The organism is Pseudoflavonifractor phocaeensis (genome assembly GCF_038439875.1).
In the GTDB taxonomy this organism is placed as follows: domain Bacteria; phylum Bacillota; class Clostridia; order Oscillospirales; family Oscillospiraceae; genus Vermiculatibacterium.
Genome location: NZ_JBCDMT010000004.1, coordinates 54,090 through 109,046, shown reverse-complemented (window position 1 = coordinate 109,046; position 54,957 = coordinate 54,090). Strand labels below are relative to the sequence as shown.

General features: G+C 61.5%; 57 protein-coding genes and 1 tRNA gene (2 of these 58 running past the window's edge). 22 read left to right on the top strand and 36 right to left on the bottom strand.

Annotated features, from left to right (window positions below; genetic code table 11):
• From AAEU42_RS07765 to AAEU42_RS07745, 5 genes are all read right to left on the bottom strand, one after another.
• Positions 1–858: the 5' portion of a polysaccharide deacetylase family protein gene (locus tag AAEU42_RS07765; protein ID WP_342232973.1), read on the bottom strand. It extends 36 nt beyond the left edge of the window; 858 of the gene's 894 nt are visible here — the first part of the coding sequence; the start codon lies at positions 856–858; its stop codon lies off the left edge, out of view.
• A gap of 183 nt (positions 859–1,041) precedes the next feature.
• A complete protein-coding gene (locus AAEU42_RS07760) occupies positions 1,042–3,081 on the bottom strand; it encodes an S-layer homology domain-containing protein (protein WP_342232972.1) in 2,040 nt (679 codons plus the stop codon).
• A gap of 146 nt (positions 3,082–3,227) precedes the next feature.
• A complete protein-coding gene (locus AAEU42_RS07755; protein WP_342232971.1) occupies positions 3,228–4,412 on the bottom strand; it encodes an ABC transporter permease in 1,185 nt (394 codons plus the stop codon).
• Entirely contained in the window at positions 4,409–5,146 is a 738-nt protein-coding gene (locus AAEU42_RS07750; RefSeq protein WP_342232970.1) for an ABC transporter ATP-binding protein, read from the bottom strand. The genes AAEU42_RS07755 and AAEU42_RS07750 overlap by 4 nt, the downstream gene beginning before the upstream one ends.
• 15 nt (positions 5,147–5,161) lie before the next feature.
• Positions 5,162–6,964, bottom strand: coding sequence for an efflux RND transporter periplasmic adaptor subunit (locus AAEU42_RS07745; RefSeq protein WP_342232969.1), 1,803 nt, complete (start codon positions 6,962–6,964; stop codon positions 5,162–5,164).
• Between the two features lie 165 nt (positions 6,965–7,129).
• On the opposite strand from AAEU42_RS07745, the gene AAEU42_RS07740 reads away from it, so the two are divergent.
• The 6 genes from AAEU42_RS07740 (at position 7,130) to AAEU42_RS07715 (ending at position 11,750) form a co-directional block, all read left to right on the top strand.
• Complete coding sequence (locus tag AAEU42_RS07740) at positions 7,130–7,837, top strand: DUF5131 family protein (protein ID WP_342232968.1); 708 nt, start codon at positions 7,130–7,132, stop codon at positions 7,835–7,837.
• An 83-nt stretch (positions 7,838–7,920) separates the two neighbouring features.
• Positions 7,921–8,598 (top strand): response regulator transcription factor, encoded by a 678-nt coding sequence (locus AAEU42_RS07735; protein ID WP_342232967.1) that lies wholly within the window; start codon positions 7,921–7,923, stop codon positions 8,596–8,598.
• Entirely contained in the window at positions 8,595–9,887 is a 1,293-nt protein-coding gene (locus tag AAEU42_RS07730) for a sensor histidine kinase (protein ID WP_342232966.1), read from the top strand. The genes AAEU42_RS07735 and AAEU42_RS07730 overlap by 4 nt, the downstream gene beginning before the upstream one ends.
• Positions 9,888–9,952: 65 nt before the next feature.
• Positions 9,953–10,038, top strand: a tRNA-Leu gene (locus AAEU42_RS07725).
• 76 nt (positions 10,039–10,114) lie between these two features.
• The gene (locus tag AAEU42_RS07720) at positions 10,115–10,369 is read left to right on the top strand and encodes a hypothetical protein (RefSeq protein WP_342232965.1); all 255 of its coding nucleotides are present in this window, start codon (positions 10,115–10,117) and stop codon (positions 10,367–10,369) included.
• Between the two features lie 307 nt (positions 10,370–10,676).
• A complete protein-coding gene (locus AAEU42_RS07715) occupies positions 10,677–11,750 on the top strand; it encodes a tetratricopeptide repeat-containing glycosyltransferase family 2 protein (protein ID WP_342232964.1) in 1,074 nt (357 codons plus the stop codon).
• A gap of 40 nt (positions 11,751–11,790) precedes the next feature.
• Here the strand turns inward: AAEU42_RS07715 and AAEU42_RS07710 are convergent, their stop codons facing one another.
• A complete protein-coding gene (locus AAEU42_RS07710) occupies positions 11,791–12,276 on the bottom strand; it encodes a GNAT family N-acetyltransferase (protein ID WP_342232963.1) in 486 nt (161 codons plus the stop codon).
• 133 nt (positions 12,277–12,409) lie between these two features.
• Here AAEU42_RS07710 and AAEU42_RS07705 point away from each other — a divergent pair, with 133 nt between their 5' ends.
• Both AAEU42_RS07705 and AAEU42_RS07700 read left to right on the top strand, forming a co-directional pair.
• Positions 12,410–12,940 (top strand): sigma-70 family RNA polymerase sigma factor, encoded by a 531-nt coding sequence (locus tag AAEU42_RS07705; protein WP_342232962.1) that lies wholly within the window; start codon positions 12,410–12,412, stop codon positions 12,938–12,940.
• On the top strand, positions 12,933–14,426 hold the full coding sequence (locus AAEU42_RS07700) for a hypothetical protein (protein WP_342232961.1): 1,494 nt from the start codon (positions 12,933–12,935) through the stop codon (positions 14,424–14,426). The genes AAEU42_RS07705 and AAEU42_RS07700 overlap by 8 nt, the downstream gene beginning before the upstream one ends.
• 106 nt (positions 14,427–14,532) lie before the next feature.
• Here AAEU42_RS07700 and AAEU42_RS07695 read toward each other — a convergent pair whose 3' ends face one another.
• From AAEU42_RS07695 to AAEU42_RS07675, 5 genes are all read right to left on the bottom strand, one after another.
• Entirely contained in the window at positions 14,533–15,432 is a 900-nt protein-coding gene (locus tag AAEU42_RS07695) for a hydroxymethylglutaryl-CoA lyase (RefSeq protein WP_342232960.1), read from the bottom strand.
• Positions 15,433–15,836: 404 nt separating this feature from the next.
• Complete coding sequence (locus tag AAEU42_RS07690; RefSeq protein ID WP_342232959.1) at positions 15,837–16,799, bottom strand: D-2-hydroxyacid dehydrogenase; 963 nt, start codon at positions 16,797–16,799, stop codon at positions 15,837–15,839.
• Between the two features lie 181 nt (positions 16,800–16,980).
• Positions 16,981–17,895 (bottom strand): translation elongation factor Ts, encoded by a 915-nt coding sequence (gene tsf, locus AAEU42_RS07685; RefSeq protein WP_342232958.1) that lies wholly within the window; start codon positions 17,893–17,895, stop codon positions 16,981–16,983.
• A gap of 86 nt (positions 17,896–17,981) precedes the next feature.
• Positions 17,982–18,707 carry a 30S ribosomal protein S2 gene (gene rpsB / locus AAEU42_RS07680; protein ID WP_342232957.1) on the bottom strand — a complete coding sequence of 242 codons (726 nt, stop codon included), beginning with the start codon at positions 18,705–18,707 and terminating at the stop codon, positions 17,982–17,984.
• Positions 18,708–18,969: 262 nt separating this feature from the next.
• On the bottom strand, positions 18,970–19,296 hold the full coding sequence (locus AAEU42_RS07675) for a hypothetical protein (protein WP_342232956.1): 327 nt from the start codon (positions 19,294–19,296) through the stop codon (positions 18,970–18,972).
• 119 nt (positions 19,297–19,415) lie between these two features.
• Here AAEU42_RS07675 and AAEU42_RS07670 point away from each other — a divergent pair, with 119 nt between their 5' ends.
• Together AAEU42_RS07670 and AAEU42_RS07665 are read left to right on the top strand one after the other, a co-directional pair.
• The gene (locus AAEU42_RS07670) at positions 19,416–19,913 is read left to right on the top strand and encodes an RNA polymerase sigma factor (RefSeq protein WP_342232955.1); all 498 of its coding nucleotides are present in this window, start codon (positions 19,416–19,418) and stop codon (positions 19,911–19,913) included.
• Positions 19,897–21,135, top strand: a complete 1,239-nt coding sequence (locus AAEU42_RS07665; protein ID WP_342232954.1) for a DUF4179 domain-containing protein — start codon at positions 19,897–19,899, stop codon at positions 21,133–21,135. Before AAEU42_RS07670 ends, AAEU42_RS07665 begins: the two co-directional genes overlap by 17 nt.
• A gap of 51 nt (positions 21,136–21,186) precedes the next feature.
• Here AAEU42_RS07665 and hprK read toward each other — a convergent pair whose 3' ends face one another.
• From hprK to AAEU42_RS07635, 6 genes are all read right to left on the bottom strand, one after another.
• Complete coding sequence (gene hprK / locus AAEU42_RS07660; protein WP_342232953.1) at positions 21,187–22,155, bottom strand: HPr(Ser) kinase/phosphatase; 969 nt, start codon at positions 22,153–22,155, stop codon at positions 21,187–21,189.
• A 103-nt stretch (positions 22,156–22,258) separates the two neighbouring features.
• Positions 22,259–22,699 (bottom strand): Fe-S cluster assembly scaffold protein NifU, encoded by a 441-nt coding sequence (gene nifU, locus AAEU42_RS07655; RefSeq protein ID WP_342232952.1) that lies wholly within the window; start codon positions 22,697–22,699, stop codon positions 22,259–22,261.
• Between the two features lie 21 nt (positions 22,700–22,720).
• Positions 22,721–23,908, bottom strand: a complete 1,188-nt coding sequence (nifS, locus tag AAEU42_RS07650) for a cysteine desulfurase NifS (RefSeq protein ID WP_342232951.1) — start codon at positions 23,906–23,908, stop codon at positions 22,721–22,723.
• 134 nt (positions 23,909–24,042) lie between these two features.
• Positions 24,043–24,294 (bottom strand): spore coat protein, encoded by a 252-nt coding sequence (locus AAEU42_RS07645; RefSeq protein ID WP_342232950.1) that lies wholly within the window; start codon positions 24,292–24,294, stop codon positions 24,043–24,045.
• A 15-nt stretch (positions 24,295–24,309) separates the two neighbouring features.
• Positions 24,310–24,495: a ferritin family protein gene (locus tag AAEU42_RS07640; RefSeq protein WP_342232949.1), complete on the bottom strand. Its 186-nt coding sequence runs from the start codon at positions 24,493–24,495 to the stop codon at positions 24,310–24,312.
• A 20-nt stretch (positions 24,496–24,515) separates the two neighbouring features.
• A complete protein-coding gene (locus AAEU42_RS07635) occupies positions 24,516–24,836 on the bottom strand; it encodes a hypothetical protein (protein ID WP_342232948.1) in 321 nt (106 codons plus the stop codon).
• A 563-nt stretch (positions 24,837–25,399) separates the two neighbouring features.
• On the opposite strand from AAEU42_RS07635, the gene AAEU42_RS07630 reads away from it, so the two are divergent.
• Positions 25,400–26,719, top strand: coding sequence for a sodium-dependent transporter (locus tag AAEU42_RS07630; RefSeq protein ID WP_342232947.1), 1,320 nt, complete (start codon positions 25,400–25,402; stop codon positions 26,717–26,719).
• Between the two features lie 53 nt (positions 26,720–26,772).
• Here AAEU42_RS07630 and AAEU42_RS07625 read toward each other — a convergent pair whose 3' ends face one another.
• From AAEU42_RS07625 to AAEU42_RS07610, 4 genes are read right to left on the bottom strand one after another with little or no spacing between them, the layout of a single operon-like run.
• Entirely contained in the window at positions 26,773–27,426 is a 654-nt protein-coding gene (locus tag AAEU42_RS07625) for a hypothetical protein (protein ID WP_342232946.1), read from the bottom strand.
• 18 nt (positions 27,427–27,444) lie between these two features.
• Positions 27,445–28,266, bottom strand: a complete 822-nt coding sequence (locus tag AAEU42_RS07620) for a DUF4097 family beta strand repeat-containing protein (protein ID WP_342232945.1) — start codon at positions 28,264–28,266, stop codon at positions 27,445–27,447.
• Positions 28,263–28,841 (bottom strand): DUF1700 domain-containing protein, encoded by a 579-nt coding sequence (locus tag AAEU42_RS07615; RefSeq protein WP_342232944.1) that lies wholly within the window; start codon positions 28,839–28,841, stop codon positions 28,263–28,265. Before AAEU42_RS07615 ends, AAEU42_RS07620 begins: the two co-directional genes overlap by 4 nt.
• Positions 28,834–29,154, bottom strand: coding sequence for a PadR family transcriptional regulator (locus AAEU42_RS07610; protein ID WP_342232943.1), 321 nt, complete (start codon positions 29,152–29,154; stop codon positions 28,834–28,836). Before AAEU42_RS07610 ends, AAEU42_RS07615 begins: the two co-directional genes overlap by 8 nt.
• 245 nt (positions 29,155–29,399) lie before the next feature.
• Here AAEU42_RS07610 and AAEU42_RS07605 point away from each other — a divergent pair, with 245 nt between their 5' ends.
• From AAEU42_RS07605 to AAEU42_RS07575, 7 genes are all read left to right on the top strand, one after another.
• Positions 29,400–32,366: an acyl-CoA dehydratase activase gene (locus tag AAEU42_RS07605; protein ID WP_342232942.1), complete on the top strand. Its 2,967-nt coding sequence runs from the start codon at positions 29,400–29,402 to the stop codon at positions 32,364–32,366.
• A 35-nt stretch (positions 32,367–32,401) separates the two neighbouring features.
• Positions 32,402–33,739: a 2-hydroxyglutaryl-CoA dehydratase gene (locus AAEU42_RS07600; protein ID WP_342232941.1), complete on the top strand. Its 1,338-nt coding sequence runs from the start codon at positions 32,402–32,404 to the stop codon at positions 33,737–33,739.
• Positions 33,740–33,785: 46 nt separating this feature from the next.
• Complete coding sequence (locus AAEU42_RS07595; RefSeq protein ID WP_342232940.1) at positions 33,786–34,298, top strand: GNAT family N-acetyltransferase; 513 nt, start codon at positions 33,786–33,788, stop codon at positions 34,296–34,298.
• Between the two features lie 3 nt (positions 34,299–34,301).
• Positions 34,302–35,138: a hypothetical protein gene (locus AAEU42_RS07590; protein WP_342232939.1), complete on the top strand. Its 837-nt coding sequence runs from the start codon at positions 34,302–34,304 to the stop codon at positions 35,136–35,138.
• A gap of 10 nt (positions 35,139–35,148) precedes the next feature.
• On the top strand, positions 35,149–36,531 hold the full coding sequence (locus tag AAEU42_RS07585; RefSeq protein WP_342232938.1) for an MATE family efflux transporter: 1,383 nt from the start codon (positions 35,149–35,151) through the stop codon (positions 36,529–36,531).
• 62 nt (positions 36,532–36,593) lie between these two features.
• Positions 36,594–36,791 (top strand): hypothetical protein, encoded by a 198-nt coding sequence (locus AAEU42_RS07580; protein ID WP_342232937.1) that lies wholly within the window; start codon positions 36,594–36,596, stop codon positions 36,789–36,791.
• A gap of 39 nt (positions 36,792–36,830) precedes the next feature.
• The gene (locus AAEU42_RS07575) at positions 36,831–37,046 is read left to right on the top strand and encodes a hypothetical protein (RefSeq protein WP_342232936.1); all 216 of its coding nucleotides are present in this window, start codon (positions 36,831–36,833) and stop codon (positions 37,044–37,046) included.
• A gap of 27 nt (positions 37,047–37,073) precedes the next feature.
• Here the strand turns inward: AAEU42_RS07575 and gltA are convergent, their stop codons facing one another.
• The 7 genes from gltA to AAEU42_RS07540 form a co-directional block, all read right to left on the bottom strand.
• Positions 37,074–38,465 (bottom strand): NADPH-dependent glutamate synthase, encoded by a 1,392-nt coding sequence (gene gltA, locus AAEU42_RS07570; protein ID WP_342232935.1) that lies wholly within the window; start codon positions 38,463–38,465, stop codon positions 37,074–37,076.
• Positions 38,466–38,478: 13 nt separating this feature from the next.
• Positions 38,479–39,336, bottom strand: a complete 858-nt coding sequence (locus AAEU42_RS07565; RefSeq protein WP_342232934.1) for a sulfide/dihydroorotate dehydrogenase-like FAD/NAD-binding protein — start codon at positions 39,334–39,336, stop codon at positions 38,479–38,481.
• 132 nt (positions 39,337–39,468) lie between these two features.
• A complete protein-coding gene (locus AAEU42_RS07560) occupies positions 39,469–40,359 on the bottom strand; it encodes a histidine kinase dimerization/phospho-acceptor domain-containing protein (protein ID WP_342232933.1) in 891 nt (296 codons plus the stop codon).
• Positions 40,360–40,376: 17 nt separating this feature from the next.
• Positions 40,377–41,138 (bottom strand): ABC transporter permease, encoded by a 762-nt coding sequence (locus AAEU42_RS07555; RefSeq protein WP_342232932.1) that lies wholly within the window; start codon positions 41,136–41,138, stop codon positions 40,377–40,379.
• A complete protein-coding gene (locus AAEU42_RS07550; RefSeq protein WP_342232931.1) occupies positions 41,138–41,893 on the bottom strand; it encodes an ABC transporter permease in 756 nt (251 codons plus the stop codon). Before AAEU42_RS07550 ends, AAEU42_RS07555 begins: the two co-directional genes overlap by 1 nt.
• Positions 41,886–42,809 (bottom strand): ABC transporter ATP-binding protein, encoded by a 924-nt coding sequence (locus AAEU42_RS07545; protein WP_342232930.1) that lies wholly within the window; start codon positions 42,807–42,809, stop codon positions 41,886–41,888. Before AAEU42_RS07545 ends, AAEU42_RS07550 begins: the two co-directional genes overlap by 8 nt.
• A 105-nt stretch (positions 42,810–42,914) precedes the next feature.
• Entirely contained in the window at positions 42,915–43,802 is an 888-nt protein-coding gene (locus AAEU42_RS07540; RefSeq protein WP_342232929.1) for a LysR family transcriptional regulator, read from the bottom strand.
• Between the two features lie 171 nt (positions 43,803–43,973).
• Between AAEU42_RS07540 and AAEU42_RS07535 the strand changes: the two genes are divergently transcribed.
• From AAEU42_RS07535 to sdaAA, 3 genes are read left to right on the top strand one after another with little or no spacing between them, the layout of a single operon-like run.
• Entirely contained in the window at positions 43,974–45,197 is a 1,224-nt protein-coding gene (locus AAEU42_RS07535) for a dicarboxylate/amino acid:cation symporter (RefSeq protein WP_342232928.1), read from the top strand.
• A gap of 9 nt (positions 45,198–45,206) precedes the next feature.
• Positions 45,207–45,875, top strand: a complete 669-nt coding sequence (gene sdaAB / locus AAEU42_RS07530; RefSeq protein ID WP_342232927.1) for an L-serine ammonia-lyase, iron-sulfur-dependent subunit beta — start codon at positions 45,207–45,209, stop codon at positions 45,873–45,875.
• Positions 45,876–45,888: 13 nt separating this feature from the next.
• A complete protein-coding gene (gene sdaAA, locus AAEU42_RS07525) occupies positions 45,889–46,758 on the top strand; it encodes an L-serine ammonia-lyase, iron-sulfur-dependent, subunit alpha (RefSeq protein WP_342232926.1) in 870 nt (289 codons plus the stop codon).
• Between the two features lie 74 nt (positions 46,759–46,832).
• Here the strand turns inward: sdaAA and AAEU42_RS07520 are convergent, their stop codons facing one another.
• The gene (locus AAEU42_RS07520; RefSeq protein WP_342232925.1) at positions 46,833–47,825 is read right to left on the bottom strand and encodes a helix-turn-helix transcriptional regulator; all 993 of its coding nucleotides are present in this window, start codon (positions 47,823–47,825) and stop codon (positions 46,833–46,835) included.
• A gap of 244 nt (positions 47,826–48,069) precedes the next feature.
• Here AAEU42_RS07520 and AAEU42_RS07515 point away from each other — a divergent pair, with 244 nt between their 5' ends.
• Entirely contained in the window at positions 48,070–48,234 is a 165-nt protein-coding gene (locus tag AAEU42_RS07515) for a hypothetical protein (RefSeq protein WP_342232924.1), read from the top strand.
• A 120-nt stretch (positions 48,235–48,354) separates the two neighbouring features.
• On the opposite strand, the gene AAEU42_RS07510 is transcribed toward AAEU42_RS07515, so the two are convergent.
• The 7 genes from AAEU42_RS07510 to AAEU42_RS07480 all read right to left on the bottom strand — a co-directional run.
• Positions 48,355–49,050, bottom strand: a complete 696-nt coding sequence (locus tag AAEU42_RS07510) for a response regulator transcription factor (protein WP_342232923.1) — start codon at positions 49,048–49,050, stop codon at positions 48,355–48,357.
• Between the two features lie 11 nt (positions 49,051–49,061).
• A complete protein-coding gene (locus AAEU42_RS07505) occupies positions 49,062–50,684 on the bottom strand; it encodes an Rqc2 family fibronectin-binding protein (RefSeq protein ID WP_342232922.1) in 1,623 nt (540 codons plus the stop codon).
• Positions 50,674–51,087 carry a Mini-ribonuclease 3 gene (locus AAEU42_RS07500; protein WP_342232921.1) on the bottom strand — a complete coding sequence of 138 codons (414 nt, stop codon included), beginning with the start codon at positions 51,085–51,087 and terminating at the stop codon, positions 50,674–50,676. Before AAEU42_RS07500 ends, AAEU42_RS07505 begins: the two co-directional genes overlap by 11 nt.
• A 146-nt stretch (positions 51,088–51,233) precedes the next feature.
• Complete coding sequence (locus AAEU42_RS07495; protein WP_342232920.1) at positions 51,234–51,824, bottom strand: cytidylate kinase-like family protein; 591 nt, start codon at positions 51,822–51,824, stop codon at positions 51,234–51,236.
• Between the two features lie 39 nt (positions 51,825–51,863).
• On the bottom strand, positions 51,864–53,246 hold the full coding sequence (locus tag AAEU42_RS07490; RefSeq protein ID WP_342232919.1) for an MATE family efflux transporter: 1,383 nt from the start codon (positions 53,244–53,246) through the stop codon (positions 51,864–51,866).
• Between the two features lie 105 nt (positions 53,247–53,351).
• Entirely contained in the window at positions 53,352–53,999 is a 648-nt protein-coding gene (locus AAEU42_RS07485; protein ID WP_342232918.1) for an NlpC/P60 family protein, read from the bottom strand.
• Positions 54,000–54,038: 39 nt separating this feature from the next.
• Positions 54,039–54,957, bottom strand: the 3' portion of a protein-coding gene (locus AAEU42_RS07480; RefSeq protein WP_342232917.1) for an O-antigen ligase family protein. The gene runs 614 nt beyond the window's last position; only the last 919 of its 1,533 coding nucleotides appear in the window; the start codon falls outside the window, past its right edge — the gene reads right to left on this strand; its stop codon occupies positions 54,039–54,041.

The window sequence follows — 54,957 nt, the reverse complement described above, 5'->3', positions numbered from 1 at the left end:
CACCGCCGCCGTCAACGGCTGGAAACCGTATCCCTTTTCCTGCAGTTCGCTCAAAATACGGGGCAGGGCGTCCACCACGGCCCCCTTGCCCGCCGAGTCATGGAGCATGACGATCCCCCGGCTCTTGCCGTCCATCTCCCGCAGGACCGCCTCTTCCACCTTCTGGGCCGTCACACCGCCCACCCGGGTATCCTCGCCGGTGACGTCCCAGTCAAAAAAGACGAAGTTCCGGCGGAGCATCTCCGCGATCAACTCCTGGTAGATACCGCTGTTGTAGGCGTTGACGCTGCCCGCGGGAAACCGGAAAATCTCCGCCTTCACTCCGGTGGTCTCATAGACCAGCCGGTAAATCCGGTCAAAGTCCTCCAGATAGGCCTCCACCGAACTGTAAATCGTCTGAAAGGACTCGCTGTAGCTTCTCAGTCCAATGGTGTGCCCCCGGGCCACGATCTCCCGCATCAGGTCCAGGGAGGCGTCGTCAGTGCGTCCCACCACAAAAAAAGTGGCCTTTACGCCATACTGATCCAAAATATCCAAAATGCGCTGGGTATTGGCCGTGGGGCTTCCGTCAAAAGTGAGGTAGACCGTGTCCTCCGCCCGCACCCGCCGGTCGGGAAGCTGGGCCGTGCCGTAGAGGTCCGGATATAGGGTCTGATAAAGGATCGGCTCGACGCTTGGCCCCGTTTCCTCCATACCGGTTCCCCGGGGAACGGGCTCCTCCCGAACCGCTTCCAGCTGCTTCTCCAGCCTGCCGCATTTCATGCCCAGGCGAACAGCCACAGCGGTGGGAGCCAGGATCAGAAGAGAGAGGAACACCAGAATCAGACGCCGGTAAAAGCGCACACTGAAGGTCTTCATCCCGCTCCACCTCCCGCCGTAAACCGGCCGGAGACGCTGGCCCAAGGCTTACGTATATTAACATAATGATTATAAAGCAGACAGCATGAAAAGGCAAGGAAAATTTGGCTTATTGACGTTTTCGGGCGAAAAAAGGACGCTGCACTCTTCGCAGCGTCCTCTTCCTGGTCCATTCCCTTTTTATCAGCCTACGACCACCAGCCGGACCTTTGCCGAAGCTCCCAATGCACCGCTGTAATAGACCGTCATGGTATCGCTGTACCCTTTGGCCTGGGCCAGGGTGATCCACTGGCCGCTGTCGGCGTTGTAGACCTGGACATTTCCGGCAACAGGGACCCGGATGCCGTCGATCACCGCGTAGTCCTCCCCGTCGAAGGCGGAGCGCGCCACCTTCTCCACTTTGGTCAGCTCGGCAAAGCCCGCGATCTTCTCCCCCGCTGTGACCGCCAGTCCCCCCGCCGCCCCGGAACGGACGCTCTGGGTACTGGCACAGTAAGCCGTCGTGCCCCCGGAGTTCTCCACGGCCAGGGTGCGGTACTCGTAATAGTCCTCCGAGCCCTCTTTGCCGTTTGCAACGGTGGACAGGCGGTAAAATCCGTAGGTATATGCATCCCCCGTGACGTTGTTCAGGAGGATGAGATCCACTTCCCCCTTGTCGTTGGTCCCCGCGTAGGTGATGCTGGAGGCCGCCACGCGATCGGCGAGGATATCCTCCAGCTCAATTTCCACGGCGGGGGCGGAGCCCACCTGGTCGTAGATTTTCACATGGTCCGAAAGGGGCAGGCTGCCCAGGGTCCCCGCAGCCACGTTCAGCTGGCCGGAGACTCCGCCGGAGAGGGCGGTGACGGAGCATTTGCCCATCCCCGATGCGTTCACCCGCACCAGACAGCCCTCCAGGTCGGCGGCGGCGGAGGCGTTGCTGATGGTGGTGGAAAGGGACAGACCGCTGACGTGGGTCAGGGTCCCTTTGGAGGCGCTCTCCAGCACCGCCGCCACCGTGGTCTTTTTCTCCCCGGCGGCCCAGGCCCGGATTACCTGACCGGAGCCGTTCAGGGAAATGGTGATCTTATCCCCCACGCTGAGGGAGGACAGGCCCACGGCATCCTCCGCCACATCAAAGGTGTGCCCCAGAAGGGTGACGGTGTCGGGGGCGGAGGCGTTGGGGCTGACGTCCTCGTAATAGCCGGTGAGGAGGGTGCCGTCATAAATTTGGGCGTCGGAGGCCGTGACCAGGGTAATGCCGCCGCCCTCCGCGTAATAGAGGGTGAGCTCCCGGCCCTCCAGGTCGTACCAGACCGCGCCGTAGGTGGTCTTTTCGTCATCCGCCACCACCACCGTGGAAGAAGAGATAGAGTAGGAGGCGCCGCCGGGATCCGTGACCCCCGAGGCGGTGACGTCCTCCGCCGTCACCGTCTTATAAACGCTGTCATCAGGGAGAAAGCCCTTTACCTTGCCCGTCTTGTCCAGCAAAAGGGTCCCCCGGCGGTGGACCAGGCTGTCCGGGAGCGGATCGGCCTGACCGTACCAGCTCAGGTTCCCTCCGGCGTAGACATAGGCGGTGTGGAGGGTGCCGTCGGCGGCCTCGTCGTCGTTATCCAGCAGGATGGCGTTTTCCACATAGGAGCTGCCCAGACCCAGGCCGAAGGTCCTGCCCTGGGCGTCGGGCTGCTGGAGCAGGTTGTAGAGGAGCAGGGCGGCCTGTCCCCGGGTCAGGGCGTCCCCGCCCCCGGCCGAGACCCCTTCCAGCAGCCCCAGCTTGGCGGCCTTGGAGAGGTAATCCTCCGGCCAGAAGGGGCCGATGTCGCTGTCGGAATAGCCCAGCAGCCGCAGACAGACGGTGACGGCCTGGGAGAGGGTCACCGCCTCATCGGGGCCGAACGTGCCGTCCCCCTTCCCCGCCACCAGACCCTCTTCATAGGCCAGATTGATATAGGGCGCGGCCCAGGAGGAAGCGGCCACATCAGAGAAAAGGGAGCGGTAGGCGCTGCCGGCGGCCTGATCGCCGTGGTCCTCGGCCAGAACGGCCAGCTTGCAGAACTGGGCCCGGGTGAGGCCGTCCTCCGGGTGGTAGAGCCCATCGGAGTAGCCGGAGACCACCCCCAGCCCCGAGAGGACGGCCACTGCCTCGTCCACGTCCCCGGTGGTGGCCGCCGAGGCGGGGGCGGTCAGCAGCGACAGGGACAGCGTCGCCGAGAGGGCCAGAGAAACAACTCGTCTATTCATGGGTAACAATCCTTTCCGTTGGAACTTGGGGGGTAGGGCCCCCTCTCAGTCAGACCTCGCCTGACAGCTCCCCCCGTGGGGGAGCCTTTTTGACGATGGGCATATACATACACGGTTTCGTTCCGAACCCGTGCCCCCGGCCCAGGTCAGTCGGCCCGGAGGGCGTCTACAGGCTGGAGGTTGGATGCCTTCACGGCGGGATAGATGCCGAATACCACGCCGATGACCAGAGAGAAGGCGAAGGAGCCCAGGGTGATGCCCATGCCGGGGAGGACCACCAGGCCGTACATGGCCTTTCCCAGGATCAGCGACAGGAGGAAGCCCAGCCCGATGCCGATCAGGCCCCCCAGAGAGCTGAGGATGCCCGCCTCCAGGAGGAACTGGCCGATGATCTCCCGCCGGGGGGCACCGATAGATTTCTTGATGCCGATCTCCCGGGTGCGCTCGGTGACGGTGACCAGCATGATGTTCATGATGCCGATGCCGCCCACCAGCAGGGCGATGGAGGCGATGCCCCCCAGCACCACAGACAGGGAGGTCATCTCGTCGTTGGATTCGGTCATGGCGGAGTTTCCGTTTTCCAGGGTGTATTTGCCCACCGAGGAATCCAGGTTTTCCTCCAAAAAAGAGGTGAGGGAATTCATGACCGGGGTCATCTCGTTGGAGGAGGACACCTTGACCACGATGTTATTGGTGTAGGCGCTGTTCAAAATGGTTCGGTTCAGAGAGTACGGGATAACCACCGCGTCGTCCATGGACCCCTCCGTCCCCCCGTCCTTTTGATAGTAGGTCCCCACCACCAGGAAGGGGTATCCGCCGATGGTGATGGTCTTACCCACCGGGTCGGCGTACTGGAACAGGCTGTCGGCCACGTAGGAGCCCAGGACGCAGACCAGGTTCCGGTTCTCCACGTCCTGGGGCAGGATATCCCGGCCGCTGTCCAAAGTGTAATTGCTGCATACGGAAAACTGGTCGGAGCCCAGGTAAGTGACCGTCTCATCGTCCAGGGTGGTGCCGCCGTATTGAAGGGGCAGGACAGTGGACAGGTCGGGGGTCACGCCAAGAACCCGGTCGGACAAATCGTTGTTGCCGTAGTCATAGAGCAGCCCCATCATGTCGGGGGCCCGGGTGGCGTCATACCAGGTGAATTTGACGGTGACCTTATTGACCCCCATTTTTTCATAATAGGCGGTCATGTCGCTGTTGTAGCCGGTGACCATGGCCACCAGCACCAGCACGGCGGTGACGCCGATGATGATGCCCAGCATGGTGAGGAAGGAGCGGCCCTTTTTCTCCCGAATGGAATCCAGGGCCATTCGAAGGGAATTCATAATGCCCGCTCCCCCGCCGCCGCCCCCTCCAGCCCCGGCACCAGGACGCCGTCCCACAGGCTGTCGTGGACGATCTTCCCGTCCATGACCCGGATGGTCCGGTCGGCCTTGGCGGCGATGCCGTTGTCATGGGTGATGAGGATGACTGTGGTGCCCTGGGCGTTGATCTGGCGCATGAGGCCAAGCACCTGGGCGCCGGTCTTGGAGTCCAGGGCACCGGTGGGCTCGTCGGCCATGAGGATGGGGGACCGGGTGGCCATGGCCCGGGCAATGGCCACCCGCTGCTGCTGGCCGCCGGAGAGCTGGGAGGGCCTCGACTCCGCCTTGGAGGCGATCTCTACCTCCTCCAGAGCCTCCAGGGCCCGCCTGCGGCGCTCGTCCAGAGGGATCTTCTGGTAGGTCATGGGCAGGGCCACGTTTTCCCAGACCTTCAGGGAGGGGATCAGATTATAGCCCTGGAAGATAAAGCTGATGCGCCTCGAGCGCAGGTCGGAGAGCTCCCGCTCCGTCTTTTCCCGCACCGGCTGGCCGTCCAGAAGATACTCTCCCCGGGTGGGCACGTCCAGACAGCCCAGAATGTTCATCATGGTGGATTTACCGGAGCCGGAGGTGCCGATGATGGCCACGAATTCCCCCCGTGCGATCTCCAGGGAGACTCCGTCCAGAGCGTTGACCTGGTTTTCCAGGCCCTCATTGTATATTTTGTAAACGTCCTTAATTTCGATGAGGCTCATACTGTTTCCCTCCTTTTAACCCATGGGACCGCCGCCGGGGAAGCCGCCGCCCCCGCCGGGCATTCCGCCGCCGCCAAAGTTTCCGCCGGGCATCTGGAAGTCCTGGCTCTGGCTGTCCTCACCGTTGGTGCTGGTCGAATCCCCGTTGCTGGGGGCCGACTGACGGTAGCGGGTAAAGACCTCCACCCCCTCTTCCACGCCGGAGAGGATGCGGGCGTATTGGCTGTTGGTGGAGCCCACCTCCACCGGCACGGCGTAGAACCCGCTCGGCACCACGCCCTCATCCAGGTCCACGGCGTTCTCCGGCCTAGTTTCCGACTTCACAAAGAGGCAGGTGCCCTCCGTGGTGGTCTTGAGGGCCTCCAGTGGGGCCAGGACCCCCTCCTCGGCGTCTCCGATGTCGATGTAGTAAGACACGTTGACCCCGGCAGAGAGGGCCCCCTCCGAGGGGATGGTGACCACGATGGGGAAATAGGCCACGCCGCTGGAGTTGGTGGCCTCATAGCTGATCTCCGTCACCGTGCCGATGTAGGTCTCGCCGGAGCCGCTGGAGCCGCTTTTCACAATGCGCACCTCCATGCCCATCTCGATGTTGTCGATGTCCAGCTCGTCGATGTTGGCCGAGATCTCCATGTTGTCCAGGTTGTAGACCGCCACCGCCGTCATGCCGGAGCGGGGCGTCTCCCCCACCCGGACGTTGACCATGATGACCTTGCCCTCCACCTCGGAGGTGACGTGATAGTCGGAGCGCTTCTCCTCCGTGTCGGCAATGCGCTCCTGGTAAGACCCGATCCGCTCCTGGGCCTGGGTGATCTTTTTCTCGGTGGAGGTCACCTGCTCCTGGTAGTCGCTGTCGTCGATGACGGCCAGGACCTCCCCCGCGGACACCTTCTGGTAGTCCACCACCCGCACATCGGTCAGCTCCCCCGACGCCTGGGCGGAGATGGTCTTGCTGCTTTGATACTCCAGCTCTCCCTCCACGGCGGGATAGAGCTTCTCGCCGGAGCCGGCGGTGACCCAGGCCGCGCCGGTCATTCCCTCAGTGAGGGCCCCGGGATTGTCCAGGGTAATGGTCACGGCAAAGCACCGGGTCCCCTCGGCGGTGAGCCGCTCTACCTTCTCGATCTTGGTAACGGTGCCCTCGAAGGTACTCATGAGGCTGGAGATGGACACTCCGGCGGGCATACCCACGTAGATTTGGTCCTCATAGGCGTAGCTGAAATACTCCGTCAGGGTCATCCTGCTGTCATCCACCAGAAGGGCTAGCTTGGTCCCCTTCTGCACCTCGTCCCCCGCCTCGGCGTCCAGCTGGGTGACCCGTCCGGCAAAGGGGGCGGTGATGGTGAGCTTAGACATGGTCTCCCGCAGGTCGGAGAGCTGCTGGTTGTAGGTATCGATCTGATCGTTCAAATCGTCGATCTGGGACTGGTATTCGTCGATGGTGTCGTCCAGCTCGCTGTCATCCTGGGTATAGAGGAGGTCCCCCACCGCCACCGTGTCGCCGGCGGAGACGTAGACCGCGGTGATCTTGGCCTCAGAGGAGGCGGCGGTCACCGTGTAACTGTCCGCCGGGACGGTGGTGCCGGTGCCCTCGATGGTAGTGGACAGAGAGCCGTAAGTGGTGGTCCCGGTCAGGGCCACCCGCTCCTCCTCACTGAAAAACAGCGCCTTTACCCCGAAGCCCGCACCGCACAGGAGCCCCGCCACGACGGCCAGGGCCGCGATCCGCTTAGGCCCCGGCTTCCGCCTCTTCTTTGGAGCCGCCGCGGTGTCCGCCCCCTCCGCGGTCACTGTCTTTTTTGGAAACAAGCTCATCATTTCTTGCCCTCCCACGTTTGGTTTTCGGCCCAAGTATAGCGGGGGAACCTGAAATTACTCTGAAAGGTTTTGGAAAAAGGTGTGAACGGTCTGTAAATCCCGTGCCGCTTCTGCTATACTGAAATCGAACGTGACAGCAGAAAACGTATGGAGGGGGCGGCCGGAATGGCGATGTGGGATCCTTGGCGGGGCTGCCACAGGTACAGCGAGGGGTGCCGGTTCTGCTACATCCACAAGGGGGACGCCAAACGCGGCATCGACACGGAGCAGATCGTCAAAACCAAGCGGTTCGCCGCCCCGGTGGAGACCGGCAAGGACGGGAACTGGCGGATGAAGCCCGGCCAGCTGGTCTACCTCTGCTTCTCCTCGGATTTCCTGCTGGAGGAGGCGGACCCGTGGCGGGCCGAGTGCTGGGATATGATCCGCCGCCGTCCCGACCTCCGCTTTCTCTTTCTCACAAAGCGTATCACCCGGTTTCCCCAGTGTGTACCCGAGGACTGGGGGCAGGGATACGACAACGTCATCGTAGGCTGCACCGTGGAAAACCAGCCCCGCGCCGAGGAGCGCCTCCCCCTCTTCTCCCGGCTTCCCATCCAGCACAGGAATATCATCTGCCAGCCCCTTCTCGGCCCCCTTGACATCGAGGCCTACCTGGATGGCGTGGAATTGGTGGTGGTGGGCGGCGAGTCGGACCGGTCCGCCCGCCCCCTGGATTACGCCTGGGTGCTCTCCCTCCGGGACCAGTGTATCCGGCGGGGCGTGCATTTTCAGTTCCGCCAGTGCGGGACCCATTTTATCAAGGACGGCAGACAATATACCCTCTCCATCAAAGACCTGTGCAGCCAGGCCAGGAAGGCCAATATCGACTGGTGAAGAAAAAAGGGAAACCTTTCAGACAAATTTCAGCTTCCTTCTGTATAATGGCCGGGAAATGAACGGAAAGGCGGGAGAGCGCAATGCGGATCCTGATCGTGGAAGATGAAACGCACCTGGCCGAAGCCCTGGGGCAGATCATGACGGAGCAGCACTACCAGACGGACATGGTGTACGACGGGGCGGACGGCCTGGATTACGGTTTGAGCGCCCAATATGACGCCATCATCCTGGACGTGATGCTCCCCAAGCTGGATGGCTTCGAGGTGGCCCGGCGGCTCCGGGCAGCCCACGTGTCCACTCCCATTCTCATGCTCACCGCCCGGGACGAGGTGCCCGACAAGATCAGCGGCCTGGACTGCGGCGCCGACGACTATATGACCAAGCCCTTCGACTCCGGGGAGCTGCTGGCCCGGGTGCGGGCCCTGACCCGGCGGCAGGGAGAGGTCATCGGAAACACCCTGACGGTGGGGGACCTCACCCTCCGGCTGGACGTGCGGTGCCTCATCTGCGCAGACAGCTCTGTGCGCCTTGGCTTCAAGGAATTTGAGGTTTTGAAGCTCCTCATGTCCAACTTCCACGCCGTGGTGCCCAAGGAGGACATTATCTCCAAGGTCTGGGGCCTGGAGTCCGAGGCGGAGGACAACAACGTGGAGGTATACATCTCCTTCCTGCGCAAAAAGCTGAATTTCCTCGGCTCCAGCGTCACCATCGGCACCGTGCGCAAGGTGGGTTACTTTTTGGAGGCACCTTTGTCATGATCCAAAAGCTGCGCAGGAAATTTATCGCCACCAATATGCTGCTGGTGAGCCTGGTCCTCCTCATCGTGTTCGCCGTATTGGTGGGCACCAACTGCCGCCAGCTCGCCGCCCAGAGCGAGGGGGCCATGCGCATGGCCCTCAAGTGGAGCGAGCTGGACGCCCCGCCCCGGCTGGAGATCGGCCCCAGGGATCCCGGACAGGAAGAGCCCGCGGCCCCATTCTTCCCTGGCCGCAGGGATGACGGGGGCCGGCGGGAATTCACCATGATCCCCGTATTCTCAGTGGAATTGAACGGTGACGGCTCTATCCGCACGGTCAACCAGGGCAACAACGTCTCGGTGGAGGAATCGGTGCTGGATAGCGCCGTGGCTGAGGTCCTGTCCCGGGGACAGGCCACGGGGACCTTGTCCAGCCTGGACCTGCGGTATCTGATGGAGACCGACGCCGCCGGGACCACCCGGATTGCCTTTGCCGACCGGAGCTGGGAGAGCGGCTCCATCCGCCAGCTTCTCCTCACTTGTCTGATCGTGGGCCTGCTGGGAATGGCGGGGTTCTTCCTCATCTCCCTCTTTCTTGCCAACCTCTCCCTGGGCCCTGTGGAAAAGGCCTGGCAGCAGCAGCGGCAGTTTGTGGCCGACGCCTCTCATGAGCTGAAGACCCCCATCACCGTCATCCTGGCCAACACAGGCATCGTCCTGTCCCACCGGTCGGACCCGGTGGAGAGCCAGGCCAAATGGATCACCTATATCCAGGATGAGGCCGGACGGATGAAATCTCTGGTGGACGACCTTCTCTTTTTGGCCAAAAGCGACGCCGCCAAGCTTCCCCGCCATCCCACCCAGGTCCGGCTGTCCGAGCTGGTCACCGGCTCCCTCCTCCCCTTTGAGTCGGTGGCCTTTGAGCGGGGCGTATCCCTCGCCGACCAGGTGACCCCCGGACTCTGCCTCCTGGGAGACGAGAACCAGCTACGGCGGTTGGTGGTCATCCTGCTGGACAATGCAGTGAAGTACTCCGGGGAAGGGGGTTCGGTCACCGTCAGGCTGGACAAGGTCCAGGACCGTCTCCGCCTTACCGTCCACAACACCGGCCCCGCCATCGCCCCAGAGCATCTGGACCATCTTTTCGAGCGTTTTTATCGCTCCGACGCCGCCCGTGACCGGGCCCAAGGGGGGTACGGCCTTGGCCTCGCCATCGCCAAGAGCATCGTGGAAGCCCACAACGGTAAAATCTCCGTCTCCAGCACCTCGGAAGCCGGGACATCTTTTACTGTGCTTCTTCCGAAGAAATGAGACTTGACAAACCTTTTCCAGCCCGCTATAATATCAAAGTGCCCTCGAGCAGGGCAAGTGAATATGCGGATGTGCTGGAATTGGTAGACTGGCTAGCTTGAGGTGCTAGTGTCCCATGGACGTGCGGGTTCGAGTCCCGCCATCCGCACCAAGAGTGAGCCCTTATAGGGTTCACTCTTTTTATTTTAAGGTATATCGTTAAAAAGACAAAAAGGCAGGCGGTTTATATGAGGAGCGCTAAGGCAACGGATAATTTCCCATATAAAATAAGCACACTATGCTATTTCGAAGTAGATAAAGCCGGCAAGGTTACACAAATACCGCATAAGAACAAATCCGATCTTCCAGGAGTTGCTGCGGCTTATGCCCGGGCCGTGAGTCAAGCAACCTCGCTGTATGCCGTTTGGCCGGGGAAGTGGTCCAGCGATCTATTTTTGATTGACGGTCTCGAACAATTTGCGAAAGCGTTTGACCTAAAGTAAGTCCTTGACATTAAGAAGGGGCGATACCGATAGACCATGCGAAGCCTAACCCTGCGGAACACCTCCGGCTGGCCTTTTTCATTTAGAAATAAGGCCGATCATGTTTACACCTTCCAACGGGGGAGGACGAAAGGCATATCCTTTCGTCCTCCCCCGTTTTGTCTTTATTTATTGGAAACAAAACATCTGCTCTGTCCTGTACACCAAGCGCCCGGCTCTTCAATATACTGTTATCAGACTGTGTCTTGGAAAGGAACACCCCCCTCTCCTCCCCCGCTCGTAATCTGTCTGATAAAGGAGCCGCGCCATGAGTACCATCAGCCTGTGTATGATCGTAAAAGATGAAGAGGATGTGATCGGCCGCTGCCTGGAGAGTGTGGCCGGGCTTATGGACGAGATCGTCATCGTGGACACCGGTTCTTCCGACCGCACCAAGGAGATTGTGGCAAAGTACACTGACCGGATCTATGACTTCGCCTGGATCGACGACTTTGCCGCCGCCCGCAACTTTTCCTTCGACCAGGCCAGCTGCGACTACTGCATGTGGCTGGACGCCGACGATGTTTTGAAGGCCCCCGACCAGGAGGCCTTTGCCCAGCTGAAAGCCTCCCTCTCCCCCGCCGTCGACGTGGTGATGATGCGCTACAACACCGGCTTTGACAGCAAGGGCAACGTCACATTTTCCTATTACCGGGAGCGCATCATCAAGAATCACGCCGGGATGCGGTGGAAGGGCGCCGTACACGAGGTCATCGAGGCACAGGGGCAGATCGCGTATTCCGAGTGCGCCGTGACCCACTGGAAGCTCCACCCCTCCGACCCCGACCGAAACCTGCGTATTTTTCAAAAGCTTCTGGACAACGGAACCGCCCTGGACCCGCGCCAGCAGTTTTATTACGGGCGGGAGCTCTATTATCACAAGCGATATGAGGACGCCATCACCGTGTTTCAACGCTTTTTGGACGGGGGGCAGGGCTGGCTGGAAAATCAAATCGACGCCTGCCGCCACTGCGCCTATTGCTGGTATGGTCTAGGCCAGGATGAGAACGCCCTTCAATCGCTGCTGCGCAGCTTCCTTTACGACCTCCCGCGGGCGGAGGTCTGCTGCGAGATCGGCCAGCACTTTCTGGACCGGAAGCGCTGGCCCCAGGCCGCCTACTGGTATGAGCGGGCCCTGGCCTGTGACCGGGCCGACCTCCGTGGGGGCTTTGTGTCCCCGGACGCTTACGGCTACATCCCCTGCCTCCAGCTGTGCGTCTGTTACAGCCGGCTGGGCCAGCGGGACAAGGCCGAGGCCTACAACGAGCGGGCCGCCCAATACAAGCCAGACGACGCCGCGGTCCTCTTCAACCGCGCCTATTTTGCCGCCCTGGACAAATAGAAATACGAAAAAAAAGCGGCCGTGAAAACACGGCCGCTTTTCAGCGCTCCTCCAAAGGTGATCCTTCCATGGTCCCGCCACAGGTAAGGACCATGACGTCTTCCCCGTTGATATCCTTTTCTCCGTTCCTCTGGAACCCGGCCCGCTGATAGAGGCGGATGGCCGACTGATTCTCCGGGTAGCAGCTCAGGTAGATCTCGTCACAGCCATATGTCTCTCTGAGCCGCCCGCACAGGGCCGACAGGGCCTTTCTGCCGTAGCCCCGGCCCTGGTACCGCTCATCGATCAAGAAACGGTCCAGCCACACCCGGCCCCGCTCCCCCTCATGGGGGAATTTTCCGTACATGGCGAAGCCAACGACCACGTCCGCATCTAAAATAGCCACCGGGCGCCACAGCCACAGCCGCCGGGCCTCCCTCAGGCATTCCCTGGGAGATTCCACAAAGCCCTTCTGGCTTTCCGCCAAAGACAATTCAAGGACCTGCTTCCGGTTCCGGGCCGACACCGGTTTAATGGACAATTCCATGTTATCCTATCCTTTCTGTTTCGAAGGATACCGAAACCGCCGGCTGTAATCAAGGGGAAATTTGTAAACATTCCGTGGGTTTTTCCTTTTTTCACTGTATAATCAGGTAGAGAAGCCCAAGGGAGGTGAGTCAGTGGAGGATCTCGTCATCCAACTCCTGCGCGAGCGCAACGAAGAGGGCCTCCGGCTCCTTCAGGAGCAATACGGCAATCTGGTACGGTATGTGGTCCGGGGCATCCTGCGGGATGAGCGGGACACGGAGGAGTGCGCCAGCGATATCTATCTTCAGGTCTGGGCGCATTTTGACCAGTATAACTTTGAGAAAGGCAAGCTCTCCACCTGGCTCACCGCTGTTTCCCGAAACACAGCCCTCAACCGGCTGAAACGGAAGCGGGCCGACACTGAGACGCTGGACGAACGCGACGGCTCCGCCCCCTCTTCGGAGGAGGTCCTGCTCCGCCGGGAGCGGACCCGGCGGCTGCGGGAGGTGGTCGCCCGGCTGGAGCGCGGCGACCGGCTGCTCTTTTACCGAAAGTACTACTATCTCCAATCCACCGCCCAGATCGCCGCCGAGCTGGGCATGACCGAACGCGCCGTGGAAGGCAGGCTCTACCGCCTGCGCCGGAAGCTCCGGGACCAGTTAGGAGGTGAAGGGTATGAATGAGCGGGACGATCTGAGATTTGACGCGCTGCTGACCGAGGACTTATCCGCCCTCCCCCCCGGCGACAACGACCTGGCCAACCCCTGGGAGGGCCCCATCCAGCGGATTGCCCTGGGTCTGGCCCTCACCACGCTGCATCTGAACTTCCTATGGCTGGAATATATCCTCCCCACCGTGGGCACGCTCCTGCTGTTCCTGGGCTTTCGCTCCCTGCGGCGGGAAAACAGATGGTTCACCGCCGCCTGGTTCCTCTCCGGGCTGAAAATGGCGGGACAGGCCCTCTCCCTCCTGGAGGCCGCCACCCCCTGGCAGGCCCCGGCGGTAGAGACCGGAGCTCCCTGGGTCATCGTGCTCACCGTCTGTCTGCAAAGCGGCTTCTTCCTCCTGTTCCGGCAGGCGTTGAGGAAAGTCTTTCAAAAGGCGGGCGTGGCCCAGGAAAAGGACCCCTTGCTGGGCATGGCGGTCTGGACGGTAGTGGTCGCCTTCCTGGCGGTCTCTCCCCTGTCCCAGAGCTGGCTGGCCTTCCTTCCCACCGTCGCGTTCTATATCTATCTCTGCCGCTCCCTCTATGATCTCCCCGACAGTTTGGGGGACGCCGGATACGCCCTTGTCGACGCGCCGGTCCGGGTGAGTGACAGAACGGTCCGCCTGTGGTATCTCCTGGGCTGTCTCCTGCTGACGCTGGCGTGCAATCTCGCCTCCGCCCACCTGCCTCTGGACAGCAGACCCTATGTTCCCCCCGCTGTCTCGGAGACCCGGCAACGCCTGGAGTCTCTTGGCTTTCCCGCCGGGCTGCTGGCCGATCTGCCCGACAGCGAGGTGGAGCAGATGGCCGGGGCGGTTTTTGTAGACACGAGCCAGGAGCTTTTGATGTTCGATCCCCACAGTGAGCCCCGATACAACACCTATGACCTGATCTACGAGTATCGCGACGAACCGGGAAACAGCAACCTGAACGTGACCTCCGCGGTGGTGCAGCTGCCGGATAACCGTTTCCACGCCTGTGTCTTTTTCGAGTGGGAAAACCACGCCTACGGCGACGACCACAGCCCCTTCTGGACCGACGGCTTTTCCCTGTCCATCGACGACGCCCAGACCTCCGGCTATGCCGGGGCTCTCCTCTATGAAAAGGACGGCCTGACCTGGGCGGCGCCCATCCCGGAACTGGAACAGAGCACCCGCACCGGCCAGGGCTTCTTTGGCTCATATACCCTGGAACATTTCTCGGGCAAAGTGAACTATCCCGCCGGGGCCGACCGGCGGCGGGGCTGGCTCACGGTAAGCTTTTCCCTTCCCGAGGATCAATGGCTGTCCTGTCTGAGCCTGAACTATCAACGGGTCACCGGCCCTCTGCGCTTTCCATACCAGGACCCGGTCGACCAGATTTTTGCCGGATTTTTGGGGAATGACAATAAGAAGCAGTATTACACCACCTTTGAGACCCTTTCCCGCCACGAGACCTACGCCAATGACGGAGACGGAACATAAACAGCCGCTCCCATAAAAGCAGATAAAAACTCCCTTGCCGCGGCTTCGCTTCCGCGGCAAGGGAGTTTTATCATCTGGGAGTTGAGCTTATTCCCTTTATTGCTTCTCAGCAGCAGGGCCTTTTCCCGACATGGAGATTATGGCCGCTGAAGCTGCCCTCGATCATGGCAAATTCGGCCTTTGCCGCCGCCAGGATCTTGTCGAAGTCGATGCCGGTGTCATAGCCCATCTCATTGAACATCAGGACGAGATCCTCCGTAGCGGTGTTGCCCGAGGCGCCCGGAGCAAAGGGACAGCCCCCCAGCCCGCCCAGAGTGGACTGCACTCCGTCGGCCCCGGCCTCCACCGCCGCCAGCGTGTTCACAAGGCCCATGCCCCGGGTGTCGTGGATATGTACCTCAAACCGGGCAGCAGGATATTCGGATCGACAGGCCAGGAGAAACCGGCGCACCTGTCCCGGGTCGGCCAGGCCCACCGTGTCGCACAGGTTGAAGGTCCGCACGCCGCAGTCCCACCCCCGTTTCAAGAAAGCCAGCAGAGGCTCCACACCGCGGTATTTCCCCTCAAAGGGACAGCCAAAGGCAGTAGCCACGTCCAGGCAGACCTCCAGCTCCGGAAACTGATCCTTGATCTTCTGAAGCTCGGCAAAAGACTCGTCGTGGGTACGGTTGATGTTGGCCTTGTTATGGCTGACGCTTAGGGAGATAACGTTGGTCACCTTGTGAAGCCCGACCTCCACCGCCGACTGGGCCCCCCGAAAGTTTGGCACCAGGGCAAAGAGGTCCAGGCCGGGGTACCTCTCCAGACAGGCCCCGGCCACCTGGGCGGCGTCCCGCATCTGAGGGATAGCTTTGGGACTGACGAAGGAAGTGACCTGCATATGCCGCACGCCGGAAGCCGCCAGAGCGTCGATAACAGCCAGCTTTTGTTCCGCCGGCATATACTCCTTCAGATTTTGAAATCCGTCTCTGGGGCCCACTTCCACAATATCAAATTTCTGTTCCATGTTCGATTTCTCTCCTTTTCGGCACGGTTCACGAAGGCGCGGCATACCGTTACCGGCCCCACCATGATAGCTCTATCTTTTCTTTTAGCATTCCACGTGCCAAACCAGAGACAAATGAGACTGCTTTCTTTTTCCTCGCCGCATCGCCCCTCATTTCAACCGTCTGTTCCAACAATTTTTCTCAAAACCCTTTCCTTGCTCCTCTCTCAGAGAAAACGAACCTCTATGACATCCCTTATTGTTGTTTCACTTTTTTCTATTTTTGCTGTTTTGAAACAAAAACGGCTCAAAGTGGAGCAGGCTGAATTGAGGGAATTGACTTCAGGCGCTTTCTTATGCCCCCCTGAAAAGGACAAAAGGACCGGGCGCTCAAAAGAGCGCCCGGTCCTTTTGTCCCTAAATTATTAGTTTACCACGTTGACCGCGTCCCCGCGCAGAAATCGGGCCAGGTTGTCCACCGCCGTGTCCATCAACCGCTGGCGGCTCTCCCTGGACGCCCAGCTGATGTGGGGCGTAATAAGGCAGTTCGGGGCCGTGAGCAGCGGGTTGTCGGGGCGGATGGGCTCTGTAGACACCACGTCCAGCCCTGCCGCGGAGAGCTTTCCCTCCGCCAGCGCCCGGGCCAGATCCGCCTCCACCACCAGGCCGCCCCGGCTGTTATTGATCAAAATAGCCCCTTCCTTCATCTTCGCGATATTCTCCGCCCGGATCAGTCCGGCCGTCTCCGCGGAGAGCGGGCAGTGGAGGACCACCACATCAGACCGGGCCAGCAGGTCGTCTAGGTTCACATATTGGGCCAGCGCCCGCCCCGTCCCGCTGGGACGGGTGTCACAGGCCAGCACCTCCATGCCGAAAGCCCGGGCCAGCTGTCCCGTGGCCTGGCCGATCCGGCCGAAGCCCACGATCCCCATGGTTTTCCCCGCCAGCTCCATCAGAGGATAGTCCCAAAAACACCAGTCCGCTCCCCCGCTCCAGCGGCCGGCGTGGACGGCGGCGTCGTGATGGCCCACATGATGGCAGATCTCCAGCAGCAGTGCCATGGCGAACTGGCTCACCGCACGGGTGCCGTAGGAGGGCACGTTGCACACCGGGATGCCCCGCTCCCGGGCCGCGGCGCAGTCCACCACGTCGTATCCAGTGGAGAGCATCCCGATAAAACGCAGCCGAGGACAGCCCTCGATCACCGTCCGGCACAGCGGGGTCTTATTGGTATATACCGCGTCCGCGTCCCCGATCCGGCGCAGGATCTCTTCCGCATCCCCCGCCGGGGTCCGGTCGTACACCGCCACCGCTCCAAGCCGTTCCAGTCCCTCCCAGCTCAAGTCGCCGGGATTTTCCGTGTATCCGTCCAGCACTACGATTTTCACGGCGTTCTCCTCCTCCGTTTTTGTTTCGGTAAATCACAAAAGGCAAGATTTAAAACAACGCTCCCCCTTTGGACCGACAGCAAAGGGTTTCTCCTCCTAACTATGCATTTACCATGCCAATTTTATAAAAAAAGACCCGAAGTACAGAAATTGTACTTCGGATCTTTCCAATCGGTTAAATTTACTTCTGGAGCTTGGCGATCTCCTCGGCAAAGTTCTCCTGCTTCTTCTCGATGCCCTCGCCCTTCTCGAAGCGGACGGCGTCGACGAACTTCACGCTGCCGCCAGCTTCCTTGGCGGCGGCGGCGATATAGGCCTCCACGTTCATGGAGCCGTCCTTGACGAAGTCCTGCTGCAGCAGGCAGTTCTCCTCGTAGAACTTGCGCATCTTGCCCACCACGATGCCCTCACGGACCTTCTCGGGCTTGGCGGCCATCTTGGGATCGTTCTCCATCTGGACCAGCATGATCTTCTTCTCCTCGTCCAGAGTGGCCTGATCCACCTGAGACTTATCCCAGAAGCGGGGGTTCAGAGCGGCGATCTGCATGGCCACGTCCTTGCCGATGGCCTCCACCTTCTCGGCAGGCAGGTCGGTCTCCAGGTTCACCAGCACGCCGATCTTGCCGCCGGCGTGGACATAGGCCACGCTGACGTTCTTGTCAAAGCGGGCAAAGCGGCGGACCTTGATATTTTCGCCGATAACGAGGACCATCTCCTGCTGCTCCTCCTGCACGGTGCGGCCGTTGCCGTAGGGGGCGGCCAGCAGGGCGTCCAGGTCGGCGGGATTCTCCTTGGCCACCACGGCGGCCACGCCGTGGACAAAACCCACGAATTTCTCGTTCTTGCCCACGAAGTCGGTCTCGGCGTTCACCTCGACCACCACGCCCACGCCGTCGATGACAGCGGCGTACGCGGCGCCCTCGGCGGCGATGCGGTCGCCCTTCTTGATAGAAGCGGCAAGGCCCTTCTCACGCAGGTACTCGACGGCCTTGTCCATGTCGCCGTCGCTGGCCACCAGGGCCTTCTTGCACTCCATCATGCCCACGCCGGTCTTCTCGCGCAGGGTCTGTACGTCTTTCGCGGTAATTGCAGCCATTGTATATACCTCCAAAAAATATTAAATAAAAGGAGCACCCGCCCGCGCACGGGCGGGCGCTCCGCGTTTTCTCTGTTGTTGCGGGATCAGGCCTCGGCGGGAGCCTCAGCGGCGGGGACGGGGGCGTCCTGGCCCTGGCGGCCCTCCTGAATGGCGTTGGCCATCACGCCGGAGATGAGCTTGATGGCGCGGATGGCGTCATCGTTGCCGGGGATCACGTAGTCGATCTCGTCGGGGTCGCAGTTGGTGTCCACGATGGCCACGATGGGGATGTGGAGCTTGCGGGCCTCGTTGATGGCGTTGCGCTCCTTGCGGGGATCCACCACGAACATGGCGGAGGGGAGCTTGCGCATCTCGGTCACGCCGCCCAGATACTTCTCCAGCTTGGCGATCTCGCCCATGTGGTGCATGACTTCCTTCTTGGGGAGCATGTCGAAGGTGCCGTCCTCCTGCATCTTCTTAAGCTGGTTGAGACGGTCCACACGGCCCCGCATGGTCTTGAAGTTGGTGAGCATGCCGCCCAGCCAGCGGGCGTTGACGAAGTACATGCCGCAGCGGTTGGCCTCTTCCTTGATGGCCTCCTGGGCCTGCTTCTTGGTGCCCACGAACAGAAGCGTGCCGCCCTCGGCGGACACGTCACGGACAAAGTTGTAGGCCTCCTCCAGCTTCTTCACCGTCTTCTGCAGGTCGATGATATAGATGCCGTTGCGCTCGGTGTAAATGTAGGTGGCCATCTTGGGGTTCCACCGGCGGGTCTGGTGACCGAAGTGGACGCCCGCCTCGAGAAGCTGCTTCATAGATACGACTGCCATAGTTTGTTTTCCTCCTTTAATTGTTGTGCCTCCACCCTGGTCATCTGGCCGGGTCTATCCCTTGCGGGACACAAGACCGCCATCCCTGGGGTGTGTGTTCTGGTCACATGCCTTGGTAGTTTACCACAGCTTGCCCCGAAACGCAAGTATTTTTTCCCTTTCGAGAACCTTTTTTGAAAAAATCAAGACAAGCGTCACGTTTTGTCCTTTTGCGGTGTATGATAGGTGAACGCGTTCTGTAAGCAAAAGAACATATTGCCTTTTACCCTCGGTTTTTATACCGCTCAATGGGATTCCCTGGACTACCGGGCAGGCCATGCTCGATCCAATAATCCAATTCTTCCAGGGCATCTTCTTTGGACTTGAAACCAGTGCATTCCGCCCAAGTAAGGGCTCGACTCTTGGCCTGATCGGAGGCCTCCTGTGTGGTGTAGATATGCCGCTCCCATGCGGCCAGAGCCTCGGCTTTTGCCGTTTCCGGGTCGTAGATCTCCGCATAGGGTTTACCGTGCAGAGCACGCTGAAAGAGGGACTGAAAAATGACAATCACAAAAGCTAAAGCAAAAAGCCCGCCAAGAAACGCAAGCACGACAGTCCCCCCTCTTTTCCTTATTCAAAATAGTAACAAAAAGCAGAGCGTTATACAAGAAAATAGTGCAGGTAATTATTTTGACAGGAAAAACCTTTTTGAGGAAAGGAGGGAGCAACATGTTGAAAGAAAGCAAGGACGCTCTGGCCCGGCGCTTGGTGGAGACCTACTCAGACCAGCTTCTGCGGCTGGGGTATTCCCTGCTGAACTCAGTTCCGGACGCCCAGGACGTCTGCCAGGAGGTGCTCCTCAAGCGTCTGGACTATGCCGGAACGTTTGAGAGCCAGGCCCATGAGCGGGCCTGGCTGGTGCGGGTAACCATCAACGCCTGCAAAAACCTGCGCCGAAGCCTCTGGCGCAGGCGGACGGCGGCGCTGGACGACGTGCCGGAACAGCCCGCTTTTCAGCCGGAGGAGGGCGGGGTCCTGGAGGAGGTCCAGCGCCTCCCCCTTCCGGACAGGCAAGTGTTGGTACTCTACTACTATATGGGTTACGACACCAACGAGATCGGCCAACTGCTGGGGCTTCGCCCCGACGCGGTAAGGGCCCGGATGAAGCGGGCCCGGCAGAAATTAAAGGCAGGATTGGAGGAATTGGGCTATGGCACGTTATCCTGATGAATTGGAACGGCTGCGCTTCTCCGAGGCGCAGAAAGAAACCCTGGTCCGCCGGCTGACCGCGGAACAGGAGCCTTCGGCCCGGAGCGGGCCCCGCCTCTCCCCCCGCGCCCTGGTGGCGCTGGTGGCGGCGGTCTCCCTGCTCATCGGCGCGGCGGGGGCGGTGTCCCTGGCCGGGCTGTCTCCGGAATTCCGCAAGCTCTTCGGCATCACCGACGAGGCCCAGGCACAAAATCTGGGGGCTTTGTCCGTGGAAAAGACCTTTCCCGATAAAAACGGTACCGGCGCCGCGATCACCGTGCGGGAAGTGGTGGCCGACCAGGATCGGCTCTATATCCTCATGGACTTCGCCGCCCCGGCGGGAACCGTCCTGCCCGAGCCGGAGCGCGGGGACGGCTTGAGCGCCTATGGCTATTGGCTGGGCGGCGAACGGGATGAGGACATCGGCGTCGACCTCGCCCTGGACATCTCCCTCTACGCCGACGAGGGCTGCACCCGGCACGCCGTCCCCGACAGCGGATGGGGGTACCACGTGGAGGCCCTCACGGACCCGGACCCGACGGACAACGTGATCCCCCTGCTGGCTGTGATGACCACGGACCGGGGCCTGCCGGAACAGGCCCGCTACTGCCGGCTCGACCGCATTTCCAACCTCTACGCCACCCAGGGGGGGACGCTGAAGACGGTGCTGGAGGGCATGGACATCCAGGTGGTCACCCCCATCCCAACGGACACCCAGACCTACTCCTTCGGCGGACGGGCCCCGGTCAAGCTGGGCGGCGCAACCATGGCGGTGGTGGAGGATTTGACCATCTCCCCCATCTCCCTCTCTATGGACCTCGTCATCCCGGACTGGGACGCCTACGACGCGGCCTTCGAGGCCCAGGGGCCCTGGTCGGTGTACGTGCTTCTGCGGGACGGCACCAGGGTCAGTGCCCGGTATGAGGAACGCTATGGCAAGCTGGACTGGTTCTACACCGAGCCGGGAGAGGTGGATGAGGCAGGCGGGCGGTTCTTCCGCGCCGACCATGTGGGTTTCCAGCTGGAGCGGCCCATCGACGTGGCGGAGATCGAGGACATCGTCTTTGTGGGGGATAACGACCCCGTGGAGGACCGGCCAAACGAGGTGGGCAGAATCGTCCACTTTATGTTCTATCCCGGATACTTCTACAACAAAACCTACTGGAACGAGGTCAACGAGAACTGGAAACAGACCATGTAAGTCAAAAACAGGCCGCCGGCATCCGCCGGCGGCCTGTCCATTTGAACCGTTTCAGCTCTCCTCGTCGTCCTGCTGGGCCTGGGCGGCCATGGCCTCGTCGAAGTGCTTGTTGATCTGCTCGGTAAACGCCTGGGCGGCGTTGTAGCCCATCTTCTTGTGGCGGTTGTTCATGGCCGCCACCTCCACGATGACCGCCAGGTTCCGCCCCGGCTTCACCGGGATGGTGATGGCCGGGATCTGCACGTCCAGGATGGTGGTGTTCAGCTCCTCCAGGCCCAGACGGTCGTACATGGCCCCGTCCCGCCACTGCTCCAGGTTCACCACCAGGTCGATATTGGCCTCGTCTTTGACTGCGGACACACCAAAAAGCCGCCGCACGTCCACAACGCCGATGCCCCGCAGCTCCATGTAGTGGCGGATCAGCTCGGGGGCGCTGCCCACCAGCTGGTGGGAGGCCACCCGTTTGATCTCCACGGCGTCGTCGGCGATGAGCCGGTGGCCCCGCTTGATCAGCTCGATGGCGGTCTCGCTCTTGCCCACCCCGGACTCGCCCAGGATGAGGACGCCCTCACCGTAGATCTCCACCAACACCCCGTGGCGGGTGATGCGGGGGGAAAGGTAGGTCCGCAGGCCGGAGATGAGGGCCCCCATGAAGGCGGAGGTGGTATCCTGGCTGCACAGAAGCGTGCGGTCATACTTCTCCGCCATCTCCATGCACTCGGGGAAGGGCTCCATGCCCCGGGTGAGGATGAGGGCGGGGATGTCCTGGGCCAGGAGCTGTTCAAAGCTCTTACGCCGCTCCTCCGCCGTCATGCCCTCCAGGAACGTGGATTCCACCTTGCCGAGCACCTGGAGCCGCATGGGGTCAAAGTAATCGAAAAAGCCGATGAGCTGAAGCCCGGGCCGGTTCACGTCCTCGGTGCGGATGAGGCATTTCTCGTACCCCTTCCCCTTGCGCAGGACGTCCAGGCTGTACTCCTCCACCAGCTTGGACAATTTCACGCTGTATAGGCTCTCCATGGCGTTCCCTCCTGTGTGGTCTCTTGTGTTTAGTATACCACCGGATCAAAACGAAGTAAAGAACGGCTTCCCCAAGGGGAAGCCGTTCTTCTTCACCGGCCTGTCACCCGCAGCAGCAGGAGCCGTGACCGTGTTCGTCCTCACAGGGCAGCTTGCACGCCTCGGGCACGGGAAGCCCCTGGCGCTGGTAATAGTCGGCCAGGGCGGCCTTGATGGCCTCCTCCGCCAGCACCGAACAGTGCATCTTATAGCCGGGCAGCCCGTCCAGAGCCTCGGCCACGGCGGCGTTGGTGAGCTGGAGGGCCTCCTCCACCCGCTTGCCCATGATGAGCTCGGTGGCCATGGAGGAGGTGGCGATGGCGGAGCCGCAGCCGAAGGTCTTGAACTTCACATCAGTGATAACGCCGTCATCGATCTTCAGATACATCTTCATAATGTCCCCGCACTTGGGGTTGCCCACCTGGCCCACCCCGTCGGCGTTCTCGATCTCGCCCACGTTCCTGGGATGTTCAAAGTGGTCCATCACTTTTTCTGAATACAGCATATCTTCATGCGCTCCTTTCTCTTACGCGTACCACACGGGCCGCTGAAGCTTGGCGTCCCACACCGGGGACATGTCCCGCAGGTAGGCGACCACCTGGGGCACTTCCTTCAAAACATCATCCACATCCTCCTCCGTGGTCTCCCGCCCCAGCGAGAGCCGCAGAGAGCCGTGGGCCACCTCGTGGGGCAGGCCGATGGCCAGCAGCACGTGGGAAGGGTCCAGGGAGGCCGAGGAGCAGGCCGAGCCGGAAGAGGCCCGGATGCCCCGGCTGTCCAGGTGGAGAAGCAGGGCCTCTCCCTCCGCCCCCTCAAAGACCAGAGAGGCGGTGCCGGGCAGACGGTTTTCCCGATCCCCGGTGACCTTGGCATAAGGAAGCTGGGACAACCCGTCCAGCAGACGGTCCCGGAGGGCGGACAGGCGGCGGGATTCCGCCTCCATCTCCGCCACCGATTCCGTGAGAGCGGCGGCCATACCCACGGCAGACGCCACGTTCTCTGTGCTGGAGCGCAGGCCCCGCTCCTGTCCGCCGCCATGGATGAGGGGCGGCAGCCGCAGGCCCTTGCGCATGTAGAGCCCGCCGATCCCCCTGGGGCCGTGGAATTTATGGCCGGAGAAGGAGAGCAGGTCACAGTTCCACGCCTGCACATCCACCGGAATATGCCCCACCGCCTGGACGGCGTCGGTGTGGAACAGGATACCCTTTTCCCGGGCAATGGCGCCGATGGCCGGAATGGGTTCCACGGTGCCGATCTCATTGTTGGCGGCCATCACCGAGATCAGGATCGTATCGGGGCGGATCGCGGCGCGCACCGCTTCGGGGTCCACCCGTCCCAGTTCGTCCACCGGCAGATAGGTGACCTCATAGCCCTGCTTTTCAAGGTACTGGGCGGTGTAAAGAACGGCATGGTGCTCGATGGCCGTGGTGATGATGTGCTTTCCCTTCTTGCTCCGCAGCTCCGCCGCCCCCTTCAGGGCCCAGTTGTCGGCCTCGGAGCCGCCGGAAGTAAAATAGATCTCCTCCGGCCTGGCGTTCAGGCAGCGGGCGATATCGGCCCGGGCCGCCTCCAGATCGGTCTTGGCCTCCTGTCCGAAGGCGTAGAGGCTGGACGGATTCCCGAACCGCTCTCCAAAATACGGTTCCATCGCCTGTCGGGCCGCCTTGGACAGGGGCGTGGTGGCGGCGTAGTCGGCGTAAATGGTTTTCGGCATATATCATAACTCCTTTCGGTCTTTTTTATTATCCTTAATTCCTATATGTTTACTATGATTATAGCCACGGGAAACCGATTTGTCAAGAAAAAAAACGGGCAGAAGATGGAAACCCATCTCCTGCCCGTTTGGATTCAAGGCTTTTCGGCGTTAAACTTGTTATAGGCCTCACTGATCTTGCTGGCGGGCGCGGGCTCCACCTTGTACCAGCCCTTGGACTGGGCCGCCTGGAACAGGTCGGTCTGGGTCTGATGGCTCTGGTTCAGGATCTTGAGGAACTCGTCCCGCAGCTGAACGTTGACACATTCGGAAGCAAAGGTGTCGTAGTTGGTGCTCATTTTCTTCTCCGTGAGGATAAGGTCTGTGATCCGTTCCTGATCGTTCATGGATATTTCCCCCTTTTACTGCAGATAGTTCAGCAGGCAGTTGAAATTCTGACGGTGCTGGTCGGCGTACTGCTGGAAGCTGGTTTTGAGCTGGGCGTCCTCCGCCTCCTGGACGGCGGCCTGGTACTTGCAGCAGAGCACCTTTTCGAAATTCAACTGGTCGCTGAGCGCAGACAGTTCTTTCGCGCTGAGATTGGCCATGTGGTTTCCCTCCTTTTGTTTCAGGCTTCGCCCATAGCTTCTCCCACGGCGCCGGAAATATGCGGAAATTCCGGCCAGCCTTTTCGGGAAAAACGAAAGAGGATATACCACGCACCGTTCAAGCGCTCCGGCCAGCTCAGGCAGAAAAGAGGGCACAGGGGAAAGGGCGCTTTTGTATCAAATGGAATGGCAAGGAAAAACCCTTGCTCGTCTTTGCGTGTCAAGGCTCGTTTCAGATGGCTGGCGGATTGAGCCAGAAGACTGTCCCCCAAAAGCCGGGCCGGACAGTCCACCCACTGCCAACCCTCCGGAGGACGGTTGTCCGGAAAGGGATAGGCCATGACAATTTCAGCCCCCACGGGAGGCCAGGCGCCCTGTCGCTCGATCTGGGCCACCGGCACGGACCGGCGGAGGCGCAACGCGCCCCCTTCCGGGATGAGGGTCCCCAGCAGGAAACGGCCTTTTTTCCCTTGGAGCCATGCCTTATAAAGGCCCCTTCCGTCTGGGCCCCGGATGGCCTGACAGATGGCCCGCTCTCCCTCCTGCCGCACCGTTACCGCACCGTTTGGGCCGTCGAAGCTCCACTCCATGGCATATCACCCCTCGAAAAGTATATTCGGCCCCGGGGATAGGCATGTCTTTTCAAGAGGTCGAAAGTGCCCGGCTTTTTTAGGAGCAGGTCCCTCCCAGCAGCTTTCGCAGAGAGCTGGAGCGTTTTTCCGCCAGATACGCTTCTTCCGGGAAGCCATCCTGTGCTCCTGGATCCTGTTTGGCCGCAAGGGCGGGAGGGCCTGATCCACGCAACGCGGCCAACCCGACTTGCCAAAATGCTTCTCTTCCGCTATAATATCGTTTGTGTCTTTTGGACTTTAAAGTGATGTGTTGTAAAAGGAGGAAGCATTTCATGGCTTCAGATACCCACCGCAACGGGAGTTTCAGTTCCTCCCTCGGTTTCGTACTGGCCTGCGTGGGCTCCGCCGTGGGGCTGGGCAACATCTGGCTGTTCCCATACCGCCTGGGCCAGTATGGCGGCGCGGCATTCCTGATCCCCTATCTCTTCTTTGTCTTCCTGTTCGGCTGGGTGGGGCTGTCCGCCGAGTTCGGCATCGGGCGGCTGGCCCGGACAGGCACTCTGGGCGCTTACGCCTACTGCTTCAAGGCCCGGGGCCGGGAAAAGACCGGCGGGGCCCTTGGGTGGATCCCTCTGATGGGCTCTCTGGGCATCGCCATCGGCTACGCCATCATTGTGGGCTGGGTGGTCCGCTCCGCCGCTGGGGCGGTCACCGGGGCCCTTCTCTCGGAGCCGGACTTCTTCTCACAGGCCACCGGCAGCTTCGGAAGCCTGCCCTGGCATATCATCGTGGTGGCCGTGGTATGCCTTCTGCTCCTTTTGGGGGCGGCGGGCAGTATTGAGAAGGCCAGCAAGATCATGATGCCTCTCTTCTTTGTCCTTTTCCTGGTGGTGGCCGTTCGGGTGGGCTTCCTGCCCGGCGCCGCCGAGGGGTACCGCTTCCTCTTCGTCCCCGACTGGTCCGCGCTGGCCGATCCCTATACCTGGGTCATGGCCATGGGCCAGGCCTTCTTCTCCCTGTCCATCACCGGTTCCGGTATGATCGTCTACGGCGCCTATCTGAACAAGGACGCCGACATCCCCGGCGCCGCCCTTCGGACCGCCCTCTTCGACACCTGCGCCGCCCTGCTTTCCGCCCTGGCCATCATGCCCGCCGTCTTCTCCTTCGGCATCGACCCCTCCGCCGGGCCCTCCCTCCTCTTTATCACCCTCCCCGGGATCTTTGCCCAGATGCCGCTGGGCCGGGTCTTTGCCGTGGTGTTCTTCGTCTCGGTCATCTTCGCCGGGCTCACCTCCCTCATCAATATGTTCGAGGCCGTGTGCGAGAGCTGGCAGCATAAGTTCAAACTCTCCCGCACCGCCGCCGTCCTGCTGTGCGGCGGCATCGTCCTGGCGGTGGGCGTCTTCCTGGAGGCCGAACCCCTGGTGGGCTCTTGGATGGACTTCATCACCATCGTGGTGGTACCCATCGGCGCCATGCTGGGCGCTATCGCAGTCTACTACGTGCTGGGCTGGCCCACTATCCGCCGGGAGCTGGAGCTGGGACGGACCAAGCCCCTCTCCCCCCTCTTCGGGCCCTGCGCCAAGTACCTGTACGTCCCCCTCACCATCCTCATCCTGGTGCTGGGCTTCGTGTTCCACGGCATCGGGTGAATCAAACAACAAAAAGCAGGACGCCGGAATATTCCGGCGCCCTGCTTTTTTCTTTAAAAGTGGTACAGGTATTCTCTTCCCGCGCTGTCCTGAAACAAAATACCCTCGGCGGACACGCCCTGGTCGTCCTTGAATTGCACCCGTGACGCGGCGGCAGAGGATAGATCAAGCTCCGTTTTGCCCAGCTCCTCCCGAATCGCATCCGTGTTTCTCAGGAAATCATACAGATATGGTGTTTCCACCGTATCAATCCGCCTCAAAGCGTCTCCAGTAATTGCATCTGCGTTTCCCAGGAAATCATACAGATATGGCATTTTCACCGTATCAATCCGTTTCAAGGCGTCTCCAGTATAGGCCACCACGAGATAGCCGCATCTGCCGTCATCGGCGGAAAAGGTACAGCAGTACAGCGGTTCCTCCGTCAACTCCGGGTCCCGGTCCAGGACCGTATATTCCGTAAAGGTGTCATAGTTCCATCTCGCGTTTTGGATGTCCTCGAGATTTTTCAGCCAGCCGTTATTTAGCAGCTGCCTGAACATCGACTTGTTCAGCATCCGATAGGCCCGGGAATCCTGCCCCGCGTAATAGGAGACGGCGGCCGCCTCAAATTCCGCCTCGGAACCGCTCGATTTTTGATAGGCCTTCACACACCCTAAGGCAGCCAGAAGCAGGACACCGGCCAAAAAGACAGAGGTTAATTTCTTCATGCCGCACCTCACATTTCATCAGTCCAAGTCCAAGTCCACGTCCACGTCGCCCATTTCGGTGTGGGCCTGCACATAGTAGCGCTGATTTGAGGCCGTATGGGAGACATAGGCGTGCTGGCGCACCCCATTCAGCGTGACCTCCCCCAAATCGGTGTAGAGCTCATAGCTCACGCCGTTTCTCTCCGGGAATCCCACGTCCACGTTGCCCATCTCTGTCTTTGCCTCCAATTCCGCCGCGAGGAGGTTGTCGCAGTTTACGTCACCCATCTCCGTGGAGAGCTCCGCCTTTTCTGCGGTGGCGGCGGCGAACCAGGTCACGTCGCCCATATCGCTGTCCAGATCCACCTTTGTCAACGTGGTATTTCTGGGAATGGTGACCACTACTCCGGCGGAGGCGTTGCTGCCAAAGCGGTTACGCATGTTCTGCACCGTTTCGCTCCACACCTTCAGGGTGCCGTCCTTGTTCTCATAGTGTAGGGAATAATTGCTGATATTTCTGCTGTACAGGGACACGCCGAAGCTGGTACCCTCCACCACGTCCACGTCGCCGAAGTCGATGGAGACATCCAGCTGTGTAAACGCCTCCAGGTCCTTTACCGTCACGTCCTGGGGACTGCCGATAACGGGGGTATCCCAGTCGTCCCAATCGACCCAATCCACCCAGTCGCCCCAGTGGTTCCAGCCCGTCCAATGTCCGCGCCAGGTATAGGCCCAGTCCCGCAGGCCTCTATCGGTCTCCGGCCGGCCGCCCATGGCGCCGCCCACCAGGTGGAGGACCAGACCCAGCGCGAATACGGCGCCGGCGGCGATAAGGACGATCTTGCTCACTTTCTTCATCATGCCTGCTCGCCCCTCTCCACTAACTCATTCCACAGATAGCGCACGCCCTTGACGATGAGCCACACCAGGACCACCACCGCCAGAAGCAGTAGCGCCCCGATGGCGAAGGCCATCAGCCCGCCCCCCGCCTGATAGAGCCCGGCGGCCAGCGTGAGCTTGGTGAAGCTGCCGATCACGACCCCGAACCCCACGCCCACACAGATGAGGCCAGCCAGCCCCAGTCCGCCCAGCAGCCCGCCCCACAGGGGCGTGGCGATGGCGAACACCAGAATAGCCAGGAGCACGAAGGCCCAGCCGGGCAGCTTTCCCCCCAGCTTGGGGGTGTAGTCAGGGGTGCGGCGGCCCTGATACGCCGCGTCCGCCGCGGCGGTGAGGCCCTCGGTGGCCCGCTCCCCCAAGATCTGCCGGGCCAGCCGCTCCGGGGAGCCCAGCTCGTTGATGACGGAGGATTCCCGGTCCTGGCCCGCGTCTTCGAAATATTCCTCATAAAAGCGCAAAATGTCTTCCATGTCGCTGACCGGCATCCGGCCGGCGAGCTGGGCTCTCAGAATTCTCATATAGGTCTCCCTATTCATCCCGCGCACCTCCTGACAAGATTTGATTCACTCGGCCGTTGAACTCCGCCCAGTCTCTCCGGCAGTCCGCCAGCAGCTCCCGGCCCGACTGGGTGATGGTGTAGTAGCGCCGGTTCCGTCCCTGGAACTGCCGGTCGTATACCGCCAGGCACCCCTCCCGCTGCAATCGGCGCAGGACCGGGTAAAGCGTGGACTCGGAGATGTCGATCTCCTGCTTGAGCTGCTGGGTCAGGCTGTATCCATAGGCGTCTCCCTGGTCCAGGATCGCCAGCACGCAGCCGTCCAGCAGTGGCGAGGTCAGCTGGAATATCATTGTCTCCCCACCTTCCTTTTTTGATTTCGTCAATATTATATCTCGTATAATATTCAGTGTCAAGCTATATTGATTAAGAAACTATTAAGCAACCTGTAAGAAATACCATCACCCGTTATCGCCAGGGCGGAAACGGACGGTCTTTTCCTTCTATTTCCGTATGAAATAACAGTTGTCATTTGCGGTCTTTTGCGATAGAATATAGGCTAAGTAATTATGGTTAGCAACCTATTCGAGGTGTATTTATGAACCTTCGCGTCGGCATCGATATCGGCTCCACCACCGTTAAGGTGGTTGTGCTGGGTGAGCAGAACGAACTGCTCTTCCGCTCTTACGAGCGGCATTTTTCCAAGACCCGGGAGCGGGCCGCCGAGACCCTGCGGTCCATCGGCGATATGCTCTCCGGCAAAAACGTACATATGGTCATCACCGGCTCCGCCGGTCTGGGGGTGTCCAAGGCCAGCGGCATCGACTTCGTCCAGGAGGTCTACGCCACCGCCGCCGCCGTCAACACCTATGTTCCCGGTACCGACGCCGTCATTGAATTGGGCGGCGAGGACGCAAAGATCATCTTCTTCGGCGGCGCGCTGGAGGAGCGGATGAACGGCTCCTGCGCCGGCGGCACCGGGGCCTTTATCGACCAAATGGCCTCCCTGCTGAACGTCTCCATCGACGAGCTGGACACCCTGTCCCTCAAGCATGAGAAGATCTACCCCATCGCCTCCCGCTGCGGCGTGTTCGCCAAGAGCGACATCCAGCCCATCCTCAACCAGGGCGGGCAGAAGGAGGACATCGCCGCCTCCATCTTCCAGGCGGTGGTGGACCAGACTGTGGCCGGCCTCACCCAGGGCCGGGAGCTGAAGGGCAAGATCGTCTTTTTGGGCGGCCCCCTCCACTTCCTCAAGGGCCTGCGGGAGCGGTTCGTGGACACTCTGGACCTGGATGCGGAGCACGCCGTGTTCCCGGAGGACGGAGACTGTTTTGCCGCCATGGGCGCCGCCCTCTGCTCCACCGACTACGCCGCCCGGCCCTTCGACGAGTGCCTGAAGCTGCTGGAGGAGAGCGTGGACGCCACCGAGGCCCTGGACACCATGCCCCCCCTCTTCGCCGACAAGGCGGAATACGACGCCTTCCTGGCCCGGCACAACGCCAATCACCCTCCCGAGGCCGATCTGGCCACTTATTCCGGTCCCGCCTGGCTGGGCATCGACGCCGGCTCCACCACCACAAAGATGGTCCTCATCGACCCCCAGGGCGGCATCCTCTACCACTATTATCACTCCAACCTTGGCAACCCTGTGTCCATCGTGCTGGAACAGCTCCGGGAAATCTACAAGCGCGCCGGGGGCCGGGTGAGCATCCAGGGCGCCGCCGTCACCGGCTACGGCGAGGATCTCATCAAGAACGCCTTCCAGTGCGACCTGGGCTTGGTGGAGACCATGGCCCACTACAACGCCGCCAAGCACTTTAATCCCAACGTGGACTTCATCATCGACATCGGCGGACAGGACATGAAGTGCTTCAAGATCCGCAACGGCGCCGTGGATTCCATTATGCTCAACGAGGCCTGCTCCTCCGGCTGCGGCTCCTTTATCGAGACCTTCGCCAAGGCCCTGGGCTATGACATCGCCGAATTCTCCAAGATCGGCCTCTTCTCCCCCCGGCCGGTGAACCTGGGCTCCCGCTGCACCGTGTTCATGAACTCCTCAGTGAAGCAGGCCCAGAAAGACGGGGCCGGCGTGGAGGATATCTCCGCGGGTCTGTCCATCTCTATCGTGAAGAACGCCGTTTACAAGGTCATCCGGGCGGCCAACGCCGACGACCTGGGCAAGCACATCGTGGTCCAGGGAGGCACCTTTTTGAATGACGCCGTCCTCCGTGCCTTTGAGCAGGAGCTGGGGCGGGACGTCATCCGGCCCACCATCGCCGGGCTCATGGGGGCCTTCGGCGCCGCCCTGGCCGCCCGGGATCTGGGTCTGGAGCGGTCCGAGCTGTTAAGTGAAAAGGCTTTGCAGTCCTTCACCCACACCGCTAAGCCCACCACCTGCGGGCTGTGCACCAACCACTGCTCCCTCACCGTCAACCAGTTCGACAACGGCCGGCGCTTCATCTCGGGCAACCGCTGCTCCCGCCCTCTGGGCAAGGAAAAAGCGGAGCTGCCCGACCTGGGGGCCTACAAATATCAAAAACTCCGGGCCATGGAGGGCAAGGGGGCCGGCAGCGGGGTCCGCGGCACCATGGGCATCCCCTTCGGCCTGAATATGTACGAGAACCTCCCCTTCTGGTACGAGTTCTTCACCCGCCTCAACTTTGAGGTGGTCCTCTCCCCCGAGTCCTCCCGGAAGCTGTATCTCAAGGGCCAGCACACCATCCCCTCGGACACGGTGTGCTACCCCGCCAAGCTCCTCCACGGCCACGTGGAAGCCCTGGTGGAGATGGGGGTGGACGCCATCTGGTACCCCTGCATGTCCTACAACTACGACGAGGGCATCGGCGACAACCACTACAACTGCCCCGTGGTGGCCTATTACCCCGAGCTGCTGGCGGCCAACGTGCCGGTTTTGAAGCAGACCCGCTTCCTCTTCCCCTATGTGGGCCTGTGGCGGCACAAGGATTTTGAGAAGCGCATCTCCAAGCTGATGGAGGAAGAGTTCTCCATCCCCAAAAAGGAGACCGTGGCCGCTGCCAGGGCCGCCTTCGACGCTTACGACGCCTACAAGCATGACCTTTGGGCCACCGGCCAGAGCTACGTAGCCCAGGCCAGGGCCCAAGGCCTGCCCATCCTGGTCCAGGCCGGACGACCCTACCACATCGACCCGGAGATCAACCACGGCATCAACGACCTCATCACCGGCCAGGGCTTCGTCCTCATCACCGAGGACGCCATCTCCCATCTGGAGGGCTACGAGTCCCGGAAGGTGCTCAATCAGTGGACCTTCCAGTCCCGGATGTACAACGCGGCCCGGTATGTGTGCACCCAGCCGGACATGCAGCTTGTCCAGCTCGTGAGTTTCGGTTGCGGCACCGACGCCATCACCGCCGACGAGGTCCGCTCCATCCTGGAAGAGGGCGGCAAGCTCTATACCCAGCTGAAAATCGACGACATCAACAACCTGGGCGCCGTGAAGATCCGCATCCGCTCCCTCATGGCAGCCATGGACGCACGGGCGGTCACTTCGGCAAAAGAAAGCGCCCAGAGAGACCCCGCATAATAAGGCAAACCCGCTCCGGAAAGGAAACTGACAGTATGGCACAACTTGTTTATGACAAAACCGGCCGCCTCCTCTTCACCAAAGAGATGAAGAAGGAGTACACCCTCCTGGTCCCCCAGATGCTCCCCGACCATTTCGCCATGCTGGTGAGCATCATCCGGGGCGAGGGCTACAACGTGGAGATGCTGGAGAACACCGGCCGCCCGGTCATCGACGCCGGACAGAAATACGTCCACAACGACGCCTGCTACCCCGCCATCCTGGTCATCGGCCAGCTCATTGACGCGGTGCAGTCGGGCCGATACGACCCCCACAAGGTGGCCCTGGTCATCACCCAGACCGGCGGCGGATGCCGGGCCTCCAACTACATCCATCTTCTGCGCAAGGCTCTGGAGAAGGCGGGGCTCTCCTTCGTCCCCGTCATCTCGGTGAACCTCTCCGGGCTGGAGTCCAACCCCGGCTTCAAGCTGAGTCTGAACCTCCTGCGGAAGGTGGTCTACGCCATCATTTACGGCGACCTCATCATGAACGTGGCCAACCAGGTGCGGCCCTATGAGGTCAACAAAAACGAGACCGACGCCACGGTGCAAAAGTGCATGGACTTCCTCCTGGCAGACATGGACGCCGGAAAGGGCATGACCTTCAAAAGCATGGTGGCCAACTTCGACCGCATCATCGACGCCTTCAAAGCTGTCCCCGTCTCTGGGGAGGAGAAGGTCCGGGTGGGCATCGTGGGCGAGATCTACGTCAAATACGCCCCCCTGGGCAACAATAACCTGGCCGACTTCCTCCTGGCCGAGGGGGCCGAGCCGGTGATCCCCGGGCTGGTGGACTTCATCATCTTCAAGATCAACAACCGGGAGGTGGACGTGGGCCTCTACGGCGGCAAGTGGGTCAAGGAGGCCTTCTGCCGCTGGCTCCAGAAGTACGTCATGAAGTACCAGCACGCCATGATCGACGCCCTCAAGAACTCCGGCCGCTTCCGGGCCCCCGGCGACTTCGAGGACCTGCACGGCTATATCAAGGGCTACCTGGGCGACGGCAACAAGATGGGCGAGGGCTGGCTCCTCACCGCCGAGATGCTGGAGCTGATCAATACCGGCGTGCCCAACATTGTCTGCACCCAGCCCTTCGGCTGCCTGCCCAACCACATCGTCGGCAAGGGCATGATCCGCAAGATCAAGGACGACTACCCCTGGTCCAACGTGGTGGCCATCGACTACGACCCCGGCGCCACCAAGATCAATCAGGAAAACCGCATCAAGCTGATGCTGGCCAATGCCCGGGCCCTGGCCAAGACGCAGCAGGGCCAGGAACAGGCTGCGGAGGAGAAGGAGGAGACGCAGGATGGTCAACCCGTCCCCGCTTCCTGAGGGTCTTCGTTTTGTAGACGCCGTAAAGGAAGAACACTTTGCGGCTATGTCCCTTATCCACGCTCTGGGCTGGAGGGATACCTACAAGGGCTACGTCCCTGATGAGTATATGTCCCGGGAAATCACCGACGACCGCTGGGTCCGCTTTTTTCAGGAGGACTACGCCACAGGCCGCTGTCACGGTCTTCTCCTTTACAGAGAGGAGACCCCCGTGGCCTGCATCAACTACGGTCCCGCCCGCACCGAGAACTACAACGCCGGGACCAAGGAGGGCTCCGACTTTCCCAACGACGCCTACCAGGGCTGGGGGGAGATCATCTCCTTCTACACCCACCCGGCGGAGCGGGGCAAGGGTTACGGCGGAATCCTCTTTGAAGAGGCCCTCCGGCAGCTGAAGGCGGCGGGGCATCAAAAGGCCTTCGTCTTTGTCCTCCGGGAAAATGCGGGTGGGCGGCGGTTTTACGCCGCCCACGGCTTTGCATGGGACGGCACCCACGCCGACATCCCCTTCCCTCCGGATGCCGTCTGCGTTGACTTGAGATATACAAAGGAACTGTGAGCCATGAAAAAGCTGATCCCCCTGCTGGTGGTCTTCGCCTTCCTGACCGGCTGCGCCGGCCCAAAGGAGCCAGCCCAGTCCCCGGAGCCGACGCCGGAGCTTTCCGCTCCCCTTCCCTTAGGGCCCCAGGCCGCTCCGGCGGCGGACTGGAAAACGGAGGCCCCCTGGTGGACGGGCGTGGACGCGGACAAGCTGCCGGCCCGATGCGGTGAACCGGAATATGTGGACGGTGAAACCCACTACGTCCCCTTTCAGGAATTTGATGAATTGGGGCTTATTCTTTACGCCGTGACCCGGGACGGCCGGGACGGCGTCCAGTTCCTTCTCCGCAAAGACGACACCCTGGGAGAGGCCTTCCGCCGGGAGGGCTCTTTTTCCAACGGCCTGTGCGCCTTTTCCTCCGGGGATTATGACGGGGACGGGGATGAGGAATATATCATTTCCCTGTCCCGTGCCGGCGGCAGCAGCGACCTCATCCTTTGTGAATGGGACGAGGCCGGAGGCTGGACCTTCCACCCCTATGACCGAGATGTGTATAATCCTCAACTGTCAGAACTCTTGTCCTTCCGCTCCACCGGCGGAACCGTGACCCTGATCTGCGGCGCCGACTCCGCCTCTTATTCTCTGCGGGAGCATGAGGCGGAAGCGGCGCCCATGGAGGATTTCTCCGGGGTAGCCATGCTCACCCCCAGCGGCGACGCCATTGCCGCCGCCTTCGGCGTGGGGGCGGTCATCGACGGCACGCCCAAAATTTTTGCCGTCCTCCGGGCTGAGCTGGCCTACGACGGCGAAACCTTCACCCTGCAAGTCCCCCACCTGGAGGAGATGATCGGCGTCTGACCCCAAGCCCGTGAAAGGATTGACTTTTTTGGAAGAAAACAAGCTGGGCACTACCCCCATCCGGCGGCTCATCGTGGATATGTCCTGGCCTATGATGCTCTCGATGCTCGTCCAGGCCCTCTATAACATGGTAGACAGCTACTATGTCTCTCTGGCCGATCCCAAAGGGTTCCTGGCCCTCTCCTTCGTGTTCCCCGCCCAATCCCTGATGATCGCCATCTGCGTGGGCACCGGGGTGGGCGTCAACGCCATGCTCTCCCGCCGCCTGGGGGAAAAACGGCCGGAGGAAGCCAGCGCCGTGGCGGAAAACGGCTATTTCGTCTACTTTCTCACCTGGCTTGTCTACCTGCTGCTGGGTGTGACTCTGGGCCCCCGGTTCGTGGGCTTTTTCAGCTCCGACCCCCAGGTGGTGGCCTACGGCGGGCAGTATCTTACCATCGTGCTGTGCGGTTCCATCGGGATGTGCATGCAGTTCGCCGGGGAGCGGGTGCTCCAGGCAAGCGGCCAGCCTGTGGGGCCAATGATCATTCAGGGCATCGGCGCGGTCATCAATCTGGTGCTGGATCCTATCCTTATCTTTGGCCTGGGCCCCTTCCCCGTCATGGGGGTGGCGGGGGCCGCCATCGCCACGGTCTTCGGACAGTTGGTGGGCATGTGCGCCGGCTTTTTCCTGGTTCACCGAAAGCCGGTGGTGAAGCTCTCCTTTCGGAAATTTCGCCCCGATATGGCCGCGATCCGGGATATCTACCGCATCGGTATGCCCGCTATGGCCATGCAGTCCCTCGGCACCTTCATGACCCTGGGCCTCAACAAGATCCTGGTCCTCCCCTCGGTGACCGCCGCCGCCGGGGACGCCCCGGTGTTCGTGCTGGGGGCCTACTTCAAGCTTCAATCCTTTGTGTTCATGCCGGTGGCTGGGCTCAACAACGGCCTGACCCCAGTCCTCAGCTACAACTACGGCGCCAAGCACCACCGGCGCATCGTGGAGGGCCTTCATTTCGCCTTGAAGCTGGCCCTCGTCATCATGGGCCTCGGCACCCTCATTTTTCAGCTCTTCCCCGCCTCCCTCCTCGCCATTTTCAGCACGCCGGCGGAAATGATGGAAACGGGTGTGTTCGCCCTGCGGATCATCAGCATCACCTTCCTGTGCGCCGGGGCCACCTTCATTTTCTCCGGCGCCTTCCAGGCACTTGGCTCCCCCAACCTGGCCCTGATCCTGGGGCTCACCCGTCAGATCGTCATTGTCCTGCCCGTATGCCTCATCCTGGCTTTGACGGATCCCGCGCTGGTGTGGTTCTGCTTCCCCGCCGCGGAAATTATTTCCTGCCTGCTGGCCGTTTTTTTCTACCGCAGGCTCCGGCTGCAAAAAATCGACCGGATGGCGGACGCCTGATCCCTCTCCGCGGTTGTTTCCCTCCTTTTCCGCTCATACTAAGCGGGAAAGGAGGGATTTTTATGACTGGTTTCGACCCCTTCGCCGAGCTGCCTGAGGGCTTCGCCATGGCGCTGGCCCAGGACCCCGCCGCGCTCGACGCCTTCGGGCGGCTCCCCAAGGACGAAAAGGCCCACTATGTCACCCGCTCTCATCAGGTCAGCAGCCGGGACGAGATGCGCGCCCTGGTCTCCGAGCTGGACCACAAGCGAACCTTTTAGCCCCCGAAGGCGTAAAATGGGCCGATGGGGGTGGTGTGAATGGGAAAAAGCGGGCCGAACTGTGACGCTTTGCTCCTGCTGGCCGCTCTGGTCTCCATCCAGATGTCCCGCCAGCTCACCCCCGACCAGATGGGGCTGCTGGCCGCCTTTTTCGAGGTCCTGGGCGACAATCTGGCCCTGCTGGCCCTGTGCCCGGCCGCGGCGGAAGCCGCCGCTGAACTGGACCCTTCCCACAAAAAAAGCGGAGAAGCCTGACGGCTTCTCCGCTTTTTGATCGATTGCTCAGTTCTTTTCGCTCAAATACTCGTCGATGGCCTGGGCCGCGGTTTTGCCCGCGCCCATGGCCAGGATGACGGTGGCCGCGCCGGTGACGGCGTCGCCGCCGGCGTAGATGCCCTCCCGGGTGGTGCGCATGGTGTCCTCGTCCACCACGAGACAGCCCTTCCGGTTGGCTTCCAGGCCGGGGGTGGTGGAACGGATCAGGGGGTTGGGGCTGGTGCCCAGGGCCATGATGACCGTGTCCACATTGAGGAAGAAGTTGGAGCCGGGCACCTCCTTGGGGGAGCGGCGGCCGCTCTCGTCAGGGGCCTGGAGGCGCATCCGCACGCACTCGATCTGGCTGACCTGCCCCTTTTCGTTGCCCAGGATGCGTACGGGGTTGCACAGAAGGCGGAAGTCGATATCCTCCTCCTTGGCGTGGTTCACTTCCTCCCGGCGGGCGGGCATCTCCTCCTCGTCCCGGCGGTACATGAGGTAGACTTTCTCCGCCCCCATCCGCTTGGCGCAGCGGGCGGCGTCCATGGCCACGTTGCCGCCGCCCACCACAGCCACAGTCCTGCTGCGCTTGAGGGGGGTGTCGTGGTCGTCCAGATAAGCCTTCATCAGGTTGACCCGGGTGAGGTACTCATTGGCTGAATAGACCCCCGCCAAGCTCTCCCCCTCGATTCCCATGAACATGGGAAGGCCAGCGCCGGATCCCACGAAAACGGCCTTATAGCCCTCGTCCATCAGCTCGTCGATGGTGATGGTGCGGCCCACCACCACGTCCAGCTGGAGGTCCACGCCCAGGGCTTTCAGCTTGTCCACCTCGCTCTGGACGATGGCCTTGGGCAGGCGGAACTCGGGGATGCCGTAGACCAGCACGCCGCCGGCGGTGTGGAAGGCCTCGAACACGGTGACCTCATAGCCCCGCTTGGCCAGGTCACTGGCGCAGGTGAGCCCGGCGGGGCCGGAGCCCACCACCGCCACCTTGATGCCGTTGCTCTCGGGCTTTACCGGCATGACGTTGCAGTTTTTCAGATACCAGTCGGCCACGAACCGCTCCAGGCGGCCAATGGCCACAGACTCCCCCTTGATGCCCCGGACACAGCGCTCCTCGCACTGGTTCTCCTGGGGACAGACCCGGCCGGAGACGCAGGGCAGGGCGTTGGTGTCGGAGATGATCTCATAAGCGGCCTTAAAGTCCCCGGCGGCCACCTTCTCGATGAACTCGGGGATGCGCACGTTCACCGGGCAGCCGTCCACACAGGGCTTGTTTTTGCAGTTAAGACATCTTCTCGCCTCTTCGACGGCCTGCTCGGGGGTATAGCACATGGTCACTTCCAAAAAGTTTTTGTTGCGCACCAGGGGCTCCTGCTCCTCAGAGGGGACCTTGGTCAAACTCATATTCGGCATTTCGTTTCCCTCCTCAATGGATCAGGGCCTTGCCCAACTGGTCCAGGCGGCAGGTGTGGCGCTCTTTCTCCTCGGCCTCCCGCTCCCGATAGACGGCATTGCGGTTCATCAGCTCGTCAAAATCCACCTGGTGGCCGTCGAAGTCGGGGCCGTCCACACAGGCGAAACGGACCTTGCCTCCCACGGTGACCCGGCAGCAGCCGCACATGCCGGTGCCGTCGATCATCAGGGGGTTCAGGCTGACCAGGGTCTTGAGGCCGTATGGCTCAGTGGTCTTGCAGACGAACTTCATCATGGGGATGGGGCCGATGGCGATGACACAGTCATACTTCACCCCGCCGTCGATGAGCTCCTGGAGCTTATTGGTGACAAGGCCCTTCTCCCCGTATGTACCGTCGTCTGTCATCAGATAGAAGTTGTCGCTGGCGGCCTGGAACTCCTCCTCCAGGATGACGATATCCTTGGAGCGGAACCCGGCGATGACGTCCACGGAGACACCCTCGGCGTGGAGAGTCTTAGCCTGGGGATAGGCGATGGCGCAGCCCACGCCGCCGCCGATGACGCACACCCGCTTGGCCCCCTCCGGGATCTCGGTGGGCATGCCCAGGGGACCTACGAAGTCCAGAATGGTGTCCCCCTCGTTCAGGTCGGCCAGCAGTTCGGTGGACAGGCCCACCCTCTGGAAGATGATGGTGACGGTCCCCTTCTCCCGGTCGTAGTCGGCAATGGTCAGGGGCACCCGCTCACCGTACTCGTCCAGCCGGAAGATGATGAATTGTCCGGCGTGGGCCTTCTTCGCGATCAGGGGCGCCTCCACCTCCAACAGGGTGACCGTGGGGTTGAGCACCTTTTTTCGTACGATCTTTACCATTTGCAGAAGACCTCTTTCGTCCTTGATTTGGGTCAAAACATATCAGTAAAACTCTATCAGTTTCCGGCCCCGATGTCAAGGAAAAGCGGCGGACTTCTTACTGTTTGCAAGAAATCCGCCGCTTTTGCGCCGCTATGCTTTCCACGTCAGGATCACTGTAAATACCCTGTCCGCCAGCTCCGCCTCCGCCCGGCCTTCCATCTTGTCCGCCAGAGCCTTCACAATGGCCAGGCCCAGGCCGGCGTTCCGGCCGGAGCGGGTCTGGTCGGAGGTGAAGAAGCGGTCAAAGACATGGGACAGGGCCTCCGGGCGCAGGTCGGCGCCGCCGTTGGAAAAACGGGTCTCCACCCCGGCGTCCGTCCGCCGGGCGGAGATGGAGAGTGTCTCCCCGCCATGCTCCAGGGCGTTTCGGATAAGATTCGCATAGACCCGGGCCAGGGCCGCCCGGTCCCCCCACACCTGGGGCAGGTCCTCGGGCAGGTCCACCGTCACCTGGAACTTTTCCTCCAGATCAGCGTAAAAGGCGGCCAGCAGCTCGCTGATGACCTCCCGCAGGTCCACCTTTTCCCGGTCGATGGGGTATTCCCCCGCCTCCAGGCGGGAAAGGTCATAGAAACTGGTAATTAAGCCCTGAAGCACCCTGGCCCGGCCCTCCACGATATCCAGGTACTCCCGGCGCTGGGCCTCGCTGAGCCCCGTGTCCTCCAAAAGCTGAAGATACCCCAGGATCGAGGTCAACGGGGTCCTCAGGTCATGGGAGACATTGGCGATCTGCTCCCGGAGGGCCTTCTCCCGGCGGCAGAAATCCGCCCGGTCGTCCTCCCGCAGGTGGAGAAGCGCGTTCACCTCCGCCATCAGCTCCTCCGCGGCCCCGTTGGGCGCGGCGAGGCGGAGGGGGGCCCCGCCTCCCTCCGCCCTGCGCTGTTTAAGCTGTGCCGCCCCCTGCCGCAGATTCCGCTCCAGGGCGTACACCCGGAGCAGAAGGAGCAGGCAGACAAGGGCTAAAACCACGGTCAGAAGCATGGCGCCCCTCCCCTTTCCTATCGAATCTCCCGCCGGCGCAGCACCAGCATCCCCAGGGCGCTGGCGCCTACCACCCAGGCCAGGCCCAGGAGCCAGCAGTAGAGCCCCGCGTGTGCCTCCAAAAAGCCCAGCCGCGCCCCCGCGTTCCCGTAGATGACCTGGAAGGGCCCCGCGTAAAAAAACGTGCCCAGCCGAAAAACCAACGGGCTGTCCTTCATCTGGGACGCCACCAGCGCCAGCGGCGTCCCGAAGATGGTGGTCAAGAAGGCGATGGCCATGGCCCCCGCCGCGCTTTTGACCGCCACCAGCAAAAAGAACGTGAACGAAAGGCACCCCAGCCACAGGGGATAGGCGCAGAACGCCGCCTGTACCGCGGCGGACAAGGCCTCCTTATCCGCCGCTCCAATGGGGCCCAGGATGAGGGTGGAGAGGCCCAGATAGCCCGCCACAGCCGCCGCCGCGATCACCGTCCCCGCCAGGATGGCGGCGGCCAGCTTCCCCAGATAGATCCGACTGCGGGGGATACCGTAAATAACCTCATTTTTCAGCGTACCGTGTCCGTACTGGTCGTCGAAGACCAGGGCCGCCAGGATGGGGGCGATGAACAGCCCCACCGGCAGGAAGACGGTCAGAAAGAGGTAGGCCATTTCCGCCTCGAGGTCGGTCCCAATCTGGGGCAGGATCACGAACAGCTCCAGCACGATCAAAAGGCCGGTGCCGATGTACAGTCCCTTTTTATGGCGGAGCTTATAGAGCTCGGCCGCGATATAGTTGAGCATCAGGAGATCTCTCTCTTTCGGAAGGTGAGCAGCCCCACGACGGTGGACCCGACCAGCCAGGCCAGCCCCAGTACCCAGGCGTAAGCGATCAGCCCGTCTGTATTCCCTGCGATGAGCCGGTCAAAGGGCGTGGTCAAAAGGCAGACACGGACGACCCGGACCACCGGCTCCAGCTTGGGCATAAACAGCACAAACAGATCCAGGGTCCCGCCCCCCAGCACGGCCACCAACACCACATAGACGATGGAGGCGGCGGTGGAGCCCCTCATGACGAAGAGGAGCATGTGGAACAGCCCCAGCCCGCCCAGCCACAGGGGAAAGGCCACCAAAAGCGCCTGCCCCAGCGTCTCCAGGGCCGCATCCACCCCCGCTCCCAGGGGAAAGAGGACCAGATTCAGCCCCAGATAGAATACTATAATGACGGCGCACAGCGCCACCGCCACGATGATGGTGGACAGCAGCTTGCCCAGGTAGATGCGCGCCCTGGGCAGGCCGTAGGACACCTCGTTCTTCAAAGTGTTGTACTTGTACTGGTCGGAAAAGACCATGTCGCACACGGCCACCACCAGATAGAGCCCGGCGGAGAGCATCATGGACAGCGCCCCCGCCATAAAAGCGAAGTCGGCGCCGGGCCCCGCGTTCTGCCACAGCAGGACCAGCACCAGCGTGATCAGGCCCAGGATGATGCCCAAAAAGCCCAGCGGGTACTTCCGGTGGCAGACCTTGTAGAGCTCCGCGTTCAGATACTTACCCATGATGGACACCCCCGATCAGGCCCAGGAAGTAGTCCTCCAGATTGGCCCCCCGGTGCTCCATGCCGTAAAGGGAAATATCCTGCCCAATCAGCAGCCCCGTGACCTTCTGGGGCTCCTCCAGTCCCTCATAGAGCCGGATGGCCCCGCCGGGCAAAACCTCGAAGTCCCGCAGGCCAAGCTCCCGCTCCAGCAGGGCGGCGGCCCGGGGCGCGTCATCCACCTTCAATTCCAGGCAGTCCCGGCATTTCTCCCGCAGCTTGGCGGCGCTGATCTGCTCCAGCATCTTGCCCTTGTCCAAAAAACCGTAGCAGGTGGCCAGGTTTTGCAGCTCGGAGAGGATGTGGCTGGAGATGAGGATGGTGGTCTGATACTGGCGGTTCAGCTCCAGGAGGAGGTTCCGGAACTCCACGATGCCCTCCGGGTCCAGCCCGTTGATGGGCTCATCCAGCAGCAGCAGGTCGGGGCGGTTCATCAGCGCCAGGGCCAGCCCCAACCGCTGCTTCATGCCCAGGGAGAAGGCCTTGAACTTCTTCTTCCCCGTGTCCGCCAGCCCCACCTGCTCCAGGGCGTCCTCCACGGCGTGGGCCCCGGCGATGCCCCGCTGGCGGCGGTAGTATTCCAGGTTCTCCCTGGCGGTAAGGTAGGGGTAAAAGCTGGGGATCTCCACCATGGCCCCCGTCCGGGCCCGGGCTTTTTCCAGCTCCTTCTCCCCGGTGGCGCCGAAGAGCTCCACCTCCCCCTCAGTGGGAACGGTCTGGGCTGCGGCCATGCGGATGATGGTGGTCTTTCCCGCCCCGTTGCGGCCCACCAGACCATAGATTTCCCCCTTGGCCAGGGTGATGTCGGCGTGGTCAACCGCCAACGTTCCACCGTAGCGCTTGGTCAGCGCCCGGGTCACCAATACGTTTTCTGCCATGTGCCATGACCTCTCTTTCCTGATTGTGACTTCATTTTAGCGGAAAGTCAACAAGAGAGTTTCAAGGGAAGGTGAAGAAACTCTAAAGCCGTCCCTTCCCTCCGCTCAGGGGGAGACACTTCCGCCCGCCAGGCGGACGAACTCGTCCATCTCCCGGGTCTTCCACTTATCCTTGTGGTAAAAGATCTGCCGGTACATGGAGGCGTGAAAATCCGCCACGGTCAGTTCCCGCAGCTTCCCCTGGCGCACGCTCTCCTCCACGGCGAAGCGGGGCAGAAAGGACAGGGCCCGGGTCTCCTCCAGCATCTTGATGATGAAGGCGGTGTCGCTGACCTCCAGGAAGGGGGTGACCACCATCTCCCGGGAGGCCAGATAGCGGTCGAACACCCGGCGGTAGTTGGCCTCCCGCTCCGTGAGGAAGAAGGGCTTGTCCAGGAGCGCTTCCATGGGAAAGGGCCCCTCCCCCTCCAGCTCCAGCTCCGCGGAGGCCACAAAGACCACCTCCTCCTTCTCCTCCATCAGCTTGTACCAGTTGTTGCTGTACCGGGGCTCGTCCAATATGTAAATGAGGTCCAGCTCCCCCCGCTCCATTTTCTCGATGAGCTCCTCGGGAGAGCCGATGGTGACCTGGAGCGCCACTCCGGAGTGGCATTCCCGGAAACGGCGCAGGATGGCGGGGAGCTTGGCGAAGCACAGGGATTCGATGGTCCCCACGTGGAGCTGTCCGTGCATCTCGCTCTCGTCGGCAACCGACAGCTTGGCCTTGTTCACCTCATACATGATGTCGTAGGCGCTGGAGAGGAATTGTTCCCCCTGGACGGTGAGGGACACCCGCTTCCCCATCCGGTCAAAGAGCCGGGTGTTCAGCTCCTCCTCCAGCCGCCGGATCTGCACCGTCACCGCCGATTGGGAATAGCCCAAGCTCTCCGCCGCCTTGGAAAAGCTCTGAAGCTGGGCCGCCCGGATAAAGGTGTTGAGCTGCCGGATCTCCATACTCCTCCCGTCCCCTTTCTGTCAAAATGCCCCAAATTTTATACTTGAATTATTTTCAACGATATAATAAAATTTATGAATTTGATTCATGAATATTGACATGTTATACTAAATCCGCCAAGAGGTCAAGGGAGAATTTGGAAAATATTATTTGAGAGGGTGTTTCAACAAATGGAAAAGAAAACGTTCAAACTGGGTCTTCTTCCAAAATTGATCATCGCAATCATCCTGGGTATCCTGATCGGACAGTTCCTCCCGATCTGGTTCTGCCGGATCATCGTCACCGCCTCCAGCATCTTCAGCACGTTCCTTAAGTTCATCATTCCCCTGATGATCCTGGCCTACGTCACCATGGGTATTGCCGACCTGAAGAGCGGCGCGGGCAAGTTGCTGCTCATCACGGTGGCCCTGGCCTACGGCTCCACTCTGATTTTCGGCTCCGCCTCCTACCTGGTGTCCTCCACCCTGTTCCCCAGCTTCATGAGCCAGGGGGCCCTGGAGCAGATCGCCGCCACCGCCGGCAACTCCCTGGACAGCTACCTCAGCCTGTCCATCCCCCCTCTTTTGGACACCCTGTCCGCCGTGGTGCTGGCCTTTGTGCTGGGCCTGTGCCTGTCCAACCTGCGGGGCCGGACCATCGGCAACACGCTCTATGACGGCATCAAGGACTTCTCCGGCATCATCGACCAGGTCCTCCACTCCGTCATTATCCCCCTGCTGCCCCTCTACATCTGCGGTACCTTCATCGACATGACCAAGTCCGGCAAGACTTTCGCCATTCTGGGCATCCTGTGGAAGGTGTTCCTGGTGGTCATCGCCATGCACCTCATCTGCATCTGCATCCAGTTCCTGCTGGCAGGCTTCATCAGCAAGAAGAACCCCCTGACCCTGATCAAAAATCAGATCCCCGGCTACGCCACCGCCCTGGGCACCCAGTCCTCCGCCGCCACCATCCCGGTGAACCTCCAGTGCGCCGCGGCCGACGGCGTCTCCGAGCAGATCCGCAATTTTGTGGTGCCCCTGTGCGCCAACATCCACATGGCCGGCTCCATGATCACCATCACCGCCTGCGCCACCGCCGTGTGCCTGATGAACCAGCTGCCCATCAGCCTGGGCACCGTCATTCCCTTCATCATGACCCTGGGCATCGCCATGGTGGCCTCTCCCGGCGCCCCCGGCGGCTCCATCATGACCGCCCTGCCCTTCCTCTACATGATCTTCGGCGCTGAGGCCGGGGATCCCAACGGCCCCATCTGCGCCATCATGGTGGCCCTCTATATCACCCAGGACTCCTTCGGAACCGCCTGCAACGTGTCCGGCGACAACGCCATCGGCGTGATCGTGGAGGCCATCTACCGGAAATTCATCGTGAAAAAGGACGCCGTTACGGCTTAAGGAACATCTATGTCATTCATCAGTGTTTTCGACGTATTGGGGCCCAACATGATCGGCCCCTCCAGCTCCCACACGGCGGGAGCCTCGGTCATCGCCTACCTGGCCCAGAAGATGATCGCCCCGCCCCTCCAAAAGGTGGAATTCACCCTGTATGGCTCCTTCGCCCGCACCTATCACGGCCACGGCACGGACCGGGCCCTGCTGGGTGGTATCATGGGCTTCTCCACCGACGACACCCGCATCCGGGACTCCTTCCAGATCGCGGAGATGCGGCATCTGGAGTACAGCTTCGTCCCCAATGAGACGGAGACCGAGCTCCACCCCAACACCGTGGACATCCGCATGGAAAACACCGCCGGACAGGTCATGCGGGTCCGGGGCGAGTCCCTGGGCGGCGGCAAGGTCCGCATCGTGCGCATCAACGGGGTCAAGGTGGACTTTACCGGCGAGTACAGCGCCGTGATCGTCGTCCACCAGGATAAGCCCGGCGTGGTGGCCCACATCACCAAGGCCCTTAGCGACCGCAACGTGAACATTGCCTTCATGCGGCTGTTCCGGGAGGCCAAGGGGCACACCGCCTATACCATCGTGGAGTCGGATGACCGTCTCCCTGAAGAGGTCAACGAGACCCTCCGGGAGAACCCCAACATCCACGATGTCATGATCGTGCAGTCGTAAGGGGGAGGTCATCATGGATTTCAAATCTGCCAAAGAATTATTGGAGACCTGTGAGCGGGAGCACTGCCCCATCTCGGAAGTGATGCGCCGGCGGGAATGTGAGCTGGGCGAGACCACGCCGGACACGGTGGAGCACCGCATGGCCCGGGCGCTTGAGATCATGCGCGCCTCCGCCACCCAGCCCTTGAAGACCCCCAGCAAATCCATGGGCGGGCTCATCGGCGGCGAGGCGAAAAAGCTGGCCGCCCACCGGTCCAAGGGCAAGGACATCTGCGGCGACGTGCTGGACCGGGCCATCACCTACGCCATGGCCGTCCTGGAGGTCAACGCCTCCATGGGCCTCATCGTGGCCGCTCCCACCGCCGGGTCCGCAGGCGTGGTGCCCGGACTGCTTTTGTCCCTCCAGGACGTGTACAACATTTCCGACGCCCGGATCATCGACGCCCTCTTCAACGCCGGCGCCATCGGCTATCTGGCCATGCGCAACGCCACCGTGGCCGGCGCCGTGGGCGGCTGCCAGGCCGAGGTAGGCGTGGCGGCCGCCATGGCCGCCTCCGCCGCGGTGGAGCTGATGGGCGGGACGCCGGACCAATGCCTGAGCGCCGCCTCCGTGGTCCTGATGAACATGCTGGGACTGGTGTGCGACCCGGTGGGCGGGCTGGTGGAATACCCCTGCCAGAACCGCAACGCCGCCGGAGTGGCCAACGCCCTTATCGCCGCCGAGATGTCCCTGAGCGGCATCCGCCAGCTGATCCCCTTCGATCAAATGCTGGAGACCATGTATTCCGTAGGCAAGCGCCTGCCCGCCGAGCTGCGGGAGACCGCCAAGGGGGGCTGCGCCACCGCCCCCGCCGCCTGTGAAATGTGCGGAGGATGCGGCTGAGAAACAGAAACAAAGGGAGAGGCTTTGCCTCTCCCTTTTTCTGTCCGCGCCGTCGCAGCTTGTTCCAAAGGATATCACCGCGTGCCGCCGGCCGGATCAGCCTCCCGCCGCACCGGCCGGATATACTTAAAATACTGTTCCGGGTCATAGTAAAAGTACATCAGCCTGCCGGGGGATGTGTCCAGGCAGTACCCGGTGCCGGAAAAATCAAAGGCCGCCATGGCCTGTTCCATCTTTTCCTCCACACTGCGGTTTTCCTGCTCATAGTCGAAGGCCCCGTGCTCAAAGACAAGGTACTCGGCCTCCGGAACGTCGATCAGAAGCATTTGCGGCGGCACCTCCCCCTGATAATCAAAGGGGAGCCGCACCCCCCAGCATTCGGTGCGCGGAAATCCCCAGTCGCAAAGCCTGCCCTCCGGATCGTTTTGATACGCCATGATCTGCCCGCCGCCGCAGTTGGGCTCACTCCCGCCGCAGTCATCCAGCTTGCCCTTGATGCTGTCCAGCAGGCCGCAAATCGTATCCTGGTCCTGCCCCGGGATGCGGTTTTGTCTCTGCCAGAAATCCCAATACCCGTTGCTCTCCCCATTCTTGATGTGCAGGAATTTGTGCGCCGGAATGGTCACAAAATAAGCCTTAACACCATCCGCGTATCTTACCATACCGATCTCTCCCAGTCCAAAAAAGTAGCGGTCAAAGGGATTTATTTTGGTACGCAGCACGACAGGCCTGGGGCTTCTCCGGTATTCGCTGGGCGCGACGCCATAGGTTCCCTTGAAGGCCCGGGTAAATGCCTCATGAGAGGAAAAACCGTAATCAACGGCGATGTCCAAAATGCTTTTTCCGCTGTCCCGGACCTCCTTCAGCGCGAAGGCCAGCTTCCGCCGCCGCAGGTAATCCCGAAACTGCATCCCCGAGATCTCCTTGAACTTTCTCGCGGTATAGTATTCGGAATACCCCAGCCTTTGGGACAGGGCGCGCAGTGTCAGGGCTTCGTCCTGATAGTTTTTAATGCTCCTGTCGATCTCGTCAACGATGGTCTGGATCTGCCTGCGCCACTCGTACATGGATCTGTTCACCTCCTGTTGACCGCTCTGCGCCTATTATAATGTACCAGGGAGATCACCGCTTGATTTTACTTGCTGTGATTTTACCCTTTTTTCTTCCTGCTCTCCGCTTATTCTGCAATATCACAGCCGTAAGCGGCAGTCATGCTGGATCGCGCAAATAATCCACGACGGCGCTTCGCTCCTGTGGTATAATAGACATGGGGATGAACCCCAATTTCGAACATCAGTGAGGAGGGATCGTATGTTCACCAGAGAATTTGAGGCGGACCGGTGTCCTCTCTGCGGCTCCATCATGATGGACGGCCGCTGCGCGGACAACACCTGCGAGTTCCACTGGCGTCCGGCGGAACCTGAAGAACTCCTGGAATTCGAAACTGGCGAGGATACCCAGCGGGAAGCCGGGTGAAAACTCCCCGAAAACAAGAGGCAGACCGAATGGTCTGCCTCTTGTTTTCTTTGTCTTTTATCTCCACGGGCACCCTAAGCCCATACGGCGGCATCCGGGACGCCGGAAGGCCCCACAGGCTCAGCTCTCTAGCTCCGCCATCTTGAAGCCGATCCCCCACACCGTTTTGATATACTCCCTCTCGCTCACCTTGGACAGCTTGGAGCGGAGGTTGGAGACATGGACGTTCACCGTGTTGTCGTCCCCCATATAGTCCTCCCCCCAGACCCGCTCATAGATCTGCTCCCGGGTAAAGACCTTCTTGGGGTGCTCCATCAAAAGGGCCAGGATCTCGAACTCCCTCACCGTTAAGGTAATATCCTTGCCGCCCGCCGTCACGGAGACGCTTTCCCGATCCAGGACCAGATCGCCCAGCCGCAGGGTCTCCCCCGCCGCCTCGCCGGAGAATTTCTTATACCGGCGCAGCTGGGCCTCGACGCGGGCCAGGACCTCAGCGTTGTCAAAGGGCTTGGGGATAAAGTCATCGGCCCCCAGCTTGAGGACGTTCACCCGGTCCTCCAGCCCCGCCTTGGCGGAGAGGACGATGATGGGCATGGTCTTGCCCTGGCGCAGGCGCTCAATGAACTCCTCCCCCGTGAGACCGGGGAGCATCAGATCCAGAAGGATCAGGTCATAGGTGTACTGCTCGGCCAAAAGGGCCGCCTCACTGCCGGAAAAAGCCTGGCGGCAGTCGTATCCGGCGTCGGTGACGATCTTGAAAAGCAGATTGTTGATGTCGGGATCGTCCTCCACCACCAGGATGTGAAAGCTGTCCATGTCCTTCCCTCCTATTTGACCCGCAGCCGCTTGGCCAGGGCCTCGTCCGGCTGGGCCATCAGGGTCCGGTAGGTGGTGTAGACCACCATGCCCGGCCTGGCCCCCGCCGGCTTTTTCACAAACTTCACCGGGGTATAGTCCACGGGAATCTTCCCCGCCGCCCGGCCCTGGGAAAACCAGGCAGCCAGGCTGGCGGCCTGGGCCACGCTCACCTCGTCCGGCTCCTCCCCGCCTGTCCAGAGGATGACGTGAGAGCCGTGGATCTTCTGAGTGTGCAGCCACCAGTCGCCCTTCGAGGCCAATTTGGTGGTGAGCTGGTCGTTCTGGCTGTTGTTCTTTCCTACGCTCACCCGAAGCCCGGCGTCGGTGCGGAACTCCATGGGCTTGCCCGCCACCCGCTTCTCCCGCTTGGCGGATTTGGAGGGACGGCGGAGGTAGCCCGTGTCGGTCAGTTCTTGGCGGATCTCCTGGAGATCCCGCTCCCCTTCAGCCAGGGACAGATTTTCCAGCACGCTGTCCAGATAGGAGAGGTCGTTCTCTCCCTTTTCTATCTGTAAAGTTAAAGCGCTTTCCGCATTTTTCGCCTTGTTGTACTCCTTATAGTATCTGGCGGCGTTCTGCTGGGGGGTGAGCAGGGGGTCTATGGGGATCTCCACCTCTCCGCATTCGGGGTCATAGTAGTCCTGGAGCCGGACGGTGGAGCGGCCCTTCTCCAAAGCGTGGAGGTTGGTGGTCAGGATGTCCCCCAGCTGGCGCAGACGCTCCCGGTCCTGGGTAGCCAAGAGCTCCCGGCGCTGGTTCTCCAGCTTTCGGGCTGTGCGGTCCCGGGCGTTTTTCACCGCCCGGAGGAGGTCCTCACCCCGCTGCTTGGTCCGCTCCTGCCGCTCCCGGTTTTCGTAAAAGTCATCCAGCAGGGCCCCAAAGGAGGGATACTCCTGAAGCTGGGTGGCGGGGCCGTACTGGAGGATGGGCAGAAAGGAAAAATCCGCGGCTTTTCCGTCCCGGAGCAAGAGAGTCGGTATAAAATGTCCTTCCTTTACATCGTTCCACAGGCCTTCCACTGCTGGAGCCAAGTCCCCCTCCTCCCCCCGGAAGCGGAGCTCCCGCTCCAGCAGGGGCGGCACGCCGAACCGGGGCTCCGGCAGGCGGTAGAAGAGGCCGGGGAGGATCTGGCGGGCGCCGGTGGTCAGATCCCCGTCCACCCGGCGCAGGCAGTCCACGATCCGCTCCTCCCCGTCCAGCAGGATCAGGTTGGCGTGGCGGCCCATGGCCTCCAGCACCAGGGAGCGCCGCGCCCGGTCCCCCAGCTCGTCCAGGGCCTCCAGCCGGAAGGTGACGACGCGCTCCATATAGGGCTGCTCCAGGGCCAGTATGCGGGCTCCCGTGAGGTATTTGCGCAGCAGCATGCAGAACATGGGTGGCTTGTCCGGGTTTTCCCGGTCCAGCGCAGTCAGATGGAGCCGGGGATGGCTGGGGTTGGCGGAGAGCAAAACCCGCACGTTCCCCCCGGGGCCCCGGACGGCCAATACCACGTCCTGACTGCCCGGCTGGTGGATCTTGTCAATTTTTCCGCCCTCGATGGCGGCACGGAGCTCCGCCACCACGGCGGAGAGGCATATCGCGTCAAGCGCCATTTGATTCCTCCATCATCATCCCGAACAGCTCGTTCAACCGCTCGTTCCGGCCCTTCAGATAGAGCCAGCCGAACAGCGCCTCCAGGGCGGTGGCGGTCTGGTACTCCTCCCGGCTGGCGTTCTGGGGCACGGAGTGGGGGCTCGCATTGCGGCCCCGGCGGAACACGTCCCGCTCCTCCTGGGTGAGAACGTCCTTGATCCGCTCCACCGCCCGCGCCTGGGCGGGGGCGGCCACATAGCGGACGGCGGCCCGGTGCAGGCCTTTCGCCGTGGCCTTCCCGTGCAGACACAGCCAGGAGCGCACCATCAACTCAAAAACGGCGTCCCCCAAGTGGGCCAGGCCCAGATTGCTGATGGTCCCAACGGTCTCCTGGGGCGCCTCCAAGTGAAAATAATCTGTCATCGGTCTCCCTGCTCTCTTGTTCCAAAAAGTAGTTTCAGTATACCGCAAAAGAGAAAAATAGACAAGGGGCAGGGATCTGTAATGTCCCCTGCCCCTTGTCAAAAGCCATCCCGGCGCCGCGCCGCGCCGCCGGGACAGTTTTCTCTTTATTTCCCGTCCAATGCCTGGGCGGCCTTCTCAATGACGTCCACCGCGGCATCCAGGCCGATGCGGCTGTTGATACACAGATCGTAGCTGCTGCCGTCGCCCCATTTTCCGGTGGCGAAGTAGTTGTAGTAGGAGGCCCGCTGCTTGTCCTGCCGCTGGACATAGCTCTCCAGGTTGGCGTTTTGGACGCCGTAGTCCCTCTTGGCCCGCTCCACCCGCTCTTCCAGCGGGGCACAGACAAAGACGCTGAGCCGGTGGGGCGTCTCCCGCAGGACGTAGTCGGCGCACCGGCCCACGATGACGCAGGGCCCCTCCTCCGCCACCCGGCGGATAACCTTGCTCTGGGCGATATACACCTGATCCGGGATGGTGGGCCCCTGGGTGGCGAACACCAGATCATAGAGGAAACTGTTGGTGGGCTTCTGGTCGATCTCCTTGATATAGGACTCGGAGAGTCCCGTCTCCTTTGCCACGCTTTGGATGATCTCTTTGTCGTAGTAAGGGATGCCCAGACGCTCCGCCAGCTTTTGGGCGATGACGCGTCCGCCGGAGCCATACTGCCTGCCAATGGTAATCACTGTCTTCTTCATGGGTAGGCCCCCTTTCATATTTATATTATACGCTTCAGTTCACTCTTTTTCAAGCGTCGCGTCTTCACCCAGAGGCTCAATGACCTTCTTGACGATATGGCGGGTAAAGACGATACACAGGATCACGGAGAAGATCTCCGCGATGGGGAAGGCAAACCACACCAGCTCCACCCGGCCGCTGAGGGACAGGAGGAAGGCGGCGGGCAGGAGCACCACCAGCTGGCGGATGATGGAGACGATCATGCTGAGAACGCCGTTGCCCAATGCCTGGAAGGTGGAGGAGGACACCACGCAGAAGCCGGCGAATACAAAGCTGACGCAGATGGTCCGAAGGGCCGGGATACCGATGGTCAGCATCTCCTCCGAGGCGTTGAAGAGGCTTAGGAGCTGGCCGGGGAAGAGCTCGGCCACGGCCAGGCCCACCAGCATGATGGAAATAGCGATGATGGCGGCCAGCTTCATGGTCTGCAGGATGCGCTCCTTCTTCCGGGCGCCGTAGTTGTAGGCAATAATGGGCACCATGCCGTTGTTGAGGCCAAAGACCGGCATGAAAATGAAGGACTGGAGCTTAAAGTAGACGCCAAAGACGGCGGTGGCGGCGTCGGTGAAGGAAATCAGGATCTTGTTCATGGCGAAGACCATGATGGAACCAATGGAGTTCATCACCATGGTGGGCACGCCCACGGTGTAGATGCGCTTCACCACCCTGCCCATGGGCTTGAGGTACCGGGGGGCGAACTTCAGATCGTGGTTGAAGCCCAGGTTCATGATGACGGACATGACAGCGCCCACGATCTGGCCGATGACGGTGGCGGCGGCGGCGCCGGCCACGCCCATCCGGGGAAAGGGCCCCAGGCCAAAGATGAGCACCGGGTCCATGACGATGTTGATGACGGCCCCCACCCCCTGGGTGCACATGGTGAGAGCGGTCTTGCCCGTGGACTGGAGCAGGCGGTCGAACATGACGCTGAGGAAAAGGCCCGCGGAGCAGGCGCAGCAGATTGTGAGATAGGTAGAGCCCTGCTCCACGATGCCGGGAATGTCGGTCTGGGCCAGGAAGAAGATCCGGGGGACCGTCAGTCCGATGACCACGAACACAAGGCAGCTCACCACCGAGAGGAAAATTCCGTTGCCGGCGGCCTCATTGGCGGCCTCGAAATCTTTCTCCCCCAGGCTTCTGGACAGCAGGGCGTTGACGCCCACGCTGGTGCCCACCGCCACGGCGATCATCAGGTTTTGCATGGGGAAGGCCAGGCTCACGGCGTTGAGTGCGTCCTGGCTGATCTTGGCCACGAAATAGCTGTCCACCACGTTATAAAGGGCCTGGACCAGCATGGCGATCATCATGGGGATGGACATGTTCATGAGCAGCTTGCCCACCGGCATGACACCCATCTTGTTCTCTTGTACTTGCTCTGACACAGTTGGACCTCCTTTTCTCTCCAAAGGCGTGAAAGAGGCCGCAACCGATGTTGCGGCCCACAGGCTTTACATGAACTTATAGTATACAGGAAAAGGTTTTTTTCGTCAAGAAAAACTCTTCTCCGCTTCCAAAAAAATGCCGGGCGTCCCATAGAGGGCAAAGCCCACGGTGGCCGGGGTGACCACCACGCCCCCCAGGCTGTAGGAGCAGTGGACCACCCAGAGCTCTCCCGCCCCGTCCCGGCCCAGGACCACGCCCACGTGGGACAGGTCGGGGAAAAAGGCCAAGTCGCCGGGGCGGGGACTGTCCGTGGGGGCGCACAGGGCGTACTGGGCCCGTACCCCCTCCCCCACCACCTCGTAGGCCGACGGGTCATGCAGGGCCGTGGCCGCCGCCCAGGCCGTGAGGCCGGAGCAGTCCAAACCGCAGGGCCGCCAGCGGCCGGAGCCGGGGCCGCCCGGGGCCGTCACCTTTTGGGGCCAGCCCCAGGCGTAGTCCCAGCCCAGGACGTGGGATTTCCCGCCCCAGAAATACTTGACCCGGCCCACCAGGCCGCAGGCGGAGCGGACATAGGCCAGCCGGGCCGGGTCGGTCTCCCCCGCCAAAGTCTCCGACAGAAGGGCCTCCACCTCACCGGGCACCCGGAGGCTGCCGTGGGGCAGCAGCATGGGCAGAAGAAGGCCCAGCAGGAGCAAAAGAGCCGCCGCCCGGTACCGGGCGGCGGCTTCGCGTCTTTTATGAGCATACCGCATGTTCATCCCCCCGGCCAGCATACGCGGCGGGGGCGGCGGTCATGCCTGGGTTTTCGCGCTCTGGTGGGCCAGTTTGATACAGGCGGCGATGATACCGAAGAGAAAGAAGTAAACGAACATGTTCCGGGGATAGAACCAGGTGTACTCGGCCACGGAGATGAGGAGGATGCCGCAGAAGCCCGCGATGGATGCGGCCAGCAGGTTCTTCACCCGCTTGTCCGTGGACACCAGGAAGGCCTTGACCCCCGATTTGAGCTGATAGAGAAGGGTCCCCAGGAAGGCCAAGGCCCCAAAGAGGCCGGTCTCCGCCCACACCTGGAGGTAGTTGTTATGGGTGTGGATGGGGAAATTGCCGTCGAACATGGGCGGATAGCCCTTGAAGGTGGCCTTCAGCACGTCGCTGCCCAGGCCCACGCCCCGGAGCCAGTAGTCCTCCATCAGCACGCCGCTGGCCTTGTAGATGGCAAAGCGGTAGCTGGTGGAGCTGTCCTTGGTGTTGCCGATGGTAAGGATACGGTTGTAGATGCTCTGTGGCAGGATGGGGATACAGCACAGCCCCAGGACCACCAGCAGGGGCAGGAGCTTCCAGTTCCAGAAGGCGACGAACACCACCGTGGCCAGGGTGAAGCCCAGCCAGCTGGAGCGGGAAAGAGTGAAGCCCAGGGCCGCCAGACAGACCCCGAAGGAAAAGAGGGCGGCCACCTTTCCCCGCCAGCCCTTGGCATTGAGGAAGAGGGCGTAGAGCAAGGGCATCAGCATAGCCAGCAGCTCGGCAAAGTTGTTGGGGTTGTCAAAGAAAGAGTAGACCCGACCCGGCATCCCGGCGTTCACCGCCATGTCCTGCTGGTTGGGCACCACCTCCACGCCGATAATCCCCTGGTAGCAGCCGTAGAGGGCGGCGATGGTCAGCCCCGCCACCGCCAGCACGGCGATGAGCTGGAGCTGCTCGTACTTCTTC

Coding starts and splice junctions, on each gene's coding strand:
- AAEU42_RS07715 (WP_342232964.1), top strand. CDS start 10,677: ATGAGTACCATCAGCCTGTGTATGATCGTAAAAGATGAAGAGGATGTG.
- AAEU42_RS07620 (WP_342232945.1), bottom strand. CDS start 28,266: ATGATGAAGAAAGTGAGCAAGATCGTCCTTATCGCCGCCGGCGCCGTA.
- rpsB (WP_342232957.1), bottom strand. CDS start 18,707: ATGGCAGTCGTATCTATGAAGCAGCTTCTCGAGGCGGGCGTCCACTTC.
- AAEU42_RS07580 (WP_342232937.1), top strand. CDS start 36,594: ATGACTGGTTTCGACCCCTTCGCCGAGCTGCCTGAGGGCTTCGCCATG.
- AAEU42_RS07515 (WP_342232924.1), top strand. CDS start 48,070: ATGTTCACCAGAGAATTTGAGGCGGACCGGTGTCCTCTCTGCGGCTCC.
- AAEU42_RS07740 (WP_342232968.1), top strand. CDS start 7,130: ATGGCGATGTGGGATCCTTGGCGGGGCTGCCACAGGTACAGCGAGGGG.
- AAEU42_RS07500 (WP_342232921.1), bottom strand. CDS start 51,087: ATGACAGATTATTTTCACTTGGAGGCGCCCCAGGAGACCGTTGGGACC.
- AAEU42_RS07605 (WP_342232942.1), top strand. CDS start 29,400: ATGAACCTTCGCGTCGGCATCGATATCGGCTCCACCACCGTTAAGGTG.
- AAEU42_RS07745 (WP_342232969.1), bottom strand. CDS start 6,964: ATGATGAGCTTGTTTCCAAAAAAGACAGTGACCGCGGAGGGGGCGGAC.
- AAEU42_RS07590 (WP_342232939.1), top strand. CDS start 34,302: ATGAAAAAGCTGATCCCCCTGCTGGTGGTCTTCGCCTTCCTGACCGGC.
- AAEU42_RS07545 (WP_342232930.1), bottom strand. CDS start 42,809: ATGGCAGAAAACGTATTGGTGACCCGGGCGCTGACCAAGCGCTACGGT.
- nifS (WP_342232951.1), bottom strand. CDS start 23,908: ATGCCGAAAACCATTTACGCCGACTACGCCGCCACCACGCCCCTGTCC.
- nifU (WP_342232952.1), bottom strand. CDS start 22,699: ATGCTGTATTCAGAAAAAGTGATGGACCACTTTGAACATCCCAGGAAC.
- AAEU42_RS07665 (WP_342232954.1), top strand. CDS start 19,897: ATGGCACGTTATCCTGATGAATTGGAACGGCTGCGCTTCTCCGAGGCG.
- AAEU42_RS07540 (WP_342232929.1), bottom strand. CDS start 43,802: ATGGAGATCCGGCAGCTCAACACCTTTATCCGGGCGGCCCAGCTTCAG.
- AAEU42_RS07750 (WP_342232970.1), bottom strand. CDS start 5,146: ATGAGCCTCATCGAAATTAAGGACGTTTACAAAATATACAATGAGGGC.
- AAEU42_RS07535 (WP_342232928.1), top strand. CDS start 43,974: ATGGAAAAGAAAACGTTCAAACTGGGTCTTCTTCCAAAATTGATCATC.
- AAEU42_RS07485 (WP_342232918.1), bottom strand. CDS start 53,999: ATGCGGTATGCTCATAAAAGACGCGAAGCCGCCGCCCGGTACCGGGCG.
- AAEU42_RS07495 (WP_342232920.1), bottom strand. CDS start 51,824: ATGAAGAAGACAGTGATTACCATTGGCAGGCAGTATGGCTCCGGCGGA.
- AAEU42_RS07670 (WP_342232955.1), top strand. CDS start 19,416: ATGTTGAAAGAAAGCAAGGACGCTCTGGCCCGGCGCTTGGTGGAGACC.
- AAEU42_RS07755 (WP_342232971.1), bottom strand. CDS start 4,412: ATGAATTCCCTTCGAATGGCCCTGGATTCCATTCGGGAGAAAAAGGGC.
- AAEU42_RS07735 (WP_342232967.1), top strand. CDS start 7,921: ATGCGGATCCTGATCGTGGAAGATGAAACGCACCTGGCCGAAGCCCTG.
- AAEU42_RS07565 (WP_342232934.1), bottom strand. CDS start 39,336: ATGGTAAAGATCGTACGAAAAAAGGTGCTCAACCCCACGGTCACCCTG.
- AAEU42_RS07695 (WP_342232960.1), bottom strand. CDS start 15,432: ATGGAACAGAAATTTGATATTGTGGAAGTGGGCCCCAGAGACGGATTT.
- hprK (WP_342232953.1), bottom strand. CDS start 22,155: ATGGAGAGCCTATACAGCGTGAAATTGTCCAAGCTGGTGGAGGAGTAC.
- gltA (WP_342232935.1), bottom strand. CDS start 38,465: ATGCCGAATATGAGTTTGACCAAGGTCCCCTCTGAGGAGCAGGAGCCC.
- AAEU42_RS07610 (WP_342232943.1), bottom strand. CDS start 29,154: ATGATATTCCAGCTGACCTCGCCACTGCTGGACGGCTGCGTGCTGGCG.
- AAEU42_RS07520 (WP_342232925.1), bottom strand. CDS start 47,825: ATGTACGAGTGGCGCAGGCAGATCCAGACCATCGTTGACGAGATCGAC.
- AAEU42_RS07625 (WP_342232946.1), bottom strand. CDS start 27,426: ATGAAGAAATTAACCTCTGTCTTTTTGGCCGGTGTCCTGCTTCTGGCT.
- AAEU42_RS07700 (WP_342232961.1), top strand. CDS start 12,933: ATGAATGAGCGGGACGATCTGAGATTTGACGCGCTGCTGACCGAGGAC.
- AAEU42_RS07640 (WP_342232949.1), bottom strand. CDS start 24,495: ATGGCCAATCTCAGCGCGAAAGAACTGTCTGCGCTCAGCGACCAGTTG.
- AAEU42_RS07630 (WP_342232947.1), top strand. CDS start 25,400: ATGGCTTCAGATACCCACCGCAACGGGAGTTTCAGTTCCTCCCTCGGT.
- AAEU42_RS07550 (WP_342232931.1), bottom strand. CDS start 41,893: ATGGGTAAGTATCTGAACGCGGAGCTCTACAAGGTCTGCCACCGGAAG.
- sdaAB (WP_342232927.1), top strand. CDS start 45,207: ATGTCATTCATCAGTGTTTTCGACGTATTGGGGCCCAACATGATCGGC.
- AAEU42_RS07505 (WP_342232922.1), bottom strand. CDS start 50,684: ATGGCGCTTGACGCGATATGCCTCTCCGCCGTGGTGGCGGAGCTCCGT.
- AAEU42_RS07615 (WP_342232944.1), bottom strand. CDS start 28,841: ATGAATAGGGAGACCTATATGAGAATTCTGAGAGCCCAGCTCGCCGGC.
- AAEU42_RS07645 (WP_342232950.1), bottom strand. CDS start 24,294: ATGAACGATCAGGAACGGATCACAGACCTTATCCTCACGGAGAAGAAA.
- AAEU42_RS07600 (WP_342232941.1), top strand. CDS start 32,402: ATGGCACAACTTGTTTATGACAAAACCGGCCGCCTCCTCTTCACCAAA.
- tsf (WP_342232958.1), bottom strand. CDS start 17,895: ATGGCTGCAATTACCGCGAAAGACGTACAGACCCTGCGCGAGAAGACC.
- sdaAA (WP_342232926.1), top strand. CDS start 45,889: ATGGATTTCAAATCTGCCAAAGAATTATTGGAGACCTGTGAGCGGGAG.
- AAEU42_RS07730 (WP_342232966.1), top strand. CDS start 8,595: ATGATCCAAAAGCTGCGCAGGAAATTTATCGCCACCAATATGCTGCTG.
- AAEU42_RS07575 (WP_342232936.1), top strand. CDS start 36,831: ATGGGAAAAAGCGGGCCGAACTGTGACGCTTTGCTCCTGCTGGCCGCT.
- AAEU42_RS07560 (WP_342232933.1), bottom strand. CDS start 40,359: ATGCTTCTGACCGTGGTTTTAGCCCTTGTCTGCCTGCTCCTTCTGCTC.
- AAEU42_RS07710 (WP_342232963.1), bottom strand. CDS start 12,276: ATGGAATTGTCCATTAAACCGGTGTCGGCCCGGAACCGGAAGCAGGTC.
- AAEU42_RS07595 (WP_342232940.1), top strand. CDS start 33,786: ATGTCCCTTATCCACGCTCTGGGCTGGAGGGATACCTACAAGGGCTAC.
- AAEU42_RS07720 (WP_342232965.1), top strand. CDS start 10,115: ATGAGGAGCGCTAAGGCAACGGATAATTTCCCATATAAAATAAGCACA.
- AAEU42_RS07555 (WP_342232932.1), bottom strand. CDS start 41,138: ATGCTCAACTATATCGCGGCCGAGCTCTATAAGCTCCGCCATAAAAAG.
- AAEU42_RS07510 (WP_342232923.1), bottom strand. CDS start 49,050: ATGGACAGCTTTCACATCCTGGTGGTGGAGGACGATCCCGACATCAAC.
- AAEU42_RS07760 (WP_342232972.1), bottom strand. CDS start 3,081: ATGAATAGACGAGTTGTTTCTCTGGCCCTCTCGGCGACGCTGTCCCTG.
- AAEU42_RS07635 (WP_342232948.1), bottom strand. CDS start 24,836: ATGGCCTATCCCTTTCCGGACAACCGTCCTCCGGAGGGTTGGCAGTGG.